We start from the raw sequence: 56,558 nt of genomic DNA, 5'->3' as shown, positions 1-56,558 counted from the left end.
TCAGCCCGAGGGTCATGAAGAGCGACACGACCGGCACGTACCAGCCGCTCGGATCGAAGTCGGGCGTCCCGGCGTCGGCCTGCGCCACCTCCGCGCGCATCCGCACCACGGTCACGACGTAGACGGCGACGGTCGACATCCCGGCGAGGGCCGCGGTGAAGCGACGGGGCACGTCGGAGGCGGCCAGCGAGTACAGGCCGACGATCCCCATCAGATAGCCCATCTCGGCGGGCGTGGTCGCGATCGAGACGAGCACGACGGTGATCGGCCACCGGCGCCGCACCAGCAGCACCGACCCGACCATCAGCCCGAACAGCACCCCCACGGGCACCGGCAACGACGCCTGCTGCGCGAACCCGACCCCTTCGAGCCCGCACTCCAGCGCGGACACCACCGCCAGCCCGACGTCGAGCACCACACTGCGCCGTCTCCCCCACCACCACCAGCTCCGCGGAACGTCCTGGTCTGCCCCCGTTGCGGTCATGCCACCCACCCTACGGGCGCGAGCCACCGATTTTCCCGCCTCTGACCGGCCGCGGGGTGGCGCCCGTCAACGCGCACGCACGCCCGTCCCTCGAACGCATGAATCGACCGGGTTTTCGACCCGGACGTCCGCATTCCGGACGACGGTGTCCGCATGACATCCAGCACGAGCAAGTACGCGGCCTTCGAGTCCCTGCGCGAGCAGGCGATCGCCTTACGCCGCGAGGGTCTCAGCCGCCGCCAGATCCGCGACCGCATCCACGTCGACAACAACGACCTCCTCAACCGGCTCCTCGAAGGCGAGCCCCCACCGGACTGGACCCGCCGGCCCAACGCCAAGGACGACCTCCGGGCGCGCGCCCGCGAGCTACGCCTGGAAGGCAAGACGTACGACCAGATCCAGGTCGAGCTGGGCTGCTCGAAGAGCTCGATCTCGTTGTGGGTACGGGACCTCCCCAAGCCGGAGCGCAAGCGCACCCGCGAGGAGGCGTCGGCGATCGCCCGCAAGGGCTGGGAGGCGACGCTGCGCGTCCGGGACGAAGAGCGGCGGCGGGCAAAGGAGGCCGCCGCGACCGCGGTGGGCGAGCTCTCGGAGCGCGAGCTCTTCCTGATCGGAGTGGCCCTGTACTGGGCCGAGGGAACGAAGGACAAGTCGTACGCGCGCCGGGAACGGGTCACGTTCGTCAACAGCGACCCCGGGATGATCGGGACCTTCCTCGCCTGGCTCGACCTGCTGGGCGTCGACCGGGAGCGACACACGTACCACGTCATGATCCACGAGAGCGCGGATGTCTCCGCCGCCGAGCGCTACTGGGCCGAGATCACCGGCGCCGCCCCTGACGGATTCGGGAAGACGACGCTCAAGCGCCACAACCCCAAGACCGCGCGGAAGAACGTCGAAGACGACTATCGAGGCTGCCTGGTCGTCAGGGTTCGTGGAAGCGCCGACCTGTACCGTCGCATCGAGGGGGCCTGGTGCGGCATAGTAGGGGCTGCCTCCGCGGCGGTCCGAGGAAATCGGACATAACGCCCATCCCGGGTCGTCTAAGGGCAAGACGTCAGATTTTGGTTCTGATCATGGGGGTTCGAGTCCTCCCCCGGGAGCACACATGCTCGGTTCGGGTCCCGACCTCCCAGGTCGGGGCCCTTCCTCATACCCCGCCCAGTACCCCCCGGTATCCTTCGGAAGTCCACCACCCGAAGCCGAAGGGCATTCCCGTGAGCGCCAACCGCCCGGCCGCCGTCGTCGTCCTCGCTGCGGGTGAGGGCACCCGCATGAAGTCCAAGACCCCCAAGGTGCTGCACGAGATCGCCGGGCGGTCGCTCGTCGGGCATGTCGTGGCCGCCGCGCGTGAGCTGGAGCCCGAGGACCTGGTCGTGGTCGTGGGGCATGCGCGGGAGCAGGTGACCGCACATCTCGACGCGCAGTACGCCGGGACGCGGACCGCCGTGCAGGAGCAGCAGAACGGGACCGGGCACGCGGTGCGGACCGCGCTCGGGGAGCTGGGGCGGGCGCCCGAGGGGACCGTGGTCGTGGTGTGCGGCGACACGCCGCTGCTGTCCGGGGAGACGCTGAAGGCGCTGGCGGCGACGCACGCGGCGGACGGCAACGCCGTCACCGTGCTGACCGCCGAGGTGCCGGACTCCACCGGCTACGGCCGGATCGTGCGGGACCCGGCGACGGGTGCCGTGACCGAGATCGTGGAGCACAAGGACGCCTCCGACGAGCAGCGGGCGATCAAGGAGATCAACTCCGGGGTGTTCGCGTTCGACGGGCAGCTGCTGGCGGACGCGCTCGGCAAGGTGCGGACGGACAACAGTCAGGGTGAGGAGTACCTGACGGACGTGCTGTCCATCCTTCGTGAGGCCGGGCACCGGGTGGGTGCCTCCGTCGCCGGGGATCACCGGGAGATCCTGGGGATCAACAACCGGGTGCAGCTGGCCGAGGCCCGTACCCTCCTGAACCGGCGCCTGCTGGAGCGCGCGATGCTCGCGGGTGTGACGGTGGTGGACCCGGCGTCGACGTTCGTCGACGTGACGGTGACCTTCGAGGCGGACGCGACCGTTCTGCCGAACACGATCCTGCTGGGCGCCACGCACATCGCGGAGGACGCGGTCGTGGGCCCGAACTCGCGTCTGAAGGACACCACGGTCGACAAGGGCGCCCGGGTGGACAACACGGTGGCGGACTCGGCGCGCGTCGGCGCGGGGGCGAGCGTCGGCCCGTTCGCGTACCTGCGTCCGGGGACGGACCTGGGCGCGAAGTCGAAGGCGGGTACGTACGTCGAGATGAAGAACGCGACGATCGGCGAGGGCACGAAGGTCCCCCATCTGTCGTACGTCGGTGACGCGACGATCGGCGAGTACACGAACATCGGTGCGGCGAGCGTCTTCGTCAACTACGACGGCGAGGCGAAGCACCACACCACGATCGGCTCCCACTGCCGGACCGGTTCGGACAACATGTTTGTGGCACCCATCACGATCGGGGACGGCGCGTACACCGCCGCCGGCTCCGTGATCACGAAGGATGTGCCGCCCGGTTCGCTGGCCGTCGCCCGTGGCCAGCAGCGGAATATCGAGGGTTGGGTGGCCCGCAAGCGGCCCGGCAGCGCCGCCGCGCAGGCCGCGCAGGCCGCATCCGAGATGTCCGTCGGCGAAAGCTGACCGGAAACGAGTACGCCGAACTCGGCGTACCGTGATACGTGCACACAAATTCGGCTGGCTCGCACACGCGCACGGGAGCGCGGGGAATCGCTGCCAGATAACCGTCGAGGAGACAGTGCTGTGACCGGGATCAAGACGACCGGCGAGAAGAAGCTGATGCTCTTCTCCGGCCGCGCCCACCCCGAGCTGGCCGAGGAGGTCGCGCACCAGCTGGGCGTCGGCATCGTGCCGACCAAGGCTTTCGACTTCGCCAATGGTGAGATCTACGTCCGCTTCCAGGAGTCGGCGCGTGGCGCGGACTGCTTCCTGATCCAGAGCCACACGGCTCCGATCAACAAGTGGATCATGGAGCAGCTGATCATGATCGATGCTCTGAAGCGGGCCTCGGCCCGGAGCATCACCGTGATCATTCCGTCCTACGGCTACGCCCGTCAGGACAAGAAGCACCGTGGTCGTGAGCCGATCTCGGCCCGTCTGGTCGCCGATCTGCTGAAGACGGCGGGTGCGGACCGGATTCTGACCGTGGACCTGCACACGGACCAGATCCAGGGCTTCTTCGACGGCCCGGTGGACCACCTGTCCGCCCTGCCGGTCCTCGCGGACTACGTGGGTGCCAAGGTCGACCGCGAGAAGCTGACGATCGTCTCCCCGGACGCCGGCCGCGTGCGCGTGGCGGACCGCTGGTGCGACCGTCTGGACGCGCCGCTGGCGATCGTCCACAAGCGCCGTGACAAGGACGTCGCCAACCAGGTGACCGTCCACGAGGTCGTCGGTGACGTGAAGGGCCGTGTGTGTGTCCTGGTGGACGACATGGTCGACACCGCGGGCACGATCTGCGCGGCCGCGGACGCGCTGTTCGCGCACGGTGCCGAGGACGTCATCGTGACGGCCACGCACGGCATCCTGTCCGGCCCGGCGGCGGACCGCCTGAAGAACTCCAAGGTCAGCGAGTTCGTGTTCACGGACACGCTGCCGGACCCGAGCTCGCTGGAGCTGGACAAGATCACGGTGCTGTCGATCGCGCCGACGATCGCGCGTGCGGTGCGTGAGGTGTTCGAGGACGGTTCGGTGACGAGCCTGTTCGAGGAGCACTGAGGCTTCCGGCAGATCCGGCTGATCCGGCTGATCCGGTAGTTCCTGCTGAAGGGCCCGTCTGTTCCGTACCTCGTACGGAGCAGGCGGGTCCTTCGCGTGCTCCGTCGGGCTCCCGAGTGGTCCCGGGATGTGCCCGGGGTGATCCATTTGGGCGCCGGAGCGGTGCGCCGCTAGACTGTCGTGGTTGCTCGGCGAGGGAGGCCGGATCTGTACAGATCCCGGCGGTCCGTTATCGACGCGCTCTTCGTAGCAGGCCCACGCCAGTCGGGCCGGGTGACAGTCGCATCCGTCACCGCACCACACGAGGAGTGCACATGTCCGAGGTGAAGCTCACCGCGTCCGTCCGCACCGAGTTCGGCAAGGGCGCCGCCCGCCAGCTCCGTCGCGCCGCCCAGGTTCCGGCCGTTCTCTACGGCCACGGCACGGACCCGGTCCACCTGGCCCTGCCGACCCACGACACCGTCATGGCGCTCCGCACCCCGAACGTCCTGCTGTCCCTGGACATCGAGGGCAAGGGCACCGAGCTGGCCATCCCGAAGGCCGCCCAGCGCGACCCGCTGAAGGGCTTCCTGGAGCACGTCGACCTGCTCCTGGTCAAGCGTGGCGAGAAGGTCACCGTCGAGGTTCCGGTCGTCGCCGAGGGCGAGCTGGCCGCCGGTGGCAACCTGCTCGAGCACGTCCTGAACACCGTCTCGGTCGAGGCCGAGGCCACCCACCTGCCCGAGGCCGTCACGGTCTCCGTCGAGGGCCTGGAGGCCGGTGCCTCCGTCCTGGCGCAGGACCTGGTTCTGCCGAAGGGTGTCACCCTGGTGACCGAGGCCGACGCCGTCGTCCTGCAGGTCCTGGCCGCGCAGGCCGAGGAGCCGGCCGCCGAGGGCGAGGCCGCCGAGGGCGCCGAGGCCTGAGCCGTAGGCTCTGCCTGACGTAGACGGGGTGACGGGCCACGGCCCGTCACCCCGTCTCTTTTTCGCATTCACGAGGAGACGAGACGCAGATGACGGACGACGCGAACGCCCCCTGGCTGATCGTCGGCCTCGGCAACCCGGGCCCGGAGTACGCGGGCAACCGGCACAACGTGGGCTTCATGGTGGTGGACCTGCTGGCCGAGCGGATCGGCGGCAGGTTCAAGCGGGCGCAGAAGGCGCAGGCGCAGGCGGTGGAGGGCCGGATGGGGCCGCCCGGGCCGGCGAACCGGCGGGTGGTGCTGGCCAAGCCGATGTCGTACATGAACCTCTCGGGCGGTCCGGTGACGGCGCTGCGTGACTTCTACAAGGTGCCGACGGCGCACATCGTGGCGATCCACGACGAGCTGGACATCGACTACGGGGTGCTGCGTCTGAAGATCGGCGGTGGCGACAACGGCCACAACGGGCTGAAGTCGATGACGAAGGCGATGGGTGCGGACTACCACCGGCTGCGGTTCGGGATCGGCCGGCCGCCGGGCCGGATGCAGGTGGCGGACTTCGTCCTGAAGGACTTCTCGTCGACCGAGCGCAAGGAGCTGGACTACTTCGTGGACCGGGCGGCGGACGCGGTGGAGTGCCTGGTGACGGAGGGCCTGGAGCGGGCGCAGTCCGCGTACAACGCGTAGGGCCCGTCGGGCGGTCCGTGGCCGGAACCTCCCCGGGAGTTGCCGCATCCTCCTGTCCGTAAGGGTGGAGAGCCTGTTGGGGGGACGGTTTCGATGGCACGGAGGACGGTCGCGGTCGTGGTCCTGGGCCTGGCGCTGCTGACGGGGGCGGTAGGGTGCGACGGCGGCCGGGAGAGCGCGGCGAACTGCGGGACGGCGGACCTGCGCTGGAAGACGACCCGTACGTCGGGCAACGGGCGGGACGCGCCGTCCGCCGTGCTCAGCGCCACGAACAGGGGTGCGGATCCCTGCGCCCTGGACGGGTATCCGGAGCTCGACGCGCACGTCGGGAAGGCGCAGGGCACGACGGCGAAGCCGAGGCCGGGGAAGGGCGCGCCGGACCGGGTGGTCCTGGAGCCGGGCGGTACGGCCGACTTCCCGCTGTTCTACGACCCGTACCCCAGTCAGGGGTACTGCTTCATGGACGGCTTCCTCGACCCGTCGCTGTACGTGACGCCGCCCCGTCCGGCGCGGGGGGACTACGGCACGTCGACGGAGCTGACCGACGCGAAGGGCCGTCGTCTGCCGGCCCAGATCTGCGGGGACGACATCCTGATCGGCCCGGCCCAGCCGCGGTAGGCGCCGCGCCTGGCGGGTTCGCGGTACGACTGTACGATCGCGGGTCATGACGCATGTCCGTAACGCAGCCGTGGCCCTCGTCGTCCTGTTCCTCGTCGTCGCGGGGGCGTGGTCGTCGTGGAACACGGCGCAGCACGTCCTGCTGTCCAAGGGGCGCGAGCACGGCACGTTGACGGTGACGGGCTGCAACGAGCAGACGTGCAGTGGGCGTTACGTGCCGGACGATCCGGCCGCGTCGAAGCACCGCGCGCTGTCCATCGCGCATTCGGTGGCGGCGGAGAAGGGCGAGACGCTGGCGGTGGTGGTGAAGCCGGGTACGGACGAGGCGGTCCGTGCGGGCTGGGGCGGCGGGCTGCACGCGTGGCTGCCGCTGGGCGGGGCGCTGCTGCTGGCGGCGCCGCTGGTCGGTGGCGGGATACGGATGGTGCGGACGGCGTGGTGGTTCGCGGGGGTGGGGGCGGCGGTGCTGCTGGCCGCGTTCTTCGCGCTCTGAGGGTTTCGGACGTGGTGGCGTGATTCCGCCGAATCGTTATCGCCCCTTGGGTAAGGGCGACTTGAGGTGACGGATAGGCTGCCCCTCGCCACCTCCCACGGCATTCCTCATCTCTCATCAGATGGACAGCAGCCATATGCGACGAACCCTCATACCCGCCGGCGCGCTTGTCGCGGCCATGGCGGGCTCTCTGATTCTGGCGCCGAGTGCCCTCGCGTCCGGCAACCCGGTGACGATTCCGCTGCACCAGAAGACTCCGATCAGCGCCGCGGATGCGAGCCACGACGGAGACTGCCCGACGATTCCTGCCGACAAGGACGGCTGGCACTTCGTCATCCCCGGCAACGGTGTGGACTTCACCAAGCTGACGGTGACCTTCGACAACGGTGCGCCGATCGTCATCACCGACTTCGGTCCGCCGAGCGACAAGCACGCCTACGTGGCCTCCGAGCCGGGCGCCAAGCTCACCTCGGCCGTCGCCGAGGTCACGGGCGAGGTCAAGCAGGGCTGGTTCAACCTCTCGCACACCTGCCCCGCGACGAGCACCCCGACGCCGTCGGGCACCCCGTCCGGCACGCCGTCCGGCACCCCGTCGGGCACCCCCTCGGGCACCCCGTCCGGCACTCCCTCGGGCACGCCGTCCGGTACCCCGAGCACCGGCACGCCCTCCGGCACGCCGAGCACCACGGCCCCGGGCTCCTCCGAGTCGCCCTCCGCCTCGGCCACCACGCCGGCCGGCACCACCAACGGCGGTTCGAACGGCGGCGACAACGGCGGCAAGGGTGACCTGGCCGAGACCGGTTCCAGCGCCCCCGTCGGCATCCTCGCCGGTGTCGCCGTGGCCCTCGCGGCCGCCGGTGCGTTCCTGGTGACGCGTCGCCGCAAGGCGCAGCAGCACTGACGTCACGCGTGAGCACATGACGGTGCCCCCACGGGAGTTCCCGTGGGGGCACCGTCATGTCGTACGGGCGGTCAGCCGGTGTTGCGCAGGCCGGCCGCCACGCCGTTCACGGTGAGCAGCAGCGCCCGCGCGAGCAGCGGGTCGGGCTCCTCGCCGCGGTCGGCGGCGGAGCGCTGGCGGGCCAGCAGGGCGACCTGGAGGTAGGAGATCGGGTCCAGGTAGGCGTCGCGGATGGCGAAGGTCTGCTGGAGGACCGGGTTGGAGTCGAGCAGTCGCTCGCCGCCGGTGACCTTGAGGACCTCGGCGACGGTGAGTTCGTGCTCGGCCTGGATGGTGTCGAAGACGTGCTTGAGTTCGTCGGGCACCAGCGTGTCGACGTAGTGGCCGGCGATCCGCAGGTCCGTCTTGGCCAGCGTCATCTCGACGTTGGAGAGGAAGTTGCGGAAGAAGCCCCACCGCTCGTACATCTCGCCGAGGACGGCGTCGAGGCCGGCCTCGCGCAGCGCCTTGAGGCCGGAGCCGACGCCGAACCAGCCGGGGACGATCTGGCGGGACTGGGTCCAGCCGAACACCCAGGGGATGGCGCGGAGTCCGTCGAGTCCGGCGCCGGAGTCGGGCCTCCTCGAAGGCCGGGAGCCGAGGTGCAGGTCGGCGAGCTGGTCGACCGGGGTGGAGGCGAAGAAGTACGCGGGCAGGTCGGGGTCCTCGACGAGGCGCCGGTACGCGGAGTGGGCGGCGTCGGAGACGGTGTCCATGGCCGCGTCCCAGCGGGCCAGGGCCTCGTCGGACTGGCGGGGCGCGGTGTGCAGGGCGGACGCCTGGAGGGTGGCGGCGACCGTCAGTTCGAGGTTCTCCCGGGCGAGCGACGGGATGAGGTACTTGTCGGAGATGACCTCGCCCTGCTCGGTCACCTTGATCTCGCCCTCCAGGGTGCCCCAGGGCTGGGCGAGGATGGCGTCGTGCGAGGGGCCGCCGCCGCGGCCGACGGTGCCGCCGCGGCCGTGGAAGAGGCGCAGGCGTACGCCGTGGCGGTGGGCGACGTCGCGCAGGCGCCGCTGCGCGCGGTGGATCTCCCACTGGCTGGTGGTGATGCCGCCGAACTTGGAGGAGTCGGAGTAGCCGAGCATGACCTCCTGGACGTCGCCGCGCAGGGAGACGAGGCGCCGGTAGGAGGGGTCGGCGAGCATGTCGTTGAGGATGACGTCGGCGGCCCTGAGCTCGTCGGTGGTCTCCAGGAGCGGCACGATGCCGATCTTGGCCCAGCCGGCGTGCAGGTCGATGAGGCCGGCCTCGCGGGCGAGGACGGTGGCGGCGAAGACGTCGTCGGCGCCCTGGCACATCGAGATGATGTAGGACTCGATGACCTCGGGGCCGAAGCGCTCGAAGGCTTCCTTGATGGTGTGGAAGACGCCGAGGGTCTTCTGGCCGGCGGCGTCGAGCGGTGCCGGGGTCGGGGCGAGCGGGCGGCGCGAGCGGAGTTCCTTGGCGAGCAGCTTCTGCCGGTATTCGCGCGGCATGTCGGCGTACCGCCAGGACTCCTCGCCGAGCCGGTCGAAGAGCTGGCCGAGGGCGTGGTGGTGGGCGTCGGCGTGCTCGCGGACGTCCATGGTGGCGAGCTGGAGGCCGAAGGCGGCCAGGGTGCGGATGACGCGGTCCATCCGGCCGTCGGCGAAGAGGCCGCCGCGGTGGGCGCGCAGCGAGGTCTGGACGAGGGTGAGGTCGCGGAGCAGCTCGGCGGTGCCGAGGTAGTCGCGGCCTTCCTGGTGGGGGGTGCCGGCCGCGAGGCGCTCGCGGGTGTTGAGGAGCTTCTGGCGGATGCAGGTGACCTTGAGCCGGTAGGGCTCCTCGGCGTTGAGGCGCTTGTAGCGGGGGCTGATCTCGGGCAGCCGCTCCAGGTCGGTGTTCAGCGAGTCGAGGAGTTCCTCGGTCGCTCCGGCGTAGCGGATGGAGTTGGAGAGGAGCCCGCGGAGGAAGTCGACGAGTTCGAGGGCGTCGGTGATGCCGTGCTCGTGCTGGAGGATCAGGACGTCCCAGGTGACCTGCGGGGTGACGTTGGGGTTGCCGTCGCGGTCGCCGCCGATCCAGGTGCCGAAGGTGAGCGGGCGGGTGCCGGCGGGCAGCTCGTAGCCGACGCGCTCCAGCTCGGCGGCGAGGTCCTCGAGGACGTCGCCGACGGCGTTGGCGTGCAGCTCGTCGAGGTAGTAGATGGCGTTGCGGGCCTCGTCGGCGGGCTCGGGCCGGACGACCCGGAGCTCGTCGGTCTGCCAGATCAGGTCGATGTTCTCGGCGAGCCGCAGGTCGTGGCGGCGCCTGTCGGCCTCGATGACCGGGGTCTCCAGGAGGGCGGCGATCCGGCGGAGCTTGTTGAGGACGGAGCGCCGGGCGGCCTCGGTCGGGTGGGCGGTGAAGACGGGCCGTACGTTGAGGTTCTTGATCGTCTCGCGTACGTGGGCCGGGTCGCCGTCCTTGAGCATGTCGGCGGTGCGGGCGAGCAGGCCGCCCTCGGCGGCGCGCTTCTCGCGCAGCTCGCGGCCGCGGTGGACCTGCTCGGTGACGTTCGCGAGATGGAAGTACGTGGAGAACGCGCGTACGAGCCGGGCGGCGGTGTCCAGCTCGACGCCGCGCAGCAGCTCGGCCGCGGCCTCGCCGTCCTCGCGGGTGAGGCGACGGACCTTCTCGACGAGCTCGAGGAGCTCGGGGCCCTCCTGGCGGACGAGCGTCTCGCCGAGGAGATCGCCCAGTCGGCGGATGTCGGAGCGCAGCTCGGCGCTGGCGTTGGAGGTCTGGTCGGCACTGCTCACAGGTGCGGCTCCTTGCAGTGTTTGAGCACGTCTGGAGGGGTACTGGAGGCTTGCGGACCGCGCTGTCCGACGCACACAGGATAGGTGTCCGGGTTCGCGGCGCGGGCCACGCCCCGGCTTTGGCGCTCTTGCCGGGAGCCGAGGCGCTGCCATACTTACGTCGCCGTAGGTTACGGAAGCGTAGCCACAGGCTCCATTTCTGTTGCGCACCCTCACCCTCACCCCACAGGGGACACCCATGACCACAAGCCCCGAGGTGACCTCGGAGACCTCGCGATCCGAGGTACTCGACTCCGCTCAGGCCTTGCCCTCCGCCACCCTCGGCGGGGACAACAAGCGTTCGATCGAGCAGATCACGCTGCTGCTGTTCATCACGGTGCCCTTCCTGGCCCTGGTCGCGGCGGTGCCGCTGGCCTGGGGCTGGGGGGTGAGCTGGCTGGATCTGGGGCTGATGACGGCGATGTACTACATCGGCTGCCACGGGATCACGATCGGCTTCCACCGCTACTTCACGCACGGCTCGTTCAAGGCGAAGCGCCCGCTGCGGATCGCGCTCGCCGTCATGGGGTCGCTGGCGGTCGAAGGTCCGCTGGTGCGCTGGGTGGCGGACCACCGCAAGCACCACAGGTTCTCGGACGCCGAGGGTGATCCGCACTCTCCGTGGCGGTTCGGCGAGACGGTGCCCGCCCTGATGAAGGGGCTGTGGTGGGCGCACATCGGCTGGATGTTCGACGAGGAGCAGACGCCGCAGCACAAGTACGCGCCCGATCTGATCAAGGATCCGGCGATCCGGGCGATCTCCCGCCAGTTCGTCGTGTGGACGATCCTCTCCCTCGCGATCCCGCCGCTGGTGGGCGGGCTGGTGACGATGTCCTGGTGGGGCGCGTTCACGGCCTTCTTCTGGGGCTCGCTGGTGCGTGTGGCGCTCCTCCACCACGTGACGTGGTCGATCAACTCGATCTGTCACGCGGTCGGCAAGCGCCCCTTCAAGTCGCGTGACCGCTCCGGCAACGTCTGGTGGCTGGCCGTGCTGTCCTGCGGCGAGTCCTGGCACAACCTGCACCACGCGGACCCGACCTCGGCCCGGCACGGGGTGCTGCGCGGCCAGGTCGACTCAAGCGCCCGCCTGATCCGCTGGTTCGAGCAGCTGGGCTGGGCGTCGGACGTGCGCTGGCCGGCCAAGGAGCGGATCGACGCCCGGCGCCGGAATGCGTCCGCCGACGCGGCATGATGGAAGGCGTGGCGATCGACGGCAGTTCCAGCAGCACGAGCGAGCAGAAGCCCCGGCGTGGCCGCCGGGTGAGGATGACGGGCGCGGAGCGCCGCGAACAGCTCCTCGACATCGGTCGCACGCTCTTCGCGGAGAAGGGCTTCGAGGGCACGTCCGTGGAGGAGATCGCGGCGAAGGCCGGGGTGTCCAAGCCGGTGGTGTACGAGCACTTCGGCGGCAAGGAGGGCCTGTACGCGGTCGTCGTCGACCGGGAGATGCGCCAGCTGCTCGACATGGTGACGGGCGCGCTGACCGCGGGCCATCCGCGCGAGCTCCTGGAGCAGGCGGCCTTCGCGCTCCTCGACTACATCGAGCGTTATACGGACGGCTTCCGGATCCTGGTCCGGGACTCGCCGGTCGCCCAGTCGACGGGCACGTTCGCGTCGCTGATCAGCGACATCGCCACGCAGGTGGAGGACATCCTGGGTCTGGAGTTCAAGGCCCGGGGCTTCGACCCGAAGCTGGCGCCGCTCTACGCGCAGGCGCTGGTGGGCAGCGTGGCGCTGACCGGGCAGTGGTGGCTGGACGTCCGCAAGCCGAAGAAGGCGGAGGTCGCCGCGCATCTGGTGAACCTCGCCTGGCACGGCCTGGACGGTCTGGAGCAGAAGCCGCGCCTGATAGGGCACCGCAAGAGCTGAGGCCGGCGGCGGGGCGCCGCACGGCGCCCCGCCCCCGGCCGTGTCAATCCATCGGCTCCACGGGCTCCAGGAACTCCAGCCGGTTGCCGACGGGATCCTGTGAGTAGAAGCGCCGGTGCCCCGGCAGGTCGTGGTCCCAGACGACGGCGCCCCCGGCCCGCGCCACGCGGTCGGCGAACGCCTCGATCCCCCGCACCCGCAGCCCGGGGTGGGCCTTCCGGGCCGGTCTGAAGTCCGGCTCCACCCCCACGTGGAGCTGCACGGCTCCGGCGGCGAACCAGCAGCCGCCTCTGGCGGCGAGCACGGGCGGCTTGGGTATCTCGGTCATGCCCAGTACGCCGCCGTAGTAGGAGCGCAGCAGTGGTTCGCTGCCGACGGGCGCGGCGAGCTGGACGTGGTCGACGGCTACTAACATCAGGCGGCCTTCCTGGCGACGGCGAAGATGCGGCGGAACGGGAACACGGTGCCGTGCGGGCCCGCGGGGTAGTACTCGCGCAGCCGCTCGCGGTACTGGGCGAGGAAGGCCTCGGTGGCCGCCCGGTCGTCCCTGAGCGCGGTGAGCACGGGCCGCAGGGCGGTGCCCTTCACCCAGTCGAGGACCGGATCCTCGCCCTGGAGCAGCTGGTGGTACGTGGTCTCCCAGACGTCCGTCTCGCAGCCGAGGTCGGTGAGCCGCTGCAGGTACTCGGCGGGGTCGAGGATGTGGACGAAGCGCCGGCCCTGGTCGCCGACGCGGTCGCGCCACTCGGGCGAGGCGCACAGCTCGCCGAGCAGGGCGTGGCTGGGCGAGGTGAAGTTGCCGGGGACCTGGAAGGCGAACGTGCCTCCGGGCCTGAGTCCGTCGATCCAGGGGGCGAAGGACTCGGGGTGGTTGGGCACCCACTGGAGGGCGGCGTTGGAGACGATCAGGTCATAGGCGTCGTCGGGCGTCCAGTGGGCGGCGTCGGCCGGCCGGAAGTCGAGCCAGCCGCCGCCCTTGGTGGTCCCGGCCCAGTCCTTCTCGGCCCGCTCCAGCATCTCGGGCGAGAGGTCGAATCCGGTGATGTGGGCGTCGGGCCAGCGGTCGGCGAGCAGGACGGTGACGTTGCCGGGACCGCAGCCGAGGTCGGCGATGCGGGCGGGCCGGCCCTGCGTCGGCAGCTGCGGTATTCGCGCGAGCAGGTCGAGGAACGGCCGGGTGCGGTGTTCCGAGTGACGCAGGTACTGCTGTGGGTCCCACGTGGGTGCGGCGGAGTCCACGGAATGCATGTTCGAAGCCCCCTTGCTGGAACGAGTTGCCGAAGCGGAACGGAGTTCCGGCCCGGTCCCTTCCCCATAGTCAAGAAGACTATATCTTGACATCAAGATTCTCAATGCCGAACATCTTCACGCCAAGAGACTTTACGTCAACAGACCCTCTACACTGATCGTCATGGAGGACGAGGTCGACCGACTGGTCGCTGCATGGCGCCGCGAGCGCCCGGACCTCGACGTGGAACCGCTCGAGGTGCTCAGCCGTGTCTCACGCCTGGCCCGGCACCTCGACCGCGCCCGCCGGCTCGCCTTCTCCGAGCACCAGCTGGAGCCGTGGGAGTTCGACGTCCTGACGTCCCTGCGCCGGGCCGGCGCGCCCTACCAGCTCTCCCCCGGCCAGCTGCTCACGCAGACCCTGGTCACCTCGGGCACCATGACCAACCGGATCGACCGGCTCACCAAGAAGGGCCTGGTCGAGCGGCTGCCCGACCCCAGCGACCGGCGCGGCGTGCTCGTCCGGCTCACGCCCGAGGGCCGCGACCGCGCCGACCAGGCACTGGCCGGACTCCTCGCGCAGGAGCGGGCCATCCTGTCCCGGCTCTCCCGCACGCAGCGCGGCGAACTGGCCGGTCTGCTACGCCAGTTGACCGCCCCGTTCGACAACATCCCCGGCTAGGGCCGGTCCGGGGGCGTCCACCGGCCCCACCCCGGCCCGCCGCGCCAGCGCCACGGCGGCCAGGGTCGAGTGGACCCCGAGCTTCCCCAGCACGTTCTGCATATGGGTCCGCACCGTGTGCGGACTCAGGAAGAGCCGCTCCGCCACGGCCTTCCTGCCCAGCCCCGCCACCATGCAGCGCAGCACCTCGCGCTCCCTGGGCGTCAGCGACTCGACGAGAGCCTCGCTCTCCGTACGGTGCCGCCGCGCCTCGGTGAGCTCCCGCAGCACGCCCGTGAGCAGCGCCGGCGGCAGATGCGTCTCGTCCCGCAGCACCCCTCGCACCACCGCGAGGAGCCGCTGCAGCGAGCAGTCCTTGGCGACCCAGCCCCAGGCCCCGGCCTGGAGGGCGAGCGCGGCCCGGTGGGCGTCGTCCTTCTCGGCGACCACCACGACACGCAGCTGCGGCCGCCCCTCCCGCAGCTCGGCCACCAGGGGAACGCCGTCGCCGTCCCCCAGATCACCGTCGAGCAGCACGACGTCGAACCTTCGCCCCTCGCCCGCGGCCCGGTCCAGGCAGCGCAGTGCGGCGGGCCCGCTCCCCGCCGCCGCGACCTCGACATCGGGCTCAGCGGCCAGGGCAGCGGCCAGCGACTCGGCGAAGACACGATGGTCGTCCACCACCAGAACCCGGATACGGGCCACGGACACCCCCAACTGATCGAGGAACGGCCCGGCGCGGGCACGGCGCCGGAGGCAGGAACCGCCGCTCGCACGGCCGCCGCCGTGGAATGACAGTTACCCCGCCCCGGGCGCCGTACCCGGCGGGTCTCGATACCCCTGAAATCAGCACCGGCCCCCACCGGTGCTGCGACCAAAGTACAAGCAGCCGGCCGCCGGGGTGGGGAAAACGCAGATGCCCACGACCTGCAGGCGTGAACCGAACGGGAGCGGGAGCCGTGCAGGGGACCGCGTTCGGGACGTAAGGCGTGATTTGTGGCGCGGAAACAAGGAGGCTCACTGGCCGACGGACGAGATCCGCGCCGTAAATCATGCAGTTCCGAACGCGGTCACCGGAGCGGCCCCGGCGTCACACCAGCCGCCGCGCGCCCGCCGACGGCACGGCGGCGAAGACGCCGGGCTCGCCGTAGCCGGCCTCACGGAACGCACCCCGCACCGCATCGGCGACGGAATCGGCCTCACCGGCCTCGACCAGCACCACGGCGGACCCCCCGAACCCGCCCCCCGTCATCCGCGCCCCCAGCGCCCCCGCCCCGACCGCCGCCGAGACCGCGAGGTCCAGCTCGGGGCAGGAGACCCGCAGATCGTCGCGCAGGGACGCGTGCCCCTCGACGAGCAGCGCGCCCACCGCCCGCACGTCGTCCCCGGCGTCGAGCAGCGCGATGGTCCGCTCCACCCGGTCGTTGTCCGAAACGACGTGCCGGACATAGCGGCGAACCGTTTCGTCGCTCAAACGCCCGAGCGCGTCGGGCAGTTGCGCGGCACTCACCTCGCGCAGCGCGTGCACGCCGAGCGCCCGCGCACCGGCTTCGCACCCGGCGCGCCGCTCCGCGTACGCGCCGTCCCCGAGCGCGTGCTTCACGCGGGTGTCGACGACGAGCAGACGCAGTCCGACGGAGGCCAGGTCGAAGGGCACCTGACGGTACGACAGGTCGCGGGTGTCGAGGAACAGGGCGTGCCCCTCCTCGGCGCACGCGGCGGCCATCTGGTCCATGACGCCGCACGGCACGCCGACGAAGGCGTTCTCGGCGCGCTGGGCGAGCAGGGCGAGCCGCGGCCGGTCGAGACCGAGCCCGTACAGGTCGTTCAGGGCGAGCGCCGTGACGACCTCCAGGGCGGCCGAGGAGGAGAGCCCGGCGCCCGTCGGCACGGTGGACGCCAGGTGCACGTCGGCGCCGCCCACCGGGTGCCCGGCGTCGCGCAGCGCCCAGACCACGCCGGCGGGGTACGCGGCCCAGCCCTCGACGCCCCCGGGCTTCAGGGCGTCCGCGGCGAGCTCGACGACGCCGCCGTCGATGTCGCGGGAGTGCAGCCGCAGGATCCCGTCGTCGCGACGGGACACCGCGGCCACGGCGGTGTGCGGCAGAGCCAGCGGGAGCACGAAGCCCTCGTTGAAGTCGGTGTACTCGCCGATCAGGTTGACCCGCCCGGGAGCGGCCCAGACCCCGTCGGGAGCGCGCCCGTAGAGCTCGGCGAACTCCGCCGCGACACCACTCATCCTCGCTGCTTCTCCTCTTCCTTCTTCCGGGCGAAGGCCCAGGCGTCCGAGACGATGTCGGCCAGGTCGGGCCGGGACGGCGTCCAGCCGAGCCGCTCGCGGGCGGCGTCGGCGGAGGCGACGAGGACGGCGGGGTCGCCGGCGCGGCGCTCCGCCATGACCTCGGGGACGGGGTGGCCGGTGACCTTGCGGACGGTCTCGATGACCTCGCGGACGGAGAAGCCGTTGCCGTTGCCGAGGTTGCAGACGAGGTGCTCGCCCGCGGTCATGGCGTCGAGGGCGCGCAGGTGGGCCTCGGCGAGGTCGGCGACGTGGATGTAGTCGCGGACGCAGGTGCCGTCGGGGGTCGGGTAGTCGTCGCCGTAGACGTTGATCGCGTCCCGCTGGCCGAGCGCCACCTGGAGCACCAGCGGGATCAGGTGGGACTCGGGGTCGTGGCGCTCGCCGCACTCCTTGTAGGCGCCGGCGACGTTGAAGTAGCGCAGCGAGACGGCGGCGAGGCCGTGGGCGGCGCACTCGCCCGTGATCATGTGGTCGACGGCGAGCTTGGTGGCGCCGTAGGGATTGGTCGGCGCGGTGGGCGCGGACTCGGTGATCGGGACGGTCTCGGGCTCGCCGTAGGTGGCGGCGGTGGACGAGAAGACGAGGCGGCGGACGCCGGCCTCGCGCATCGCGGCGATGAGCGCCATCGTGCCGGCGACGTTGTTGTCCCAGTACTTCTCGGGCTTGGCGACGGACTCGCCGACCTGGGAGAAGGCGGCGAAGTGCAGGACGCCGTCGTAGGAGGAGTCCAGCCACTTGGCGGCGTCCTGGATGCGGCCCTCGATGAAGGCGGCACCGGCGGGGACGCCCGCGCGGAAGCCGGTGGAGAGGTCGTCGAGGACGGTGACCTCGTGCCCCGCCTCCAGGAGGTGGGCGGCGACCGTGCTGCCCACATAGCCGGCCCCGCCCGTCACCAGGTATTTGGATGCCGCCGCCTTGGACGTCACTGCCTTGCTCAACTGCTTGCCACCTCTCGGAGTCTGTCGGCCGCGGACTCCGGCGAGACGTCGTTCATGAACGCGCCCATGCCGGATTCGGTGCCCGCGAGGTACTTCAGCTTGCCAGAGGCCCGGCGGACGGTGAAAAGCTCCAGGTGCAGCGCGAACTCGTCACGGTCCTCGGTGGCCGGCGCCTGGTGCCAGGCGGCGATGTACGGGGTGGGCGGGGCGTCCGCGCCGAAGAGGCGGTCGAAGCGCCGCAGCAGCTCCAGGTAGAGCCGGGGGAACTCGGCGCGGGCGGCGTCGTCGAGCGCGGTGAGGTCGGCCACCCGGCGGTGCGGGTAGAGGTGGACCTCGTACGGCCAGCGGGCGGCGTACGGCACGAAGGCGGTCCAGTGCTCGCCGGCGAGCACGACCCGCTCGTCCCTCCGCTCGCGCTCGACGAGGTCGTCGAAGAGGTTGCGCCGGGTGTGGGCGCGGTGCGCGACGGCGTTGCGGAGCATGGTGGCGGTGCGGGGCGCGGTGAACGGGAAGGCGTAGATCTGCCCGTGGGGGTGGGCGAGGGTGACGCCGATCTCGGCGCCGCGGTTCTCGAAGCAGTAGACCTGCTGGACGCCCGGCCGGGCGGAGAGCTCGGCGGTGCGGTCGGTCCAGGCGGCGAGGACGAGGGCGGCGCGCTCCTCGGTCAGGTCGGCGAAGGACGCGGTGTGGTCGGAGGTGAAGCAGACGACCTCGCAGCGCCCGTGCTCGCCCGACAGCGAGGGGAAGCGGTTCTCGAAGACGGCGACCTCGTACTCCGCGGCCGGGATCTCGCTCTGCCACCGCTCGGTGGAGGGGCAGAGCGGGCAGCTGTCGGCCGGCGGGTGGTAGATGCGGCCCTGCCGGTGGGAGGCGATGGCGACGTACTCGTCGAGCAGCGGGTCGTAGCGGATCCCGGACGCGGAGACGACGGGTTCGAGAGGCCGGCGGTCGACGGCGTCGCGGGAGGCGGCGCCGACGTCGTGCGCATCGAAGTAGATGAGCTCGCGCCCGTCGGCGAGACGAGTGGCGGTCTTCTTCACGGCGGGCTTCCTCACGGTGGGGCTTCCTCACGGGATCGACCCAACAGAACCTCCCATAAAAAAGCACAAACAAACATCGCTGCGCAACACCGAACCCCGAACGACCACCCATACGCGCCCGTGGGCTACGAGCGCGGCCCCGAGAACTGCCCGGGCACCCGGTCGAGCAGGCCCGTCCGCGCCGCCAGCGCCGCCGCCTCCAGGCGCGAGCCCACGCCCAGCTTCATCAGGACCCGCTGCACATGCGTCCGGGCCGTGCTGGGCGCGATCGCCATGCCCGCCGCGATCACCCGGGTGTCCTCGCCCTCCGCGACCCGGACCAGGACCTCCGCCTCGCGCGGGGTGAGCAGCCGGAGCAGCCGGAGCCCCTCGTCGTCGGGCTGCGCGGCCGGGTTGAGCAGCTCGGCGAAGGCGCCCTGGATGAGCTGCGGCGCCACGGCCGCCTCGCCGGCCCGGGCCTTCACCAGGGCGCGCTCGACGCCCTCGATGCGCTCGTCGTGCCGTACGTAGCCGGACGCCCCGGCGGCGAAGGCGGCGGCGATGCCGCGCGGCGAGGGGACCGGGCCGAGCACGACGACGGCGATCTGCGGGCGCTCGCGCTTGATCCGTACGACGGGGTCGAAGACGCCCGGCTCGGCGGGCGACGACGTACCGAGGAGGCAGACCTCCGGTGCCCGGCTCACCACCAGCTCCGCGGCCCCGGCCACCGGCGCGGCCGCGGCGAGCACCCGGTGCCCGCGCAGCTTCAGCGCCGAGGCCAGTGCCTCCGCGTGCAGTCGGTGGTCGTCGACCACCATGAGCCGAACCCCCATCGTCCTCCCCCTCCCGGGCCAGGCCGTCCCCCGGCCTCCGCCCTGCCCCGGCAAGCTACACACTCCCCCGCCCCGCTTTGCCCCAATCGCGCAAAAACACCGAGGGCCCCTCCATCCCGGAGGGGCCCTCGGTGCGGTCGCGTTGACGACCGGTCGGCGATCAGCCGGCGGTGGCGAAGCCGAGCGCCAGGTACTGCTTGCCGTACGCGGACGTGGTCTTGCTGACGAGCGTGTCGGCGATGAAGAAGTGACCGCTGCCGAAGAGGTACTCGGCGCCGGTCGAGCTGAAGCTCGTCTCCGCGTCGCGGGTCGTCTTGTCGGCCGGGTTCTCCATCAGCACGGTGGACTTCATCGTGCCGCCGTTGATGGAGACGATCTGGCCGCCCTTGTCGTACGGCGGGACCTTGTACGCGATGAGGTCGCCGCCGTCCATGCGCAGCGGGATCAGCGTGTACTTGTCGCCCGCGTCGGCCTTCGCGGGCAGCGTCTGACCGGTGTTCAGGTCGAAGGCGATGATCTCGTTGGTCTCGTCGCCGTACTCGCCGGTGCTGCCCTCGTGCTCCTCGGTGGGCACGTACAGCCGGTTGTTGCCGACCGCCAGCATCGTGCAGCCCTCGACGTGCGTCGAGCGGCAGCGGCCGGCGTAGTGGTCCGAGTCCGCCGTGATCTTGGCCTTGAGCTTGCCGGTCTTCTCGTCGATGGAGAAGAAGTCGGAGATGCCGCTGCCGTCCCCGGCCGCGTCGTTGACGTCGGCCGCGACGACCAGCGGCTTGGTGGAGACGATCGCCGCGTAGTCGACGCCCGTGGGCATCTTGAACTGCGAGATCGGCGCGCCGGTCATCGGGTTGAGGTTCTGCACGGTGACCGTCGGGTCGTCGTAAGAGCCGCACTTGCGCACCGCGACGAGGCCCTCGCCACCGCCGTAACCGAGGTCCTCGCAGTCGTTCGCGTTGGCCTGCGGCTTCCAGCGCGGGTTGCCGTTGGCCACGTCGAAGGCGGCGCCGCCGTCGAGGCCGCCGGCCGCGACGGTCTGGCCGGACAGCGTGACCTCGGCGAAGGTCGCCTTCTTGTCGCCGGCGGTGCCGCCGGTGATCGAGGTGGACCACACCAGCTTGCCGGTGGTCAGGTCGACCAGGCCGACCTCGGTGCACGGCTGGTAGTAGCGCGGCGCGACCCGCTTGGTGGCCTCGAAGAGGATCGGCACCTTGAAGTCGGCCGTCATGTGGCGCGAGGCGCCGCAGACCTGGCCGGTCAGCGGCAGGGTCCACAGGGCCGTGCCCTTGTCGAGGTCGTAGCCGACGACCGAGTTGACGCCCGTCTTCACGTACGCCTTGTCGGTGATCCAGGAGCCGGAGACGTCGGTGACGTCCGGGACCGCGGGCACCGGCACCTGGAGGGTGAGCTTGGACTTCGGGTCGGCCGGGGCCTTCTCCTTGCCGTCCCCGCCGACACCGCCGCCGTCCTGCCCGCCGTCCTTGCCGCCGCTCGCGGCGCCCGACGTGCCCTTGGCGTCGTCGCCCTTCTCGCCGCCGCCGGAGTTGGCGTACCAGAGGCCGCCGCCGATGAGCAGCACGACCGCGACGACCGCCGCGATGACGATCTGCATCTGCGCCGACAGCTTCTTGCCGCCACCGGTGCCGCCGGGCACGGGCGGGGGCGGAGCCTGCGGGTACGCCGGCTGCTGGTAGCCGTACTGCGGCGCCTGGGGCTGCGGAACGGTCGGCGGCTGCTGCGGATAGCCGTACGGAGGCTGCTGCGGCTGCTGCGGCTGCTGCGGGTACCCGTACTGCGGCGGCTGCTGCGGCATCGGCGCGCCGAACCCGCCCGGCGGCGGGTCCTGCGGCGCACCGAAGCCTCCCGGGGGAGGCCCCGGGGGCTGGTTCGGCGGGGGTGGCGGCTGCGTCATGGCATTCGTACCTCAGGGAGAAGGAGGAAGGAGGGAAGGGCGCGGTGCGTCACTTGCCGTAGGCCATCATGGTCTTCGTCTCCTTCTCCTCCTGGTCGTTGGCGGCGGAGACCCGGCCGGCCGCGATCACGAAGGTGCCGTTGGAGTAGGCGTACCCGGCGTCGTAGAAGGAGCTCTCGATCTCGGCCGTGGCGACCTGGTGCTGGAGCACCACCTTCGGCGCGCCGCCCGTCGGGGCGAGGGTCGCGACCGCGCCGCCCTTGTCGAACTTGGGCTGGACGTAGAGCAGCACGTCCGAGCCCTCCATGCGCAGCGGCGTCATCTGCTGCTCGGCAGGGGCCTTGGAACGCCACTTCTGCTTGCCGGTGTTGAGGTCGAAGGCGACGACCTCGTTGGACGTGCCGTAGGAGGTGTCGGTGGCCATGTAGAAGGTGTTCGCGTCGGCGGCGACACCGGTGCAGCCCTGGAGGTTCTTGCCGAAGATGACGAACCCGCCGCCGCAGTGCGGGGCGTACTTGTCGTTGCCGCTGCCCTGGATCTGGGAGCGCAGCGAGCCGTTGGCGTTGAGCGCGAAGACGCTCCACTTCTTCTCGTCGCGCTGGGTGGCCGAGATGACCAGCGGGTTGACCGAGTAGACCCGGTCGACCTCCCAGGTCTCCTTCAGCTTGAAGGTCCACTTGGCCTTGCCGGTGACCGGGTCGACCTCGCTGACCGCCTGCTGCTCCTTGTTCACGTCGCCGGAGGGGCACTTCATGGCGGCGATCAGCTTGACGCCGCCGGCGAACGCGATGGGCTTGCACTTGTCGGAGGAGCCGGCGGCGTAGCCGAAGAGCTGCTTGCCGTCGGCCAGGGAGAAGCCGTAGGCGCTGCTGGTGCCGGCCGCGGTCACCGTGTTGCCGCTGATGGCGAGGGTGTTGTCGGAGAAGGAGAAGAAGCCGGTGCCCTTCGGCACGGACGCCTTCCAGCCCGCCTTGCCGGTGGTGAGGTCCACCTGCTGGAGCTCGGTGCACTTGGCACCGTCCTTGGCGTTCTCCTCGTAACCGAAGACCATGGCGCCGTTCGCGCCCGGCTCCGGCGGCGCGGCGCACAGCTTGAACGGCAGGTCGATGTGCCACTTGGGGGAGCCGTCGGCCAGGCTGTAGCCGTCGACGCCCTTGTACATGCCCTTGACGACGGTGTCGCCGACGATCCACGGGCCGAAGACGTCGGCGCCGTTGCGCGGCAGGTCGACGTTGTTCTTCAGCAGCCAGTTGACCTTCGCCTCGCCGGGCTTGCGGCCGGCGTTGAGGTCGTCTTCGCCGCCGTCCCCGCCGTCGCCCTTGCCGTCGCCCTTGTCGACGGACTCGGTCGGCTTGGGCGTGGTGGTGGCGGAATTGGTGGGCTTGGCGACCGGGTCCTCGTCGTCGCCGCCGCCGAGCGCGAGCCAGGCGCCGCCGCCGATGACGAGCAGCGCGGCGGCGGCCGCGGCGATGATGACGCCGGGCTTGCCCTGGAAGGGGTTCTTGCCGCCACCACCGCCGGGCGCGGGCGCGCCGGGCATCGGGGCGGTCGGGTAACCGCCGTAGGGATTCGGCTGCTGGCCGTAGGGGCCGGGCTGCTGGGCGTACGGGCCGGGCTGCTGCGGATATCCGTACGGGCCGGACTGCGGCTGCTGCGGCTGCTGCGGGTAGCCGTACGGTCCGGGCTGGGCCGGCTGGGCCGGCGGGGCCTGCGGCACGGTCGGCGGCATGGGCGGCGCGGCCGGGGCCTGCGGCGGCATCGGCGGCGCGGCCGGCGCCTGCGGCGGAACCGGCGGGGTGGCCGGGGCCTGCGGCGGCACGCCCTGTCCGAGGCGCGGGTCCGGGTTGGGTGCGCCGAATCCCTGCGGCGGCGGCTGGTTGCTCGGCGGCTGGGTCATCAGCGCTTCCCCCTTGAAAGTGAGCGGGTTTTCTTTCTACCACTCACCTGATGGCGCAAAAGAGACCGGTCCGTCCCTTGTACCCAAGGGAGGACCGGCCCGTGATGCCCTCGTTACGCGTCCTCTACGACTTCTCTACGCGTCCTCGGCGAGTTCCAGCCACCGCATCTCCAACTCCTCGCGCTCCCCCGCGAGTTCCCGGAGCTCGGCGTCCAGCTTGGCCACCTTCTCGAAGTCCGTCGCGTTATCGGCGATTTGGGCGTGCAGCTTGGTCTCCTTCTCGGAGACCTTGTCGAGCTGCCGCTCGACCTTCTGCAGCTCCTTCTTCGCGGCGCGGGCGTCGGCGGCGGACACGCCGGCCTTCGGCGCCGCGGCGGGCGCCGGGGCCGGGGTGGCGGCCTCGATCATCTTCTGCCGCCGCTCCAGGTACTCGTCGATGCCGCGCGGCAGCATCCGCAGCGTCTTGTCGCCGAGCAGCGCGAGGACCCGGTCGGTGGTGCGCTCGATGAAGAAGCGGTCGTGGGAGATGACGATCATCGAGCCGGGCCAGCCGTCGAGCAGGTCCTCCAGCTGGGTGAGGGTCTCGATGTCGAGGTCGTTGGTGGGCTCGTCGAGGAAGAGGACGTTGGGCTCGTCCATGAGGAGCCGGAGCAGCTGGAGCCGGCGCCGCTCACCGCCGGAGAGGTCGCCGACCGGCGTCCACTGCTTGTCCTTGCCGAAGCCGAACTGCTCGCACAGCTGCCCGGCGCTCAGCTCCCGGCCCTTGCCGAGGTCGACGCGGTCGCGGATCTGCTGCACGGCCTCCAGGACGCGCAGCTCGGCGGGCAGCTCGGTGACGTCCTGGGAGAGGTAGGCGAGCCGCACGGTCTTGCCGACGACGATCTTTCCCTCGGCCGGCTGCTTGTCGCCCTCGGAGACGGCGGCTTCGGCGAGGGCGCGCAGCAGCGAGGTCTTGCCGGCTCCGTTGACGCCGACCAGGCCGATGCGGTCGCCGGGGCCGAGCTGCCAGGTGAGGTGCTTGAGCAGGACCTTCGGGCCGGCGGTGACGGCCACGTTCTCCAGGTCGAAGACGGTCTTGCCGAGCCGGGCGTTAGCGAACTTCATCAGCTCGCTGGTGTCGCGGGGCTCCGGCACGTCCGCGATCAGCGCGTTCGCCGCCTCGATGCGGAACCGCGGCTTCGACGTACGGGCCGGGGCGCCGCGGCGCAGCCAGGCCAGCTCCTTGCGAACCAGGTTCTGCCGCTTGACCTCCTCGGTCGCGGCGATCCGCTCCCGCTCGGCGCGCGCGAAGACGTAGTCGGAGTAGCCGCCCTCGTACTCGTACACCGTGCCGCGCTGCACGTCCCACATGCGGGTGCAGACCTGGTCGAGGAACCAGCGGTCGTGGGTGACGCAGACCAGCGCCGAGCGCCGGTTGCGCAGGTGCTGGGCCAGCCAGGCGATGCCCTCGACGTCGAGGTGGTTGGTGGGCTCGTCGAGGACGATCAGGTCCTGGTCCTCGATGAGCAGCTTGGCGAGCGCGATCCGGCGCCGCTCGCCACCGGACAGCGGCCCGATGACGGTGTCGAGCCCCTTCTCGAACCCCGGCAGGTCGAGCCCGCCGAACAGCCCGGTCAGCACGTCCCGGATCTTGGCGCTGCCCGCCCACTCGTGGTCGGCCATCACGCCGATCACCTCGTGCCGGATCGTCGCCGCCGGGTCCAGCGAGTCGTGCTGCGTCAGCACGCCGAGCCGCAGCCCGCCGCTGTGCGTGACGCGCCCGCTGTCCGCCTCCTCCAGCTTGGCCAGCATCCGGATCAGCGTGGTCTTCCCGTCGCCGTTCCGCCCGACGACCCCGATCCGGTCCCCTTCGGAGACGCCGAGGGAGACCCCGTCGAGCAGCGCACGCGTGCCGTACACCTTGCTGACGGACTCGACATTGACCAGATTGACGGCCATTTCACTCCTGTACGGGGGGATCGCTCGACATTCCAGGGTAGACGGGCGGGAGGGGTGCGGGAGCGCCTCCTCGGGCCCGCCCCGCTCGCTCCACCAGGAACCAGCCCGCCAGCGCCATCGCGACCGCCGCCGGGGCGGTCACCGGGAAGGCCACGAGGGTGGCCGTGTGGCCCTCCAGGAGGCCGCCGAAGCCGGTCATGGAGAGGCCGAGGACGCCGAGGAGGGCGAGGGTGATGCCGAGGGCGGCGAGCGAAGCGAGATGGGGGTCCCCCCGGCCGGAGGCTGGGGGAGGGCCGCCCGTACCGGAGGACGGGCCCGCCGGGACCGGCTGTTCGACGCGGCGGAAGACGGCGACGAGCAGGGCGGTGAGGACGGCAGCGGCGGCCAGACGGAGCGGGACCTGCGCCCACCAGGCGGCCGTCGCGGGCTCGGGGAGGCGGACGCCGAGGGCGAGCAGGGCGCCGTAGACGGCCAGCATCGCCGTCAGGTGCCAGAGGAAGGCGGTCATGGCGATCCCGTTGGCCGCGACGACCGCGCGCCAGACCCGGGCGCGGGCCGTGAGGCGGGCGCCCGGCCCCTTGAGCAGCTCGACCGCGCCGACCAGCCACAGGCCGTGGCAGAGCAGGGCGAGGGTGGGCGGGGCCATGTTCGAGACCCGCTCGCCCGGCATGCCGACCATCGACAGCGGATACGGCCCGAGGGCGACCAGCAGCCCCGCGCCCGCGAGCCCGGTCGCCGCCAGGACGGCGGGGCGGCGGATCATGCCGTCGGCGCGCAGGAAGCCGAGCTGGTGGACCGCCAGCCAGACGAGGGCGAAGTTGAGGAACTCGACGTACGGCACGCCGGCCGCGAACCGCAGCACGTCCACCGCGACCGCGCCCGCGACCAGGCCGGCGAAGGCGCCCCAGCCGTACCGCTCGTGCAGCGCGAGCAGCGGCGGGGTGAAGGCGACCATGGCGAGGTAGATGCCGATGAACCACAGCGGCTGGGCCACCAGCCGCAGCGCCACCCCGGTCAGCCCTCCGTCCGCGCCGGGCAGTTGGACCGCGAGCGCGAGGACGCCCCACACCACGATGAAGACCATCGTGGGGCGCAGCAGCCGCTGCAGCCGGGCCCGCAGGAAGGCCGCGTACCGCGGGCGCGAGCGGTGGGCGAGGGCGTGCGAGAAGCCGCCGACGAAGAAGAAGACCGGCATGACCTGGAGCGCCCAGGTGAGGATCTGCAGCCCGGGGACGACGGCGAGGAGGTTGCCGACCTGCCCGTCGGGCGTGACGGCGGCCATCAGCCAGTGGCCGAGGGCGACGACGGCGAGCGAGGCCACCCGCAGCAGGTCGATGTAGCGGTCCCGGGTCGCCGGGGTCGCGGCGGCGAGATCACGCGCGCTGGTCGTCATTGCCATGCCCATTCGCATACGGGCACGGTGCCGGGTCCCGGGGGGACGGCGTCAGCGTCCGGATACTCAGCTCGTGGGTGAGTACGGATGGCGGGCACCGGTCGGCCGCGCGGGCGACCCCACGGCCCCGGCTGCGCCCTCCACCGCCTGGCGGCCCGTCATCTTCGTGGGGTGTCGCACCCCTCCGAGGAGAAGCCCATGCCCCGTCTTCCCCGCATCGCCGCCCTCGCGATCGGCACCGCCGCGCTCGGCGTGCTCGCCGCCGGGCCCGCGCCCGCCGCGCCCGCGACGGCTGGTGATCCGACCGTGTCGGATCCCGGCATCCTCGCCCACTTCGACTTCACCAAGGGCCAGACGCCCGAGAACATCGCCCTGGAACCCGACGGCTCCGCCGACGTGACCTTCGCCTTCGCCGGCCAGCTCGCCCGCGTCGACCTGGAGGGTCACACGGAGATCCTCGCCCAGCTGCCGCCGGTCGCGAACCCGCAGACGCCGAACATCGGGGCGGCGATCGCCACGGGCATCGCCCGCACGCACGACGGCGTCCTGTACGCCGCCTACGCCACCGGCACGGCCGAGACCGGCATCTGGCGCATCGCGCCCGACGGCAGCGCGCCCGAGCAGATCGCCCAGCTCCCCGCCAACTCGCTGCCCAACGGCATCGCGATCGACGAGGAGTGCGGCACCCTCTACGCCGCCGACTCGGTGCTCGGGCGGGTCTGGAGCGTGTCCCTCGACGACCCCAAGCCCAGGGTGTGGGCGTCCGGCACCGAGCTGCTGCCGTCGGCCCCGAACGGCTTCGGCGCCAACGGGCTGAAGCTGCACGACGGCGCGGTGTGGGTGACCAACAGCGACCGGGGCACGCTGCTGCGCATCCCGATCGGGCCCGGCCCGGACCGGGCCGCGGGGCCGGTCCAGACGCGGGCGACCGGCCTGGAGGGCGTGGACGACTTCGCGTTCACCGGGCACGGCGACACCGTGCTCGCCGCGCGGATCCTGCTGAACGAGCTCGACCTCGTACGCCCCGACGGCACCCACAAGGCCGTCCTGACCGCCGAGGACGGGCTGCAGAACCCGACCTCCGTGGCGGTCGGCGGCAAGACGGTCTACGTGAACAGCGCCGCCTACTTCACGACGCCGAACCCGGACCCGAACCTGCTCCTCGCCCGCATCTCCAAGGACAAGTAGCCGCTCAGGCCAGTACGCGCGCCCCGGCCGCCGGGGAGGTCGCCACCCGGGCCGTCCGGCAGGTGCCGGAGGCGGTCAGGGCCGCGGCGACCGCCTCGGCGGCCTCCGCGTCCTTCACCAGGAACGCCGTCGTCGGCCCCGAGCCGGAGACCAGGCCCGCGAGGGCGCCCGCCTCCGTGCCCGCCGTCAGGGTCGCGGCGAGCGAGGGCCGCAGGGACAGCGCGGCGGGCTGGAGGTCGTTGGCGAGGGCGCCGGCGAGGGCGGTGGCGTCACCGGTCCGCAGCGCGTCGAGCAGCGCGGGCGAGGCGGCCGGCTCCGGCACGGCCACGCCCTCGTTCAGACGGTCGAACTCGCCGTACACCGCCGGCGTCGAAAGACCGCCGTCGGCGACCGCGAACACCCAGTGGAAGGTGCCGCCGACCGGCAGCCCGGTCAGCCGCTCACCGCGCCCGACACCGAGCGCCGCGCCGCCGACCAGGCTGAACGGCACGTCGGAGCCCAGTTCGGCGCAGATGTCGAGGAGTTCGGCGCGCGGGGTGTTCAGGCCCCACAGCGCGTCGCAGGCGAGCAGCGCGCCCGCGCCGTCGGCGCTGCCGCCGGCCATGCCGCCGGCGACCGGGATGTCCTTGGCGATGTGCAGGTGCACGTCGGGCGAGATGCCGTGCCGGGCGGCGAGGAGTTCGGCGGCCCGCGCGGCCAGGTTGGTGCGGTCGAGCGGCACCTTGTCGGCGTCGGGGCCCTCGCAGCTGACCGTCAGCTCGCCGGGGCCGGCCGGGGTCGCGGTGACCTCGTCGTGGAGCGACACGGCGAGGAAGACGTTGGCCAGGTCGTGGAAGCCGTCGGGCCGGGCGCCGCCGACCGCCAGCTGGACGTTGACCTTCGCCGGAACCCGTACGGTGACGCTCACTTCTGCTCCCCCTGTACGGGCTTGTTCTCGGCGATCCGGGCGAACTCCTCCACCGTCAGCGCCTCGCCCCGCGCCTGCGGCGAGATCCCGGCCGCCACGAGGGCCTCCTCGGCCGCCGCCGGCGAGCCCGCCCAGGTCGCGAGCGCGGCCCGCAGGGTCTTGCGGCGCTGCGCGAAGGCCGCGTCGACGACCGCGAAGACGTCCTTCTTGGACGCGGTCGTGGCGATCGGCTCGGTGCGCCGGACCAAGGAGACGAGGCCCGAGTCGACGTTGGGCGCGGGCCAGAAGACGTTGCGGCCGATGGCGCCGGCCCGCTTGACCTCCGCGTACCAGTTCGCCTTCACCGACGGCACGCCGTACACCTTGTTGCCCGGCCGGGCCGCGAGCCGGTCCGCGACCTCCGCCTGCACCATGACGAGGGTCCGCTCGATGGTCGGGAAGCGGTCCAGCATGTGCAGCAGGACCGGGACGGCGACGTTGTACGGCAGGTTGGCGACGAGCGCGGTGGGCGGCGGGCCGGGCAGCTCCTCGACGTGCATGGCGTCGGAGTGGACCAGCGCGAAGCGGTCCTTCTTCTGCGGCATGCGCGCGGCGATCGTCGACGGCAGCGCCGCGGCGAGGATGTCGTCGATCTCGACGGCCGTCACATGGTCCGCGGCCTCCAGGAGCGCGAGGGTGAGGGAGCCGAGCCCGGGGCCCACCTCCACCACCACGTCGTCCGGGCGCACCTCGGCCGTGCGGACGATCCGCCGCACGGTGTTGGCGTCGATGACGAAGTTCTGGCCCTTCTGCTTCGTGGGGCGGACGCCGAGGGCGGCGGCCAGCTCACGGATGTCGGCGGGGCCGAGGAGGGCGTCGGGGCTGTCGGGGCCGGTGGTGGTGCTCACCGGTACAGCGTACGGGGCGCCCGTACGGCCGACCTACGCCTCACGCCCCCGGCCGGTCCGTGCCGCACGTCCCCGGCCGGCCCGCGCCTCACCGGTACAGCCTGCGCCCGCAGTGCGGCCACGGGCTCGCGCCCCGCATCACGTACAGCTTCTTCGCCCGGAACGTCTGCTCCGCCGCCGTCGCCTCCTGTGCCACGCCGCTGCCGCCGAGCGCGCGCCAGGTGCCGGGGTCGAACTGGTAGAGCCCGCCGTACGTCCCCGACGGGTCGACGGCGCCGGGCCGGCCGCCCGACTCGCAGGTGGCGAGCGCGCCCCAGTTCAGGCCGTCGGCGCCGGCGACGGAGCCGGGCAGCGGGCGGGTGCCGACCCGGACCCGCTGGGTGACCGGCTCGCGCACGGTCTCCTCGGCGATCCGGCGCGGCCGCTGCCGCACCCCGTTGACCGTGCGCAGGGCGTACGTCACCCGGCGCACGCCCGGCACGCCCAGCTGCTCGACGACCTCGGTGCCCGCGAACAGCTCCGGGTCGCGGGTCTGCTCGACGGCGTACGGGACGGGCTCCTCGCGGATCTCCTCGCCGCCGGTGATCCGCAGCACGGTGATCGTCTGCCCGTCGCGGGGGAACGAGTCGAGCGGCACGGAGGTGGTGTCCTGGCCCGAGAGGGTGAGCCCGGCCTCCTCGACGGCCTCGCGGACGGTGGCCGCGTTGGTGCGTACGGTCCGCTCGTGGCCGTCGGCGAGGAAGGTGACCGCGCGCTCGGTGCGCACGTCGAGCGCCAGGCCCTGCCGGGAGATCGGCGCGCCGCGGGAGACGGACAGGTACGCCCCTTCGGCCCGTACCCCGAGCTGGCGCAGGGCTCCGTCGACGGTCCTGGCCGTGGTCCACAGCCGGCGGCGCTGCCCGTCGAGGGTGAGGGCGACGGGCCGGCCGTAGCGGACGACGACCTCGTCTCCGCTGACGAGGTCGGCGCCGGGGGCGGGGGCGACGATGTCGTGCTCGCCGACCGCCAGGTGCTCGTCGGCGAGCAGCTCGTCGATGTCGTCGGCGAAGGTGTGCAGGGTGCGCGGCACGCCGTCGACGGTGAGGCGGACGGCCTTGTCGTTGGCGACGAAGGCGCTGGTGCCGCCGGCGAGGAAGGCGACGACAAGGGCCTGCGGGACGATCCGGCGCAGGCCCTCGGCGGCGGGCGGCGTGGCCTTGCGGCGCCGGGCGCCGGCCCGGTGACCCTGGGGAGTGCTCACGAGGCCGGGACCCTAGCCGCGCGACCGGTCACTCTCCACGACGACCCGACTACGACACGTAACCGTTATGGATCAGTAATCGAAGGCGCGGGCCGTGTTCGTCCCGATCGCCTCCGCCAGCTCCTCCTCGCTGATCCCGCGGACCGCCGCCATGGCCCGGACGGTGACCGGGATCAGGTACGGGGCGTTGGGGCGGCCGCGGTAGGGCGCGGGGGTGAGGAAGGGCGCGTCGGTCTCGACGAGGACCAGGTCGAGCGGGGCGACGGCGAGGGCGTCGCGCAGCGGCTGGGCGTTCTTGAAGGTGACGTTGCCGGCGAAGGACATGTAGTAGCCCTTGGCGGCGCAGATCCGGGCCATCTCGGCGTCGCCGGAGTAGCAGTGGAAGACCGTCCGCTCGGGCGCGCCCTCCTCGTCGAGGACCCGCAGCACGTCGGCGTGGGCCTCGCGGTCGTGGATGACCAGGGCCTTGCCGTGGCGCTTGGCGATCTCGATGTGGGCGCGGAAGGAACGCTCCTGCGCGGCCATGCCCTCGGGGCCGGTGCGGAAGTAGTCGAGGCCGGTCTCGCCGACGGCGCGCACGTACGGGAGGGCAGCCAGCCGGTCGATCTCGGCGAGCGCGTCGTCGAGCGCCGCGTCCCCGCCGCCCTGGCGGGCGCCCTGCCGGGACCAGCCGTCCGGATCGCCGAGGACGATCCTGGGCGCCTCGTTGGGGTGCAGGGCGACGGCCGCGTGCACGTTCTCGTGCGCGGCGGCGGTCTCCGCGGCCCACTGCGAGCCCTTGATGTCGCAGCCCACCTGCACCACGGTCGTGACGCCGACGGCGGCGGCCTTGACGAGGGCCTCCTCGACGGTGCCGGACTGCATGTCGAGATGGGTGTGCGAGTCCGCGACCGGGACCAGCAGGGGCTCGGGCAGCGGCGGCGGGGCGTCCTTGGAACTCATGGCCCCGATCGTACGAGGGCCATGAGTTCACCCGCGAAGGAATACCGCCGGCGGCTACTTCTTGCGGAAGGGGTGGAGAAGGTCGGAAAGATGCCAGTGGTGGGGGACCGGGGGCTTTTCCTCGTCCGCCGCCGGGCCCTCGGGGACGTCCTCGGTCAGCTCCTGGCCGATGGGCCCCGCGATCGACACCGGTCGCGTCGCCCTGGCCCCGCGGCCGTGGCGCTCGACCGCGGCCATCGTGTCGAGCACGGACGAGACCTGGCCCGCACGCATGATCCGTACGACATGGCTGCCGCAGTTCATGCAGGTGGGACGGGACAGCGGGGACGGGACCCGGGCGCCGTCGGCCTTGTAGACGACGTACTCGTGGCCGCGGGCGTCGACGTGGTGCTCGATGTCGTACGCCTGCTCCCAGCCGTAACCGCACCTCATGCACGCGAACGCATACGCCTCGTGCGCGACCTCGTGGGCGACGGGCGGCGTTCCGGTGCCGGTGATCTCACTCATTCCAGCTCCTCTCCACTGATCCAGTGGACGCCTTTTCGGGCCGGAACGCATCAGCTCCGGAAGAACCATGGACGCGCTTTGGCGTTTCCTTGCCCGAAGGCCCTGAGAGCGGGCCCGCCGCCGGGTTCCGCTTTGCCTTTCAGATTAGTCCTTTACCGTTTCCGGGGCCCGGCGCCGCCGCATTCTTTGCCGCGACCACCGCATCGAACACCTCGCGCTTGGGAATACCGGCCTCGGCCGCCACCGCCGCGATGGCCTCCTTGCGCCGCTCGCCCGCCTCCTCGCGCACCCGCACGCGGCGCACCAGCTCCTCGGCGTCCAGTTCGGCCGGCCCGGTCTCCGGGGCGCCCTCGACGACGACCGTGATCTCGCCCCGTACGCCGTCCTTCGCCCATTCCGCGAGCTCGCCGAGCGGGCCGCGCTTCACCTCCTCGTACGTCTTGGTCAGCTCGCGGCAGACGGCGGCCCGCCGGTCCGCGCCGAAGACCTCGGCCATCGCGGCGAGCGTGTCGTCGAGCCGGTGCGGGGCCTCGAAGTAGACGAGGGTCCTGCGCTCGTCCGCGACCTCGCGGAGCCGGCCGAGCCGCTCGCCCGCCTTCCTCGGCAGGAAGCCCTCGAAGCAGAAGCGGTCCACGGGCAGCCCGGACAGCGCGAGCGCCGTGAGCACGGCGGACGGGCCGGGCACGGCGGTGACCTTGATGTCCTGCTCGACGGCGGCCGCGACCAGGCGGTAGCCGGGGTCGGACACGGACGGCATGCCGGCGTCGGTGACGAGCAGCACCCGCGCCCCGCCGGCCAGCGCCTCGACCAGCTCGGGCGTCCGCGCGGTCTCGTTGCCCTCGAAGTAGGAGACGACCCGGCCCTTGGTGTGCACGCCGAGGGCCCGGGTGAGTCCGCGCAGCCTGCGGGTGTCCTCGGCGGCCACGATGTCCGCGTTCTCCAGCTCGGTGGCGAGCCGGGGCGGGGCGTCCGCGATGTCGCCGATGGGGGTACCTGCGAGTACGAGCGTTCCTGTCACGCTCTCATCCTCCCAGCCCGGTCCGACATCCACTGCCACGCGCCCGGTCCGGGCGGGGGGACGGGGCCGTAACGGCCCGTACAGGCGACGCCCACAGGCGCGTTCCCTACGATGGCGCGGTGACCAGTACCGCACCCGAGGCCCTGGAGGGTCCGCACCCCATGGCGCCGACCGTGGCAGAACCCTCTTCGTGGCAGCGGCGGCTGCGGCGCTTCGGCTACCGGCCGCCGGCCGCCGGACCGCTGTCGATCGGCCTGCGGGAGCGGCTCGTACCGCCGTACACCAGCCCTTCGCCGCGGCTCTGGTCGCTGTTCGGGATCCCGCCGGCGGCCGCCGAACGGGTGTGGCGGTTCGCCGCCTGGGGCGGTCCGCTGCTGGTGGCGCTGGTCGCGGGCCTGCTGCGGTTCTGGAACCTGGGCAAGCCGCACGCGGTGATATTCGACGAGACGTACTACGCCAAGGACTCCTGGGCCCTGATCAACCAGGGCTACGAGGGCGCCTGGCCGAAGGACATCGACAAGACGATCCTGCACGACCCGGGCTCGGTGCTCGTGCCGACGGATCCGGGGTACGTGGTCCATCCGCCGGTCGGCAAGTGGGTGATCGGCCTCGGCGAGAAGCTGATCGGCTTCGAGCCGCTGGGCTGGCGCTTCATGGTGGCGCTGCTCGGCACGCTGTCGGTGCTGATGCTGTGCCGGATCGGGCGGCGCCTGTTCCGCTCGACGTTCCTCGGGTGCGTGGCCGGTCTGCTGCTGACGGTGGACGGCCTGCACTTCGTGATGAGCCGGACGGCGCTGCTCGACCAGGTGCTGATGTTCTTCGTCCTGGCCGCGTTCGGCTGTCTGCTGATCGACCGGGACCGGGCGCGGGCCCGGTTCGCGGCCGCGCTGCCGGAGGACGAGGAGGGGGTGCTGCGGCCGGACGCCTCGGTCGCGGAGACCCTGCGGCTCGGCTGGCGGCCGTGGCGGCTGGCGGCCGGCGTGATGCTCGGTCTGGCCGCCGGCACCAAGTGGAACGGCCTCTACATCATGGCCGCGTTCGGCCTGATGACGGTCCTGTGGGACCTGGGCGCCCGCCGCACGGCCGGCGCGTTCCGCCCGTACGCGGCGGTGGCCCGACGTGACCTCCTGCCCGCCTTCGTCTCGGTCGTCCCGGTCGCGATCCTCACGTACATCGCGTCCTGGACCGGCTGGATCGTCACCGACAAGGGCTACTTCCGGCACTGGGCCGCGGAGCAGGACCGGATCGGCGGGGGCGGCACCTGGGGCTGGCTGCCGGAGTGGCTGCGCAGCCTGTGGCACTACGAGACCGAGGTCTACAAGTTCCACGTGGGCCTGACCTCGCCGCACACCTACCAGTCCAACCCGTGGAGCTGGATCGTCCTCGGCCGCCCGGTCTCCTACTTCTACGAGTCCCCCGCCCCCGGCACCGCCGGCTGCCCGGCGAACGCCACCGAGAAGTGCGCCCAGGAGGTGCTCGCCCTCGGCACGCCGCTGCTGTGGTGGGCGGCCTGCTTCGCGATCCTCTACGTGCTGTGGCGCTGGGCCTTCCGCCGCGACTGGCGCGCGGGCGCGATCGCTTGCGGGATCGCGGCGGGCTGGGTGCCGTGGTTCCTCTATCAGGAACGCACCATTTTCTTTTTCTACGCGGTGGTGTTCGTGCCGTTCCTGTGTCTCGCGGTGACGATGATGATCGGGGCCATCGTGGGACCGCCGGGTTCCTCGGAAAGGCGGCGGACTTTCGGGGCGGTGGGCGCGGGTGTGCTCGTTCTCCTCATCGTCTGGAATTTCATTTACTTCTGGCCGCTGTACACCGGGACGCCGATTCCGATGGACGCGTGGCGGAACCGGATGTGGCTGGACACGTGGGTGTGACGGAAACCGGCGCCATGGTCGCTTTCCGGTAACGACCGTCGCGGCCGTCAGTCCTCCCCCGTAGGGTTCCGGTGGGGCCATACCTGGGGGAGGAGGCGCAGTCATGCGCAGTGGTGCCAAGGTCGCGATCGTCGGCGGGGTGTTCGTCGTCGTCGCGAGCGGGGTGGGTTACGGGGGTTACAACCTCTGGAACGGGGTCACGGGCAGCTCGGGTTCGGACACGCGCTCGGCGTCCGGGACCGACGGGAAGCGGTCCGGTCCGGTCACGCCCGAGGAAGTCACGTCGACCGCGAAGGACTTCCTCGCGGCCTGGGCGACGGGCGAGTCGGAGACGGCGGCGCAGCTGACGAACAATCCGGTCGCCGCGGGCCCGGCCCTGCTCGGCTTCCGCGAGGACGCGAAGGTCTCCGCCGCGTCGATCACCCCGGGGCCGGCGAGCGGGCCGACGGTGCCGTTCACGGTGAAGGCGACCGTCACGTACGAAGGGGTGTCCAAGCCCTGGACGTACGCCTCGCAGCTCACCGTGGTGCGCGGGCGGACGACGGGCCGGCCGCTGGTCGACTGGAAGCCGGGCGTGCTGCACCCGAAGCTCACGACGGCGACGGCGACGCTCCGCACGGGCGGGGCGAAGACCGGCGAGATCAAGGCCGTCGACTACAAGGGGCGGGAGCTGACGGCGGAGAAGTACCCGTCGCTCGGCCCGATCCTGGACCAGCTGCGCGAGCGGTACGGGTCCACGTCGGGCGGCAAGCCGGGCATCGAGGTGTACGTCGACTCGGGCCAGGAGAGCGTGCCCGACACCACGCTGCTGACCCTCGCCAAGGGCGAGGCGGGCAGGCTGGAGACGACGATCGACGCCGATGTGCAGGCGGCGGCCGAGAAGGCGGTGAAGCGGTACGGCACGGCGTCCGTGGTCGCGGTCAAGCCGTCGACGGGCGCGGTGCGGGCGGTGGCGAACAGCCCGGCGAACGGGTTCAACGCGGCGTTCGAGGGCAAGAAGATGCCGGGTTCGACGCTGAAGATCGTCACGGCGGCGCTGCTGCTGGAGAAGGGCCTGGTGAAGGCGGACGAGGTGACGGAGTGTCCGCGGGAGGCGATGTACAACGGCCGGACCTTCCACAACCTCGACTACTTCTCGCTGGACGGCGCGCCGTTCGGGAAGAGCTTCGCCAAGTCCTGCAACACCGCCTTCATCAAGAAGATCGACGACGTCCACGACGACGCCGCCCTGGGCAAGGAGGCGAAGGAGGTCTTCGGCATCGGCCTGGACTGGAAGACCGGCATCCTGTCGTTCGACGGCTCGATCCCGGAGGCGACCGGGGGCGAGGCCGCGGCCCAGTACATCGGCCAGGGCACGGTCCAGATGAACCCGCTGAACATCGCGTCGATCACGGCGACCGCGAAGGACGGCACCTTCCGCCAGCCGTATCTCGTCTCGTTCTCGGTGGACGACCGGGAGCGGGCGCAGGCCGAGCGGAGGCTTCCGTCGTCGGTGGCCCGGCAGCTGCGCGACATGCTGCGCAGCACGGCGACCGCGAGCTACGGGACGGCCACCGGGGTGATGGCGCCGGTCTCCGGCGACAAGGGTGCGAAGACCGGTTCGGCGGAGGTCGACGGCCAGGCCGTGTCGGACTCCTGGTTCACGGGCTTCTCGAACGACCTCGCGGCGGCGGCGTTCGTGTCGGAGGGCGGGCACGGCGGCACGGCGGCCGGCCCGGTCGTGGCGCAGGTCCTGAACGCGGGCTAGCGGTGCCGTACGCGAAGGGCGTCCGGGAGCGTACGGCGTGACGCCGCTGGTCGCCGTGGCGGTGCTGATCGCGGCCGTCACGCACGCCTCGTGGAACGCGATCGCCCACCACATCAAGGACCAGCTGGTCTCCTTCACGCTGATCTCCGGCGGCGGCGCCCTCCTCGGCGCCGTCGCCGCCTGCCTCACGCCGATGCCGGCCGCCGGGGCCTGGCCCTGGCTGGTGACCTCGGCCCTGCTGCACGTCGGCTACATGGCCCTGCTGATGCGGTCGTTCACGCTCGGCGACTTCGGCCAGATGTACCCGATCGCCCGCGGCACGGCCCCGCTGGCCGTGACCGTCCTGGCCGCCGTCTTCGTCGACGAGGTCCCCGACCCCGCCCAGCTCGCGGGCGTCGCGGTCGCCTGCGCGGGCCTGACCGGCCTCGCCCTCTGGGGCATCCGCGGCAAGGGCACCCGCCCCGACTGGCCCGCTCTCCTCGCGGCGGGCGCCACGGGCCTCGCCATCGCCGCCTACACCGTCGTCGACGGCGTCGGCGTCCGCGCTTCCGGCACCCCCCTCGGCTACATCGCCTGGCTGATGGTCCTCGAGGGCCTCGCCATCCCGGCCTTCGCCCTCGCCACCCGCCGCGGCGCCCTCCTCCCCCAGCTCCGCCCGCACGCCCTGCGCGGTCTCCTCGGCGCGGCCCTCTCCGTCTGCGCCTACGCCCTCGTCCTCTGGGCCCAGACCAGGGCCCCGCTCGCCCCGGTCGCCGCACTCCGCGAATCCTCGATCATCGTCGGCGCGGCCATCGGCACGCTGCTCTTCAAGGAGCGCTTCGGCGGCCCGCGGGTGGCGGCGGCGGGCCTGATGGTGGTGGGCATCGGCCTGATGCTGTACGCGAGTTGAGCCACTGAACCCGCGCCGCACCGGAAGGCACCGTTCGCGTCGACAAATCGACCGGAACGGCGCACCTCACCCTCTATCGTCCTGGTCGGCGCAATCGTTCGCGCCCACCTACGAGGGAGATCACATGATCAGGTCGCGCATCATCGGCACCGCCCTGGCCGCCGCCGCGCTCGCCACGGGCACGCTCGTCGCCGGGGCCGGCTCCGCGTCCGCCCACTACGTGGAGCCGGAGCCGGCGTTCCACCTCAAGAACGCGTACGGCGGCAAGTGCGTCGCCGTGCAGGGGTTCGACAACGGGACGAAGCCGTTCGGCTGGGACTGCCTGGACTACGCGGACCAGAACTGGATCTTCGACGAGACGGACGCGCCGACCCCGGGCGTCTACCGGCTGAAGAACGCCAACAGCGGCAAGTGCCTCGTGGTCCAGGGCAGCGACAACGGGGCCGTCCCGTTCCAGTACGACTGCCTGGGCTTCGCGGACCAGTACTGGCAGAAGGTCCTCACGTCCGACCCGGACCACTTCAAGCTGAAGAACCTCAACAGCGGCAAGTGCCTGGCGATGCAGGGCACCGAGAACGGGCGGGTCCCGTTCCAGTACGACTGCGAGGACTACCTCGACCAGGAGTGGTACATCCTCTGACGCCCGCTCGGGCGCCTCTCAGGCGCCGCTCAGGCACCGCTCAGGCGCCGGCGGCCATCGCCGCCCGCACCGCCCGGATCAGTGCCTGGGCGCGCGGGTCGGCGGTGACCGTCTTGCGCATGCCGTTGGTGACGTAGCCGAAACCGATGCCCGAGTCGGGGTCGGCAAAGCCGAGCGAGCCGCCGCGGCCGGGGTGGCCGAAGGAGCCGGGGCCCAGGAGCGGCGAGGCGGGGCCGTGCAGCATGTGGCCGAGGCCGAAGCGGGTGCCCACGACGAGGACGCGGTCGGGGCCGGCCGACTCCTCGGTGCGGGCCAGGGTGAGCGTCGCCGGCGCGAAGAGGCGCGGGCCGCCGTCGACCGGGCCGAGCGTGGCGGCGTAGAAGCGGGCGAGCGCGCGGGCGGTGGCGACACCGGCCGAGCCGGGGAGTTCGGCGGCCCGGTACACCGGGTCGTTCTCGTCGGGCCGCGGCTCGATCACCCCGAAGGCGCGCCGGGTCAGCGACTCGGGGTCCTGGTAGGCGGCGGTGACCGACGGCTTGGGGCGCAGCTTCAGCGTCGGGCTGTCGGCCGGCTCGATCTCCTCCACCGGGCCGAGGCGGCCGACCCGGTGGGCCTCCTCCTCGGGCAGCCCGATCCACAGGTCGAGGCCCAGCGGGCGGGCGATCTCCTCGGCCACCCAGCGGCCTATGGTGCGGCCGGTGACCCGCTGGACCAGGCCGGAGAGCAGCCAGCTGAAGGTGTGGGCGTGGTAGCCGTGCGCGGTGCCGGGCTCCCAGACGGGGGCCTGCGTGGCTATCGCGTGCATGGCGGTGTCCAGGTCGACGGCCTCGGCGAGGGTCAGCGGGCGGTCGAGCACCGGCACTCCGGCGCGGTGCGCGAGCAGCTGCCGCACGGTCACCCGGTCCTTGCCGGCCGCCTTGAACTCCGGCCAGTACGTGCCGACCGGCGCGTCCAGGTCGAGCTGGCCGCGCTGGTGGAGCAGGAGCGGCACGGCGGCGGCGACGCCCTTGGTGGCCGAGCGGACGACCTGCGCGGTGTCCACCGCCCACGGCGCCTCGCCCGTCTCCTCCCCGGGGTGAGCGTCCCGGGTGCCCGCCCACAGGTCGACGACCTTCACGCCGTCCCGGTAGACCGCGACCGCCGCGCCCCGCTCCCCCCGCTGCTCGAAGTTGCGCAGGAACGCGTCCCTGACCGGCTCGAAACCCGCCGCCACCGTGCCCCGGACGTCCACCTGACCCACGCTTCCTTTCGTACGAACGACCCCCATGGTGCAACGCGGCCGGCCGGTCGCCGATTCCGGGGTCGGTCAGGCCACCGAGCTCGGTACGAAGCCGTACGGCAGCTCCAGGCGGTGTCGCGCCATCAGCTCCTCGTCCGACAGGATGTCGGCGGTCCGCCCGTCGGCGGCGATCACGCCCTCGCTGAGGATGACCGACCGCGGGCAGAGCTCCAGGGCGTACGGCAGGTCGTGCGTGACCATGAGGACGGTGACGTCCAGGGAGCGCAGGATGTCGGCGAGCTCGCGGCGCGAGGCCGGGTCCAGGTTGGAGGACGGCTCGTCGAGGACGAGGATCTCGGGCTCCATGGCGAGGACGGTCGCCACGGCGACCCGGCGCCGCTGCCCGAAGGACAGGTGGTGCGGCGGGCGGTCCGCGAACTCCTCCATGCCGACCCGCTCCAGGGCCCGCCGGACGACCGCCTCGAGTTCCGCGCCGCGCAGGCCGGCCGCCGCCGGGCCGAAGGCCACGTCCTCGCGGACGGTCGGCATGAACAGCTGGTCGTCGGGGTCCTGGAAGACGATGCCGACGCGGCGCCGGATCTCGGCCAGGTTCTTCTTCGCGACCGGCAGCCCGGCGACCGTCACCTCGCCCACGCCGCCGGTCAGGATGCCGTTGAGGTGCAGGACCAGGGTGGTCTTGCCGGCGCCGTTGGGGCCGAGCAGGGCGACCCGCTCGCCACGCCCGACGGTCAGGTCCACGCCGAAGAGGGCCTGGTGGCCGTCCGGGTACGCGTACGCGAGACCGCGCACGTCGAGCGAGGGAGTCGGCGAGGGGTGTGTCATAGCGTCCATCCGAGGAGGCAGATCAGGAGGGCGGTGAGCGGGAACGCGGCGGCCTGGCGCCACTGGGCGGCGGTGGCGGTGACCTCGTCGATGACCGGGATCGAGCCCGCGTAACCGCGGCTGACCATCGCGAGGTGGACGCGCTCCCCGCGTTCGTACGAGCGGATGAAGAGCGCCCCGGCGGACTTCGCGAGGACGCCCCAGTGCCGTAGCCCCTTCGCCTCGAAGCCGCGCGAGCGGCGGGCGATGGACATCCGGCGCATCTCGTCGGTGATCACGTCCCCGTAGCGGATCATGAAGGAGGCGATCTGCACGAGCAGCGAGGGCAGCCTGAGCCGCTGGAGGCCGAGGAGCAGGGCGCGCAGCTCGGTCGTGGCGGCGAGCAGGACGGAGGCGCCGACGCCGAGGGTGCCCTTGGCGAGGACGTTCCAGGCGCCCCACAGGCCGGGGACGCTCAGCGACACGCCGAGGACCTCCGTCTGCTCGCCGGGCACCACGAAGGGCATGAGCACGGCGAAGGCGACGAACGGGATCTCGACGAGCAGCCGCTTCAGCAGGAAGCCGGCCGGGACCCGGGCCCGCGCGGCGACGGCGCCGAGCAGCACGCCGTAGAGCGCGAAGGCCCAGACCGCCTCGCGGGGGGTGGCGACGACCACGACGACGAAGCCGAGGACGGCGGCGAGCTTGGTGTGCGGGGGCAGCGCGTGGACCGGCGAGTGCCCCTGCCGGTAGAGCCTGTGGGCGTGGCCCGCGCCCATCAGACCTCCACCGACTTGGCCGTACGGCGGCGGCGGACGGCCCAGAAGGCGCCGGTGCCGACGGCGAGGGTCGCGCCGACGCCGATCACGCCGGCCAGGCCGCCGGACAGGCGCGCGTCGGAGACGTCCTTGACGCCGTAGCCGGCGAGCGGGGAGTCGGCGGCGGCGTGCGGCTTGGCCCGGGCGGCGATGCCCTGGTCGGCGGCGACCTTCTCCAGGCCGTCAGGACTGGCGGAGGCGTAGAAGGAGACGAAGCCGGCGAGGACGAGGGCGGTGACGACACCGCCGGTCCACAGCTTCCTCGGCGACCGGGCGGCCAGGCCCACCGGCCGGGCCGCGGGGGTCGCGTCGACGAGCTCGCCGTTGACGCGCAGCTTCAGCGGGGTGGTCAGGCCGCGGGCGCCGTACACGAGGTCGGGGCGGACGGCGATGACCGCGCCGACGGTGAGCATGGTGATGACGGCCTCGCCGATGCCGATGAGGACGTGCACGCCGACCATCGCGGTGGCGACCTTGCCGATGGGCACGTCGGTGGTGCCGCCGATCGCGTAGAACGCGGTGAAGGCGACGGCCGCGGCCGGCACGGAGACGAGCGCGGCGAGGAAGGAGGCGACGGTCACCGAGCGGCGGCTGCGGGGCAGCACGAGGACCAGGCCGCGGAAGACCGCGTACGCGACGACGACGGTGACGACGGACATGTCGGTGATGTTCACGCCGAGCGCGGTCAGGCCGCCGTCCGCGAACAGCACGCCCTGCATGAGCAGGACGACGGCGACGCACAGGACGCCGGTGTACGGCCCGACGAGGATCGCCGCGAGCGCGCCGCCGAGCAGATGGCCACTGGTGCCCGCGGCGACGGGGAAGTTGAGCATCTGGACGGCGAAGATGAAGGCGGCGACGAGACCGGCCAGCGGCGCGGTCCGTTCCCCCCCGTGGCCTCCGGCACCGGAGGTGCCCCCGAGCTCCTTGCGGGCCCCGCGCAGGCTGACGGCGACCGCGACGGCGGCGGCGACGCCGGCGGCGGCCGACACGGGGGCGTTGATGAATCCGTCGGGTACATGCACGTCCCGAATGATAGAGCGCTACTGCGAATAGTTTGCAAGAGCGCCCAGAGGTCAGGAGTGAGGTGTCCACCCCGGGCGCACGCCCCGGAAAAGTGGGACATTAGGGACTAACGACGCGCATATGCGCGTACGAGTGTGAGGAGCCGTCCGATGGCCCGCGCCGCTGATGACCGAGAAGCCGCAATCGGAGCCGCATTCGAAGTCCTTGAGGTCGTGGATCACGCCAGAGGCCGGATCATCAGCGACGCCCCGCTCTCGCGGCCCGTCCCGGTCGCCCTGCGCTACGACCCCGCCTTCGAGCCCCCGACCGTGCGCTTCGTCTTCCCCGGCAACGTCGAGTGGTCCTTCCCGCGCGCCCTCCTGGAGAAGGGCCTGCGCGCCCCGGCCCGGCGCGGGGACGTCGGGGTGTGGCCGTGCGGGCGGGTGCAGACGGTGGTCGAGTTCCACACGGACGACGGGGTCGCGGTGGTGCAGTTCGACACCGCCGCGCTGCTGCGCTTCCTCCGGCACACGTACGCCGCCCGCGCGCCGTTGTCGGCACGCTGACGGCGTACGCGTCGCGCCGGTTCCCCGTCCCCACAGGTTCCGGCGCGGTCCGGGGCCCACCGCCCGCTCAAGCGGCGGCCCCGGAGATCTCAGGGGCTACGCCTTCACGAGCTCCTTCTCGGCCGGGCCGGCGGACTCGCCCGGCGCACCCGCGGTCGCCAGGCCCTCGCCCTCCACGTCCACGTTGGGCAGCACGCGGGCGAGCCACTTCGGCAGCCACCACGCCTTGTGGCCGAGGAGCGCGAGCACGGCCGGGACGATCGCCATTCGGACCACGAAGGCGTCGAAGAGGACGGCGACGGCGAGGCCGAAGCCGATCATCTTCACCATCTGCTCGCTGGAGCCGATGAAGCCGGAGAAGACCGCGATCATGATCACCGCGGCGGCGGTGACCACCCGGGCGCCGTGCTGGAAACCGGTGACGATCGCCTGGCCGGGCCGGGCGCCGTGCACGTACGCCTCGCGCATCCGCGTGACCAGGAAGACCTCGTAGTCCATCGCCAGGCCGAAGACGACGCCCACCATGAAGATCGGCATCATCGACATGATCGGGCCGGTCTGCTCGACCCCGAACACGCTGCCCAGCCAGCCCCACTGGAAGACCGCGACGACGGCGCCGAGGGCGGCGACCACGGAGAGCAGGAAGCCGAGGGCCGCCTTCAGCGGGACCAGGACCGAGCGGAAGACCACCATGAGGAGCAGGAAGGCGAGGCCGACGACGAGCGCCAGGTAGGGCAGCAGGGCGTCGTTCATCTTCTGCGAGAAGTCGATGTTCATCGCCGTCTGGCCGGTGACCAGGACGTCGTCGCCGGTCGCGCCGCGGATGTCGTGGACCAGCTCCTCGGTGGCGGCGGAGGACGGGCGGTCCTTGGGGATGACCGTGATCATCGCGGTGTCGCCGGCCTTGTTCGGGGTCGGCGGGGTGACGGCCGCGACGCCGTCCAGGCCCTTGATGGCCGACACGGCCTGGTCGGCGGCGGCCTTCGGACCGTCGACGACCACGAGCAGCGGGCCGTTGAAGCCGGGGCCGAAGCCCTCGGAGAGCAGGTCGTAGGCGCGGCGCTCGCTGGTGGAGGTGGGCTTCACACCGTCGTCCGGCAGGCCCATCTCCAGTGACGCGGCCGGCACGGCGATGGCGCCGAGGCCGAGGACGCCGACGAGCAGCACCATCAGCGGGCGGCGGATGACGAAGCGGGCCCAGCGGGTGCCGGCGTTCGGCTTGTCGTCCTTCCGGAGGTTGGCCGCGCCGGCCTTGCGCTGCTTGCGGCCGACGATCCTGTCGCCGGCGAAGCCGAGCAGCGCCGGGATGAGGGTGAGTGCGATCAGCACGGCGATCACGACGGTGCCGGCCGCGGCGAAGCCCATCTTCGTGAGCATCGGGATGTTGACGACGGCCAGGCCCACCAGGGCGATGACCACGGTCAGACCGGCGAACACCACGGCGGAGCCGGCGGTGCCGGCCGCGCGCCCGGCGGCCTCCTCCTTCTCCCTGCCCTCGGCGAGCTCGGCGCGGTAGCGGGAGACGATGAAGAGGGCGTAGTCGATGCCGACCGCGAGGCCGATCATCATCGCGAGGGTGGAGGTGGTGGAGCCGAGGTCCAGGACGTTGGCGAGCGCGGTGATCGTGGAGACGCCGATGCCGACGCCGATGATCGCAGTGAGCAGCGGCAGTCCGGCCGCCACCAGCGAGCCGAAGGTGATCACGAGCACGATGCCGGCGATGACCACGCCGACGATCTCGCCCGCGCCGGTCTCCGGAATGCTCTGGAGCGCGTCGCCGCCGATCTCGACGGTCAGGCCCTGGCCCTGCGCCTTGGCACCGGTGTCCTTGAGCGCGTCACGGGTCGCGTCGGTCAGCTCCATCGCGTTGACCTTGTACGAGACCGAGACATAGGCGACCCGGCCGTCCCGGGAGATCGCCTGCGCCGTGTACGGGTCGGTGACCCGCGCGATCTGGTCCGAGCCGGACTTGAGCGCGGCGACGGTCTTCTCGACCTTGGCCTTGTTGGCCGGGTCCTTCATGGTCTGGCCGGCCGGTGCCTGGAAGACCACGCGGGCGGTGGCGCCGTCGGCGTTGGAACCGGGGAAGCGCTGTTCGAGCAGGTCGAAGGCGCGCTGGGCCTCGGTGCCGGGGATCGAGAAGGAGCTGGAGGCCGCGGTGGACGCGGTGGCGGCGCCCACGCCCGCGAGGGCGAGGAGCGCCACCCAGATCAGGGCGACGAGCCGCCGGCGCCGGAAGGCGGAGCGGCCGAGCTTGTAGAGGAACGTGGCCACGGGGGCGTACTCCCAATTTCGAGTGGGACAGGGCATGGGGAGCCGGCCCGACGGCGTGAGCGGTGCGACGTCAGGTGATGCGGGTGCTGCAGGTGATGGTGCTGCGGGTGATTCGGGTGGTGCGGAAGGGGCTTGAGTGAGGGTCAGGCGCCGAGTGAGGGGAGCACGACGGCGTCGATGTAGGCGGTGAGGAAGGCATGGTCCACCGGCTGGTCCTCGATCAGCGGGCGGGCGATGAACGCCCCGATCAGCATGTGGGGGACGAGCTTGAGCGCCGGGTTCGCGGCGTCGATCTCACCCCTCCGGACGGCTCGGTTCAGGACGTCGTCGAGGCCGGTCATCTCGGGTTCGATGAGCAGCTCGCGCAGCGCCTGGAGCAGTTCGGGGTTGTTGTGGACGGCATGGGCCAGACCCCGCATCAGCGCGGAGTCCCTCTCCATCTGGCAGTCGTCGGTCCGCTCCAGCATCGCCCGGAAGTCGCCGCGCAGACTGCCCGTGTCGATCTCGACGAGCGAGACCGGCTTGTTGTGGCGCAGGGCCCTGGCGACGAGTTCGGGCTTGCTCCCCCACTGGCGGTAGAGGGTGGCCTTGCTGGACCGGGTGCGGGCGGCGACGGCGTCCATGGTGAGGGCGTCGTAGCCGACCTCGCGCAGCAGCTCGAGCACGGCTTCGTACAGCTCGGCCTCCCGCTCGGGGGTGAGCCTGCTGCGTGCCATGTCCGGCCTCCGGTCGACGTGAGCGAACGAAACGGTTTCGTACACCACGACGATACCCACCCGCTGTACGAAACGAAACCGTTTCGTACGTGTCCTCGCCCACACACCCTGGACACACGTACGAGTTGCCGCGCCCCCTCTGCGCGGAAAGCATGAGGAGGTGACGGACGACCTCGCGTATCTGCGCTTCCCGCACCTCCACGGCGAGCTGCTGTGCTTCGCGGCCGAGGACGACCTCTGGGTCTCCCCCCTCGTCCCCGAGGGCCACCGCCCCGGCCGGGCCTGGCGGATCACCGCCGACCGGACCCGGGTAGGCCACCCGCGCTTCTCACCCGACGGGCGCCACATCGCGTACACGAGCTGGCGCAGCCTCGACCCGGAGATCCATCTCGCGCCGGTCGACGGCGGCCCCTCCAGACGGCTCACCTACTGGGGTTCCACCGACACCCGGGTGTGCGGCTGGTCGCCGCCGGACGAGGACGGCACGGCGGACATCCTCGCCGTCTCCTCGCACGGCCAGCCCTTCTCGTACTTCTCCTGGGCCTACACCGTCTCCACCGACGGCTCCCCCGGCCGCCGGATGCCCTGGGGCCCGGTCTCCGACATCGCCGTCGCCGATCTGGACGAGCAGCGCCGCACCCTGCTCCTCACCGGCACCCCGCCGCACGAGCCGGCCTCCTGGAAGCGCTACCGGGGCGGCGCCATGGGCCGGCTGTGGCTGCACGGCGAGCAGCTGCTGCCCGCCATCGGCGGCCATCTCTCCGCGCCCATGTTCGTCGCCGCGCCCGCCGCCGAGGGCGGCGACGCGGGCGCGATGCGGATCGCGTTCCTCTCCGACCACGAGGGCATCGGCAACCTCTACTCCTGCCTCCCCGACGGCACCGACCTGCGCCGCCACACCGACCACGACGACTTCTACGCCCGCAACGCCTCCAGCGACGGGCGCCGGGTGGTCTACCAGTGCGCCGGCGACCTGTGGATCGTCGACGAACTGACCGCCGGCTCCCGGCCCCGCCGCCTCGACATCCGGCTCGGCGGACCGCGCACCGGCCGCCGCCCCTACCAGGTGCCCGCCGCCCACCACGTCGACGCCCTGTCCGTCGACGAGACCGGCCGCGCCTCCGCCGTCATCGTGCGCGGCAGCCTCTACTGGCTCACCCACCGCGACGGCCCTGCCCGCACCATCGCCGACACCCCCGGCGTCCGGGTCAGGCTGCCCGAGATGCTGGGCAGCGGCGGCCAGGTCGCCTACGTCACCGACGCCGAGGGCGAGGACGCCATCGAGATCGCCTATCTGCCCAGGGCGAGCGGCGACCGCCCCCCGCGCCGCCTCGCCTCCGGCCAACTCGGCCGGGTCGAGGAGATGGTCGCCGACCCCGACGGCGAACGGCTCGCCATCGCCTCCAGCGACGGCCGGCTCCTCCTCATCGACACCACCGAGGAGGAACCCGGACCGGCGGCCGGACCGGAACCCGAGCCGGAGCCCGAGGAAGACGCCGGCGTGCAGCCCGGCGTGGCACCCGGCCCGCCCGGAGAGACCTCCGGGACCGGCACCCCCGAGGCCGAAGCCACCGAGGCCGAAGCCACCGAGGCCGAGGGCTACGGGACCGAAGTCGCCGAGGCCGGGGGCTCCGAAGGAGACGTGGTGGCGGAGGAGGGAGCCGTGGTGACGGAGCTGATCCGCTCGGTCAACGGCCCCGTCCGGGACCTCGCCTTCTCCCCCGACGGCTGCTGGCTCACCTGGTCCCACCCCGGCATCGGCCGCTCGCTGCGCTCCATCAAGATGGCCCGCATCGCCGGACCGGGCGCCCGGGTCATCCTGGACGTCACCAACGGGCGCTTCGAGGACGAGAACCCGGTCTTCACCCGTGACGGCCGCTATCTCGCCTTCCTCTCCTGGCGGGGCTTCGACCCGGTGTACGACGTGCACACCGGCGACCTGTCCTTCCCGCTGGGCTGCCGCCCCTATCTCGTGCCGCTCTCCTCGGCCACCCCCTCTCCCTTCGCGCTGCTTCCCGACGGACGGCCCGCCGCCGGCGGCATGGACCCCGCCGACGAGGAGGCGGGCGCCGGGGACGGCACGGTCACCGTCGAGATCGAGGGCCTGCCCGACCGGGTCACGCCCTTCCCCGTGACCGCCTCCAAGTACTCCGCGCTCCAGCCGGTGGCCGGCGGCGGCCTGGTGTGGCTGCGCTGGCCGATCTCCGGCGCCCTCGGCGAGACCTTCGCCAACCCGTCCGACCCCTCCCCCCGGCCCACCCTGGAGCACTACAGCATCGCCAGGGCGCGGAAGACCGAACTCGTCGGCCACCTCGACTCGTTCGCGGTCAGCGGCGACGGCAGCCGGCTCGTCGTGAACGACGAGGGCGACCTGCGGGCCGTCCCCGCCAACGAGCCCGGCGACGGCGACTCCACCGTCTACCTCGACCTGCGGCGGATCGTGCACGAGGTGGAGCCGGCGGCCGAGTGGCGGCAGGCCTTCGACGAGGCCGGCCGGATCGTCCGCGCCTACTTCTGGGAGCCGGACATGGGCGGCGTCGACTGGCCGGCCGTGCTCGACCAGTACCGGCCGCTCGTCGAACGGGTCGCCTCCCCCGACGAGTTCGCCGACCTGGTGCGCGAGGTCCTCGGCGAGCTGGGCACCTCCCACGCGTACGTCAGCCCGGCCCGGCGAAACGAGGGCCCGCCGCACTACCAGCGCCCGCAGGGCCTGCTCGGCGCCAACCTGGTGTGCCGCGACGGCGGTTGGGTGGTCAAGCGGATCCTGCCCGGCGACTCCTCCGACTCCAAGGCCCGCTCGCCGCTCGCGGGCACCGGAATCCGCGAGGGCGCCGTCCTCACCCATGTCGACGGCCGCCCCGTCGACCCCGTGGCCGGCCCCTATCCCCTCCTCTCCGGCACCGGCGGCACCACCGTCGAGCTCACCTTCACCTCCGCCGAGGGCGAGGGCCGCCCCCGCCGGGTCGCCGTCGTCCCGCTCGTCGACGAACGCCCGCTGCGCTACCAGGACTGGGTGGCCAAGCGGCGCGCGGTGGTCCGCGAGGTCAGCGGAGGGCGCTGCGGCTACCTCCACATCCCCGACATGGGCGGCTCCGGCTGGGCCCAGTTCAACCGCGACCTGCGGATGGAGGTCTCCCGGCCGGCCCTCATCGTGGACGTCCGCGGCAACGCCGGCGGCCACATCAGCGAGCTGGTGATAGAGAAACTCACCCGCAAGATCCTGGGCTGGGACCTCACCCGCAACGCCCAGCCCGTCTCGTACACCTCCAACGCCCCGCGCGGCCCGATCGTCGCCCTCGCCGACGAGGCCACCTCCTCCGACGGCGACATGATCACCGCCGCCTTCAAACTGCTGCGGCTCGGCCCGGTGGTCGGCCAGCGCACCTGGGGCGGCGTCGTCGGCATGACGGGCCGGCACCGGCTCGGCGACGGCACCCAGATCACCGTCCCGATGAACGCGGCCTGGTTCCCCGAGTACGGCTGGTCCGTCGAGAACCACGGCGTGTCGCCGGACCTGGCGATCCTGCGCACCCCGCTCGACTGGGCCGAGGGCCGGCACGCCCAGCTGGACGACGCCGTGCACATCGCCGTCGCCCTGCTGGACGAGAACCCGCCCGCGAGCCCGCCCGGCTACGAGGCCGTGCCGGACCGCTCGCGGCCCAAACTCCCGCCCAGATCCAACTCGTAGGCTGTGCCGGGCTTCCCGTCGCCGTCCCCGTCGCCGAGCACGACCCCGCCGACCGCGCCGAAGCCGACCCGGGCGAGCACCGCCCGGGAGGCCGCGTTGTCGAGGGTCGTGGCGGCGGTGAGCCGGCGCAGCCCGTACTCCTCGCGGGCCCGCACGCACAGTTCCCGTATCGCCCCCGTCGCCACGCCGCGCCCGGTCGCCTTCTCGGCGACCCGGTAGCCGAGTTCGGCGCTTCCGTCGGCCACGTCGACCAGGTTGAAGCGCCCCACTATCTCCCCGTCGCCCGCCACCAGCACATGGAAGAGGATCGCGCCGCTCTCCTGCTCCGCCAGCCGGTCCCGGAGCAGCTCCTCGAACTCGTCGAAGTACGCGTCGCCGCGGTCCGGCACGGACGCGGCGAAGAAGGCCCGGTTCTCCCGCTCGAAGGCGAGCAGGGCGGGCGCGTGGTCGGGTCGCAGGCGCTCAAGTACGAACGTCGTTACGTCGGTTGCCTCAGTCTCGGACATGAGGATCACGGTACGTAACTCCGCGATTCCGCGCAGGAAGTTATCCACAGGCGGAAAGCCCGCAGGAGTTGTCCACAACGCGCGTTGACGCACCCGGAGGCCGGGTGCGCCAACATGCGAAAGGCGCACCCGGCGTCCCGGGTGCGCCTTCCTCACAGGACGGCGTCAGGCGTCGTAGTCCGAGTCGAGGCGCTCCTGCGCCTCGTCCATGCGGCCCCTGGCCTGCTGCTGCGTGCGACCCTTGGCCTGCGAGGCACGCTCGGACGCCCGGTCCTTCGCGCCACCCATGCCCTGGTGCGGCTGGTGCGGCTGGTGCGGCTGGCTCGGCTGCTGCGGCTGCCGCGCCGGCTGCGCCTGTCGCGTCGCCTGCTGCGCCTTGCCCTTGGCCTGTCGCGTCTTGTCCTGCATCTCGTCCTTGATGCCCATGAAGGTTCACTCCTAGAGGGGTGAGAGGGGAACGGGGCGGGAATCCGCCCCTTGGGCCTCGACCAGAGTGACACGGCAGGACAACGCGTGCATTTCGATCAAATACGGACAGTTACGAGGGCTGGGTGCGGGCCTGTTCGTCGGCCGCCCCGCCGGCACCCACGAGCCCCTTCGACACCGAGGCGAGCCGGGGCTCGAAGCGCTTCATCTCGCGCTGTCCGACGGCGGCGATGACGCCCGGCAGATAGCCACGGGTGGACTGCATCCCGCGCAGCCACCACTGCGCGTACACATGGGCCGAGCGCCGCTCGATGCCCGCGACGATCCGGTCGACGGCGGGGCCGAGCGGGTAGGTGCGGTTGGACGGCCAGGGCAGCCGGGAGCGCAGCTCGCGCATGACGTCGTCCTGGTCGGCGCCGCGCACCATGTCGGTGTCCGTCCAGGAGAGGTAGCCGACGCCGACCCTGACGCCCTTGTACGCGACCTCGGCGCGCAGGCTGTGCGCGAAGGCCTCGACGCCGGACTTGGACGCGCAGTACGCCGTCATCATCGGCGCCGGCGTCATCGCGGCCAGCGAGGCGATCTGCAGGAAGTAGCCGCGGGACTCCATGAGGACGGGCAGGAAGGCCCGGGCCGTCACGGCGCCGCCGATCAGGTTGACCTCGATGACCCGACGCCAGGCGGCCGGGTCGGAGTCGACGAACGGGCCGCCCGCCGCGACACCGGCGTTGGCGACGACGATGTCGACCTTGCCGAACCGCTCCTTCACCTCCTCGGCCACCCGCGCCATCGCCACGTGGTCGGTGACGTCGGCGTGCCACCAGTCGGCCTCGGTGTGCAGCCGCCCGGCGACCTCCTTCAGGAGCTCGGGCTCCAGCCCGACCAGCGCGATCTTCGCGCCGCGCGCGGAGAGTTTGCGGGCGAGGAGTTCGCCGACACCGCGGGCCCCTCCGGTGACGACCGCCACCTGTCCTTCCAGGCTCACCCTGCTCATGCCTCTGCCTCCTCCTTCGCGACCGGACTGGCCGGATACCCCAGATACGTCATGGTGAGTTCGCGGATCTGCGCGGTGACGGCCTCGGGGGCCTCCACCGGCGTCATGTGGCCCATGCCGGCCAGTTCGGTCAGGCCCGTGCAGTGCGGCAGGTCGGCGACCATGCGGCGGGAGTGCACGGGCGGGGTGAGCCGGTCGGCGGTGCCGACGACGACGGCCACGGGCAGCCGCAGCTCACGCACCTCCGCCGCCAGATCCAGCCCGGCCAGGACCTGTGACCAGCCGTGCCGGGCTCCGCGCGGGCAGGCGTGCACGATCCGGGCGCAGGCGTCGACCAGCTCGGGAGCCGAACCCGGTCCCATCGTCGCGTACCTGAGCACCTTCTTGGACACCGGCGTGACCGGCCCGAGCGGCGCCTTCGAGCCGAGCACGGAGCGGGTGAGCCGGGTCCGCAGCCGGCCGGGCCCGAGCGGCACGACGAGCGCCTCCTCGGTCAGCAGGGCCGGCCCGGTCGAGCAGAGCAGCGCGGCGGCGGCGTGCTGCCGGAAGAGCGGGCGCCGGGCGGCGGCCATCAGCGTCATGCCGCCCATCGAGTGACCGGCCAGGACGGCCCGCTCGCCGGGGCCGAGGGTGGCCGCGAGCACGGCCTCCAGGTCGTCGGCGAGCGCCTCGGTGGAATAGCCCTTGCCGCCGGTGTGCCCGAGGGTGTCGGCGGCCGGGGAGCCGCCGTGGCCGCGCTGGTCGTAGGCGATGACCCGGTGGTCGGCCGCCAGGTCCCGTATCTGCGCGTCCCAGAAACGGGTGGAGCAGGTCCAGCCGTGGGCGAGGACGACGGCCGGGGCACCGGCCCGCCCGTGCACCTCGACGTGGATGCGGGACCCGTCGGCGGAGGTCGCCGTCAGAGCGTTCACCGGGCGGCCTCCTTCTTGCGGGCGGCGGCGGCACGACGGCTCGTCGACGGCTTCACGGGCGCGCGGAGCACCTCGTACTCGGACAGGTCGACGGTCCGCGTCTCGCGCCGGAACTCGTACGTCGTGCCCGGCCACAGCGTGGTGTTGCGGCCGTTGGCGTCGAGGTACCAGCTGTCGCAGCCGCCCGCCTTCCACACCGTCGTCTCCATCCGCTTCTGCACCCGGCGGTTCCAGGCGTTGACGGCGGAGGGGCGGACGGCGAGGGCGGACCGGCCTCCCAGGACGTCAAGTTGACGGAGATAGTCGGCCATGTAGTTCAGCTGGGACTCGATCATCAGGATCATCGAGGAGTTCCCGAGGCCGGTGTTGGGGCCGATGACCGTCATGAAGTTGGGGAAGCCGGCGGCGGTGGCGCCGCGCAGCGCCTCCATGCCGTTCTTCCACCGGTCGGCGAGCGAGCGGCCCTCGGCGCCGACGACGCGCGGGGCGATCGGCATGTCGGTGACGTGGAAGCCGGTGCCGAAGATGATCGCGTCGACCTCGGTCTCGGTCCCGTCGGCGCCGACCACGACGTTCCCGCGGACCTCCTTGAGGCCGGAGGCGACGACGTCGACGTTGGGCTGGGCGAGCGCCGGGTAGTACGCGTTGGAGAGCAGGATCCGCTTGCAGCCGAGGCGGTACGAGGGCGTCAGCTTGGCCCGCAGCGCCGGGTCCTTGATGGACCGGGCGATGTTGGCCTTGGCGAGCCGCTCGACCAGGCCCAGCTCGTTGGGCCGCTTGGTGAAGGCGCTGACCTGGAGCTCGCGGATGCCCCAGAGGATGCCGCGGCGGGCGGTCGCGGTGAACGGCAGCTGCCGGTGCAGCCAGCGCTCGGGGCCGCTGATGGCGCGGTCCACGCGGGGCATGACCCACGGGGGCGTGCGCTGGAAGAGGGTGAGCTTCCCGACCTTCGGCTGGATGGACGGGACGATCTGGATGGCGGAGGCGCCGGTGCCGACCATGGCCACCCGCTTGCCGGTGAGGTCGTAGTCGTGGTCCCACCGGGCGGAGTGGAAGACCTTGCCGGTGAAGTCGGCCAGCCCCGGGATGTCGGGGATCTTCGGGTCCGAGAGCGGGCCGGTGGCGGAGACGACGACGTCGGCGGAGAAGCCGCCGCGGCTGGTCTCGATGTCCCAGCGCAGCTCGTCCTCGTCCCAGGTCATCTTCGTGACCTCGTGGTTCAGGCGCAGGTGCGGCCGGATCCCGAAGGTGTCGGTGACATGCTCCAGGTACGCGCGGATGTGGCGCTGCCCGGAGAAGGTGCGCGGCCAGTCGGGGTTGGGCGCGAAGGAGAAGGAGTAGAGGTGGGAGGGGACGTCACAGGCGCAGCCGGGGTAGCTGTTGTCGCGCCAGGTGCCGCCCACGGAGTCGGCCCGTTCCAGGACGACGAAGTCGGTGATTCCCTCACGGCGCAGCCGGACGGCGGCGCCGAGGCCGCCGAATCCCGATCCGATCACCGCCACCCGTACGTGCTCGTGCTTCGCCATGCCGCCTCCCGTGCGCCCGGCCAAGATTCCGCCAGCAATCACTGGCACAGTCGGGACTGTAGAGCAGCGGCATACCGAGCGGTAGGGGTACGGCGAGGGAAAGTTACCGGCGGTACAACATAGGCTGGCGGACGTGGCGAAACGATCAGGAGAAGCAGAGGTACGGGCCTCGGCACCGGAACCGGACCGGCAGCCGGGCGAACAGCCGCGCCGGGAACCGGGCCAGGAACCGGATCGGGAACCGGGTCAGGACACGATACGGGCCGACGCCTCCGGGGCCCCCGGTGCCGCCGATGCCTCGGGTGCCTCCGACGCGGACGCCCAGGCCCCGCGCGAGTACCGCATGGCCGACCTGGCCGCCGCGGCCGGCATCACCGTACGCACCCTCCGCTTCTACCGTGAGCGCGGACTGATCCCGCCGCCCCGCCGCGAGGGCCGGATCGCCTGGTACGACGACCGCCACCTGGCCCGCCTGCGCACCATCGCCGGCCTGCTCGAACGCGGCCACACCCTCAACGGCATCGCCGACCTCACCGCCGCCTTCGAGTCCGGCCGCAACGTCCGCGAGGTCCTCGAACTCGGCCCGCCGACCGAGGAGGAGCCCGTCCGCCTCACCCCGGAGGAGCTCGCCGACCACTTCGCCGGCGAGGTCACCCCGGAGAACTTCACCGCCGCCCTCGACCTCGGCTATCTCGCCACCGACGGCGAGGACATCATCCACATCAGCCGCCGGCTCCTCGACGTCTCCGCCGCCCTGGTCCGCGAGGGCGTGCCGCTGGCCGCCGTCCTGGAGGCGGGCGGCAGGGTGCGCGAGCACGCGGAGGCGCTGGCGGAGCTGTTCACCGAGATCCTCGGCAAGTACACCGACGCCGGGGACGCGCAGCGGCTGCGTCCGCTCGCCAAGAGCGTGGTGGAGGCGGAGCTGTCGCTGGCCCTCGACCGGCGACTGCGCGAGCCCTCGTAAGACGCCGTAAGCCCTCGTAAGCCGTCGCAGGCCGGCAAGCGGAACCGCGGCCGGAGCAGCGGCCAGAGGCGGCGAACAGGGCGAGGTCGCCGCGTACGCCGACGCCCGGCGCGAGTGGGTCCGCTGCATGCGCCGGAACGGCGGTCTCACATGCCGTACACCGCGGTCACGGGCGCGTGATCGCTCCACCGCTCGGCGTGCGTCGCGGCCCGCTCGACGTAGGCCTTGACCGCCTTCGCGGCGAGTCCGGGCGTGGCGACCTGGTAGTCGATGCGCCAGCCGCTGTCGTTGTCGAAGGCCCGGCCGCGGTAGGACCACCAGGAGTACGGGCCGTCCTGCTCGGGGTGGAGGACGCGGACGACGTCCACGTAACCGGCGTCGGTCTCGTCGAGGACGCGGCCCAGCCACTCCCGCTCCTCGGGCAGGAAGCCGGCGTTCTTCTGGTTGGCCTTCCAGTTCTTGAGGTCGGCCTCGCGGTGGGCGATGTTCCAGTCGCCGCAGACGACGACCTCGCGGCCGTCGGCGGCGGCGCGCTCCTTCAGCCCCTTGAGGTAGGGCAGGAACTCGTCCATGAAGCGGATCTTCTCGTCCTGCCGCTCGGTGCCCACCTCACCGGAGGGAAGATAGAGGCTGGCGACGGTGACGCCCGGCAGGTCGGCCTCGATGTACCGGCCGCTGCCGTCGAACTCGGCCGAGCCGAAGCCGACGCGCACGGCGTCCGGCTCGCGCCGCATGTAGAGCGAGACCCCGGCGCGGCCCTTGGCGGCGGCGGGCGCGTGGGCGGTGAACCAGCCCTCGGGCGCGCGCACCTCGGCCGGCAGCTGCGCCTCCTCGGCCCGCACCTCCTGGAGGCAGACCACATCGGCGGAGGTCGCGGCCAGCCACTCGACGAAGCCCTTCTTGGCGGCGGCTCGGAGACCATTGACATTCACGCTGGTGATGGTGAGCATCCCGGGAGAATACCGACACCCCGGCCGACGCCCTGCCGCCAGCCCCGCATAGACGTACAGTGGAACGCATGAACATACGCCCGACGCCCTTCGACCACCCCGACGCGATCAAGCTCAACGACGCCGTCCAGCTGGAGTACGCCGAGCGCTACGCGGACGACGACGGCGAGGGCGAAGGCGACCTCACCCCGCTCATCGCCTCGATGTTCGCGCCGCCGGAGGGCCTCTACCTGCTCGCGTACGACCCCCAGGGCCGCCCCGTCGCCACCGGCGGCTGGCGCACCCAGGACGCCAACGACGAGGGCTACGCGGACGGCGACGCCGAGCTGAAGCGCATGTACGTGGTCCCCGAGGCCCGCGGCCTGGGCCTGGCCCGCCGCATCCTCGCCCTCCTGGAAGCCGACGCCCGCGCTGCCGGCCGCACCCGCATGGTCCTGGAGACGGGCACGGCCCAGCCGGAGGCCATCGCCCTCTACACGTCGAGCGGCTACGAGCCGTGCACGAAGTTCGGCTACTACCGCGAATACCCGAACAGCCGCTGCTTCGCGAAGGCGCTCTGAGCGGGAGGCGCGTCGAGCCGCCAGGCATGCCGAGCCGCTCGACATGCCTAGCGGGAAACGACGGAGGTCCCGTCCGATCTTGCGACCCGCCCGGGAGCTGGCC

The 56,558-nt window shown here is 72.2% G+C and carries 51 protein-coding genes and 1 tRNA gene (1 of these 52 running past the window's edge); 21 read left to right on the top strand and 31 right to left on the bottom strand.

The genetic code is table 11. The features are described from left to right. On the bottom strand, positions 1-484 hold the beginning of the coding sequence (locus ACWEV0_RS19325; protein ID WP_453150517.1) for a sensor histidine kinase. It extends 836 nt beyond the left edge of the window; only the first 484 of its 1,320 coding nucleotides appear in the window; it begins with the start codon at positions 482-484; its stop codon lies beyond the left edge, outside the window. 153 nt (positions 485-637) lie between these two features. On the opposite strand from ACWEV0_RS19325, the gene ACWEV0_RS19320 reads away from it, so the two are divergent. From ACWEV0_RS19320 to ACWEV0_RS19280, 9 genes are all read left to right on the top strand, one after another. Further along, positions 638-1,510 carry a hypothetical protein gene (locus ACWEV0_RS19320; RefSeq protein WP_453150516.1) on the top strand — a complete coding sequence of 291 codons (873 nt, stop codon included), beginning with the start codon at positions 638-640 and terminating at the stop codon, positions 1,508-1,510. Positions 1,511-1,516: 6 nt separating this feature from the next. Next, positions 1,517-1,587: transfer RNA gene (locus ACWEV0_RS19315), tRNA-Gln, on the top strand. Between the two features lie 114 nt (positions 1,588-1,701). After that, positions 1,702-3,150: a bifunctional UDP-N-acetylglucosamine diphosphorylase/glucosamine-1-phosphate N-acetyltransferase GlmU gene (gene glmU / locus ACWEV0_RS19310; RefSeq protein ID WP_453150514.1), complete on the top strand. Its 1,449-nt coding sequence runs from the start codon at positions 1,702-1,704 to the stop codon at positions 3,148-3,150. 120 nt (positions 3,151-3,270) lie between these two features. Next, entirely contained in the window at positions 3,271-4,245 is a 975-nt protein-coding gene (locus ACWEV0_RS19305) for a ribose-phosphate diphosphokinase (RefSeq protein ID WP_365761115.1), read from the top strand. A 314-nt stretch (positions 4,246-4,559) separates the two neighbouring features. After that, positions 4,560-5,150 carry a 50S ribosomal protein L25/general stress protein Ctc gene (locus tag ACWEV0_RS19300; RefSeq protein WP_453150512.1) on the top strand — a complete coding sequence of 197 codons (591 nt, stop codon included), beginning with the start codon at positions 4,560-4,562 and terminating at the stop codon, positions 5,148-5,150. Positions 5,151-5,239: 89 nt separating this feature from the next. Further along, the gene (gene pth / locus ACWEV0_RS19295) at positions 5,240-5,836 is read left to right on the top strand and encodes an aminoacyl-tRNA hydrolase (RefSeq protein ID WP_453150511.1); all 597 of its coding nucleotides are present in this window, start codon (positions 5,240-5,242) and stop codon (positions 5,834-5,836) included. Positions 5,837-5,929: 93 nt separating this feature from the next. Next, a complete protein-coding gene (locus tag ACWEV0_RS19290; RefSeq protein WP_453150509.1) occupies positions 5,930-6,454 on the top strand; it encodes a DUF4232 domain-containing protein in 525 nt (174 codons plus the stop codon). 46 nt (positions 6,455-6,500) lie between these two features. After that, positions 6,501-6,947: a hypothetical protein gene (locus ACWEV0_RS19285; RefSeq protein ID WP_453150507.1), complete on the top strand. Its 447-nt coding sequence runs from the start codon at positions 6,501-6,503 to the stop codon at positions 6,945-6,947. Positions 6,948-7,125: 178 nt separating this feature from the next. Beyond that, positions 7,126-7,848, top strand: a complete 723-nt coding sequence (locus tag ACWEV0_RS19280; RefSeq protein ID WP_453150506.1) for an LPXTG cell wall anchor domain-containing protein — start codon at positions 7,126-7,128, stop codon at positions 7,846-7,848. A 71-nt stretch (positions 7,849-7,919) separates the two neighbouring features. On the opposite strand, the gene ppc is transcribed toward ACWEV0_RS19280, so the two are convergent. Further along, positions 7,920-10,649, bottom strand: coding sequence for a phosphoenolpyruvate carboxylase (gene ppc / locus ACWEV0_RS19275; protein ID WP_453150504.1), 2,730 nt, complete (start codon positions 10,647-10,649; stop codon positions 7,920-7,922). Positions 10,650-10,887: 238 nt separating this feature from the next. Between ppc and ACWEV0_RS19270 the strand changes: the two genes are divergently transcribed. Continuing rightward, a complete protein-coding gene (locus ACWEV0_RS19270) occupies positions 10,888-11,880 on the top strand; it encodes an acyl-CoA desaturase (RefSeq protein ID WP_453150503.1) in 993 nt (330 codons plus the stop codon). After that, positions 11,880-12,557 carry a TetR/AcrR family transcriptional regulator gene (locus ACWEV0_RS19265; protein ID WP_453150527.1) on the top strand — a complete coding sequence of 226 codons (678 nt, stop codon included), beginning with the start codon at positions 11,880-11,882 and terminating at the stop codon, positions 12,555-12,557. The genes ACWEV0_RS19270 and ACWEV0_RS19265 overlap by 1 nt, the downstream gene beginning before the upstream one ends. 43 nt (positions 12,558-12,600) lie before the next feature. Here the strand turns inward: ACWEV0_RS19265 and ACWEV0_RS19260 are convergent, their stop codons facing one another. Together ACWEV0_RS19260 and ACWEV0_RS19255 are read right to left on the bottom strand one after the other, a co-directional pair. Then, positions 12,601-12,972, bottom strand: coding sequence for a VOC family protein (locus tag ACWEV0_RS19260; protein ID WP_453150502.1), 372 nt, complete (start codon positions 12,970-12,972; stop codon positions 12,601-12,603). Continuing rightward, positions 12,972-13,805 (bottom strand): trans-aconitate 2-methyltransferase, encoded by an 834-nt coding sequence (locus ACWEV0_RS19255; protein WP_453150501.1) that lies wholly within the window; start codon positions 13,803-13,805, stop codon positions 12,972-12,974. Before ACWEV0_RS19255 ends, ACWEV0_RS19260 begins: the two co-directional genes overlap by 1 nt. A gap of 163 nt (positions 13,806-13,968) precedes the next feature. Between ACWEV0_RS19255 and ACWEV0_RS19250 the strand changes: the two genes are divergently transcribed. After that, positions 13,969-14,466, top strand: coding sequence for a MarR family winged helix-turn-helix transcriptional regulator (locus ACWEV0_RS19250; RefSeq protein ID WP_403800570.1), 498 nt, complete (start codon positions 13,969-13,971; stop codon positions 14,464-14,466). On the opposite strand, the gene ACWEV0_RS19245 is transcribed toward ACWEV0_RS19250, so the two are convergent. The 9 genes from ACWEV0_RS19245 to ACWEV0_RS19205 all read right to left on the bottom strand — a co-directional run bounded on the left by ACWEV0_RS19245 (position 14,425) and on the right by ACWEV0_RS19205 (position 26,671). Next, positions 14,425-15,150 (bottom strand): response regulator, encoded by a 726-nt coding sequence (locus tag ACWEV0_RS19245; protein WP_453150500.1) that lies wholly within the window; start codon positions 15,148-15,150, stop codon positions 14,425-14,427. The two genes, ACWEV0_RS19250 and ACWEV0_RS19245, sit on opposite strands and share 42 nt — an antisense overlap. A 385-nt stretch (positions 15,151-15,535) precedes the next feature. Next, positions 15,536-16,684 (bottom strand): galactokinase, encoded by a 1,149-nt coding sequence (gene galK / locus ACWEV0_RS19240; RefSeq protein WP_453150499.1) that lies wholly within the window; start codon positions 16,682-16,684, stop codon positions 15,536-15,538. After that, a complete protein-coding gene (gene galE / locus ACWEV0_RS19235; protein WP_453150498.1) occupies positions 16,681-17,685 on the bottom strand; it encodes a UDP-glucose 4-epimerase GalE in 1,005 nt (334 codons plus the stop codon). Before galE ends, galK begins: the two co-directional genes overlap by 4 nt. Then, positions 17,682-18,725 (bottom strand): galactose-1-phosphate uridylyltransferase, encoded by a 1,044-nt coding sequence (gene galT / locus ACWEV0_RS19230; protein WP_453150526.1) that lies wholly within the window; start codon positions 18,723-18,725, stop codon positions 17,682-17,684. Before galT ends, galE begins: the two co-directional genes overlap by 4 nt. Positions 18,726-18,850: 125 nt before the next feature. Next, a complete protein-coding gene (locus ACWEV0_RS19225) occupies positions 18,851-19,537 on the bottom strand; it encodes a LuxR C-terminal-related transcriptional regulator (RefSeq protein WP_453150497.1) in 687 nt (228 codons plus the stop codon). Positions 19,538-19,697: 160 nt separating this feature from the next. Beyond that, a complete protein-coding gene (locus ACWEV0_RS19220) occupies positions 19,698-21,443 on the bottom strand; it encodes an outer membrane protein assembly factor BamB family protein (protein ID WP_453150496.1) in 1,746 nt (581 codons plus the stop codon). Between the two features lie 49 nt (positions 21,444-21,492). Then, a complete protein-coding gene (locus tag ACWEV0_RS19215; RefSeq protein WP_453150494.1) occupies positions 21,493-23,340 on the bottom strand; it encodes an outer membrane protein assembly factor BamB family protein in 1,848 nt (615 codons plus the stop codon). 135 nt (positions 23,341-23,475) lie between these two features. Next, the gene (locus ACWEV0_RS19210; RefSeq protein WP_453150493.1) at positions 23,476-25,278 is read right to left on the bottom strand and encodes an ABC-F family ATP-binding cassette domain-containing protein; all 1,803 of its coding nucleotides are present in this window, start codon (positions 25,276-25,278) and stop codon (positions 23,476-23,478) included. A gap of 1 nt (position 25,279) precedes the next feature. Next, a complete protein-coding gene (locus tag ACWEV0_RS19205; protein WP_453150525.1) occupies positions 25,280-26,671 on the bottom strand; it encodes an acyltransferase family protein in 1,392 nt (463 codons plus the stop codon). Positions 26,672-26,869: 198 nt separating this feature from the next. On the opposite strand from ACWEV0_RS19205, the gene ACWEV0_RS19200 reads away from it, so the two are divergent. Continuing rightward, complete coding sequence (locus tag ACWEV0_RS19200) at positions 26,870-27,859, top strand: hypothetical protein (protein ID WP_453150492.1); 990 nt, start codon at positions 26,870-26,872, stop codon at positions 27,857-27,859. 4 nt (positions 27,860-27,863) lie between these two features. Here ACWEV0_RS19200 and ACWEV0_RS19195 read toward each other — a convergent pair whose 3' ends face one another. The 6 genes from ACWEV0_RS19195 to rsmI form a co-directional block, all read right to left on the bottom strand. After that, a complete protein-coding gene (locus ACWEV0_RS19195; protein WP_453150491.1) occupies positions 27,864-28,766 on the bottom strand; it encodes a 4-(cytidine 5'-diphospho)-2-C-methyl-D-erythritol kinase in 903 nt (300 codons plus the stop codon). Next, complete coding sequence (rsmA, locus tag ACWEV0_RS19190) at positions 28,763-29,653, bottom strand: 16S rRNA (adenine(1518)-N(6)/adenine(1519)-N(6))-dimethyltransferase RsmA (protein WP_453150489.1); 891 nt, start codon at positions 29,651-29,653, stop codon at positions 28,763-28,765. Before rsmA ends, ACWEV0_RS19195 begins: the two co-directional genes overlap by 4 nt. 88 nt (positions 29,654-29,741) lie before the next feature. Beyond that, positions 29,742-30,893 (bottom strand): ubiquitin-like domain-containing protein, encoded by a 1,152-nt coding sequence (locus tag ACWEV0_RS19185; protein ID WP_453150487.1) that lies wholly within the window; start codon positions 30,891-30,893, stop codon positions 29,742-29,744. 72 nt (positions 30,894-30,965) lie between these two features. After that, the gene (locus ACWEV0_RS19180; protein ID WP_453150486.1) at positions 30,966-31,835 is read right to left on the bottom strand and encodes a TatD family hydrolase; all 870 of its coding nucleotides are present in this window, start codon (positions 31,833-31,835) and stop codon (positions 30,966-30,968) included. A gap of 54 nt (positions 31,836-31,889) precedes the next feature. After that, on the bottom strand, positions 31,890-32,342 hold the full coding sequence (locus ACWEV0_RS19175) for a hypothetical protein (protein WP_451609700.1): 453 nt from the start codon (positions 32,340-32,342) through the stop codon (positions 31,890-31,892). Between the two features lie 139 nt (positions 32,343-32,481). Continuing rightward, a complete protein-coding gene (rsmI, locus tag ACWEV0_RS19170) occupies positions 32,482-33,360 on the bottom strand; it encodes a 16S rRNA (cytidine(1402)-2'-O)-methyltransferase (protein ID WP_453150485.1) in 879 nt (292 codons plus the stop codon). A 119-nt stretch (positions 33,361-33,479) separates the two neighbouring features. Between rsmI and ACWEV0_RS19165 the strand changes: the two genes are divergently transcribed. The 4 genes from ACWEV0_RS19165 (at position 33,480) to ACWEV0_RS19150 (ending at position 38,510) form a co-directional block, all read left to right on the top strand. Further along, positions 33,480-35,234 carry a dolichyl-phosphate-mannose--protein mannosyltransferase gene (locus ACWEV0_RS19165; protein ID WP_453150483.1) on the top strand — a complete coding sequence of 585 codons (1,755 nt, stop codon included), beginning with the start codon at positions 33,480-33,482 and terminating at the stop codon, positions 35,232-35,234. 103 nt (positions 35,235-35,337) lie between these two features. Then, positions 35,338-36,981 (top strand): penicillin-binding transpeptidase domain-containing protein, encoded by a 1,644-nt coding sequence (locus ACWEV0_RS19160; RefSeq protein ID WP_453150482.1) that lies wholly within the window; start codon positions 35,338-35,340, stop codon positions 36,979-36,981. Between the two features lie 37 nt (positions 36,982-37,018). Next, positions 37,019-37,870 (top strand): EamA family transporter, encoded by an 852-nt coding sequence (locus ACWEV0_RS19155; RefSeq protein ID WP_453150481.1) that lies wholly within the window; start codon positions 37,019-37,021, stop codon positions 37,868-37,870. 124 nt (positions 37,871-37,994) lie between these two features. Beyond that, positions 37,995-38,510: an RICIN domain-containing protein gene (locus ACWEV0_RS19150; RefSeq protein ID WP_453150479.1), complete on the top strand. Its 516-nt coding sequence runs from the start codon at positions 37,995-37,997 to the stop codon at positions 38,508-38,510. Positions 38,511-38,550: 40 nt separating this feature from the next. Here ACWEV0_RS19150 and ACWEV0_RS19145 read toward each other — a convergent pair whose 3' ends face one another. From ACWEV0_RS19145 to ACWEV0_RS19130, 4 genes are all read right to left on the bottom strand, one after another. Next, positions 38,551-39,741 (bottom strand): serine hydrolase domain-containing protein, encoded by a 1,191-nt coding sequence (locus ACWEV0_RS19145; RefSeq protein ID WP_453150524.1) that lies wholly within the window; start codon positions 39,739-39,741, stop codon positions 38,551-38,553. Between the two features lie 75 nt (positions 39,742-39,816). Beyond that, positions 39,817-40,572: an energy-coupling factor ABC transporter ATP-binding protein gene (locus ACWEV0_RS19140; RefSeq protein ID WP_453150478.1), complete on the bottom strand. Its 756-nt coding sequence runs from the start codon at positions 40,570-40,572 to the stop codon at positions 39,817-39,819. Continuing rightward, entirely contained in the window at positions 40,569-41,330 is a 762-nt protein-coding gene (gene cbiQ / locus ACWEV0_RS19135) for a cobalt ECF transporter T component CbiQ (protein ID WP_453150477.1), read from the bottom strand. The genes ACWEV0_RS19140 and cbiQ overlap by 4 nt, the downstream gene beginning before the upstream one ends. Beyond that, entirely contained in the window at positions 41,330-42,394 is a 1,065-nt protein-coding gene (locus ACWEV0_RS19130) for an energy-coupling factor ABC transporter permease (RefSeq protein ID WP_453150476.1), read from the bottom strand. The genes cbiQ and ACWEV0_RS19130 overlap by 1 nt, the downstream gene beginning before the upstream one ends. Before the next feature lie 150 nt (positions 42,395-42,544). Here ACWEV0_RS19130 and ACWEV0_RS19125 point away from each other — a divergent pair, with 150 nt between their 5' ends. Beyond that, positions 42,545-42,940, top strand: a complete 396-nt coding sequence (locus ACWEV0_RS19125; RefSeq protein ID WP_453150475.1) for an SsgA family sporulation/cell division regulator — start codon at positions 42,545-42,547, stop codon at positions 42,938-42,940. A gap of 96 nt (positions 42,941-43,036) precedes the next feature. Here the strand turns inward: ACWEV0_RS19125 and ACWEV0_RS19120 are convergent, their stop codons facing one another. Then, the gene (locus ACWEV0_RS19120) at positions 43,037-45,214 is read right to left on the bottom strand and encodes an MMPL family transporter (protein WP_453150474.1); all 2,178 of its coding nucleotides are present in this window, start codon (positions 45,212-45,214) and stop codon (positions 43,037-43,039) included. A 143-nt stretch (positions 45,215-45,357) separates the two neighbouring features. Beyond that, positions 45,358-45,930, bottom strand: coding sequence for a TetR/AcrR family transcriptional regulator (locus ACWEV0_RS19115; RefSeq protein WP_453150473.1), 573 nt, complete (start codon positions 45,928-45,930; stop codon positions 45,358-45,360). A 160-nt stretch (positions 45,931-46,090) separates the two neighbouring features. Between ACWEV0_RS19115 and ACWEV0_RS19110 the strand changes: the two genes are divergently transcribed. Then, complete coding sequence (locus ACWEV0_RS19110; RefSeq protein WP_453150472.1) at positions 46,091-49,618, top strand: S41 family peptidase; 3,528 nt, start codon at positions 46,091-46,093, stop codon at positions 49,616-49,618. Here ACWEV0_RS19110 and ACWEV0_RS19105 read toward each other — a convergent pair. The 5 genes from ACWEV0_RS19105 to ACWEV0_RS19085 form a co-directional block, all read right to left on the bottom strand. Continuing rightward, positions 49,561-50,124, bottom strand: a complete 564-nt coding sequence (locus ACWEV0_RS19105) for a GNAT family N-acetyltransferase (RefSeq protein ID WP_453150471.1) — start codon at positions 50,122-50,124, stop codon at positions 49,561-49,563. The two genes, ACWEV0_RS19110 and ACWEV0_RS19105, sit on opposite strands and share 58 nt — an antisense overlap. A 165-nt stretch (positions 50,125-50,289) precedes the next feature. Beyond that, positions 50,290-50,550, bottom strand: a complete 261-nt coding sequence (locus tag ACWEV0_RS19100; protein WP_453150470.1) for a hypothetical protein — start codon at positions 50,548-50,550, stop codon at positions 50,290-50,292. 112 nt (positions 50,551-50,662) lie between these two features. Next, positions 50,663-51,544, bottom strand: coding sequence for an SDR family oxidoreductase (locus ACWEV0_RS19095; protein WP_453150469.1), 882 nt, complete (start codon positions 51,542-51,544; stop codon positions 50,663-50,665). Further along, a complete protein-coding gene (locus ACWEV0_RS19090) occupies positions 51,541-52,455 on the bottom strand; it encodes an alpha/beta fold hydrolase (protein WP_453150468.1) in 915 nt (304 codons plus the stop codon). The genes ACWEV0_RS19095 and ACWEV0_RS19090 overlap by 4 nt, the downstream gene beginning before the upstream one ends. After that, positions 52,452-53,981 carry a flavin-containing monooxygenase gene (locus ACWEV0_RS19085; protein WP_453150467.1) on the bottom strand — a complete coding sequence of 510 codons (1,530 nt, stop codon included), beginning with the start codon at positions 53,979-53,981 and terminating at the stop codon, positions 52,452-52,454. Before ACWEV0_RS19085 ends, ACWEV0_RS19090 begins: the two co-directional genes overlap by 4 nt. A 343-nt stretch (positions 53,982-54,324) precedes the next feature. Here ACWEV0_RS19085 and ACWEV0_RS19080 point away from each other — a divergent pair, with 343 nt between their 5' ends. Further along, positions 54,325-54,945, top strand: coding sequence for a MerR family transcriptional regulator (locus ACWEV0_RS19080; RefSeq protein ID WP_453150523.1), 621 nt, complete (start codon positions 54,325-54,327; stop codon positions 54,943-54,945). Positions 54,946-55,091: 146 nt separating this feature from the next. Here ACWEV0_RS19080 and ACWEV0_RS19075 read toward each other — a convergent pair whose 3' ends face one another. Next, the gene (locus tag ACWEV0_RS19075; RefSeq protein ID WP_453150465.1) at positions 55,092-55,895 is read right to left on the bottom strand and encodes an exodeoxyribonuclease III; all 804 of its coding nucleotides are present in this window, start codon (positions 55,893-55,895) and stop codon (positions 55,092-55,094) included. 68 nt (positions 55,896-55,963) lie between these two features. On the opposite strand from ACWEV0_RS19075, the gene ACWEV0_RS19070 reads away from it, so the two are divergent. After that, entirely contained in the window at positions 55,964-56,455 is a 492-nt protein-coding gene (locus ACWEV0_RS19070) for a GNAT family N-acetyltransferase (RefSeq protein WP_453150464.1), read from the top strand. Positions 56,456-56,558 lie beyond the last annotated feature (103 nt).

The organism is Streptomyces sp. NPDC003943, from assembly GCF_053605265.1.
This window is presented reverse-complemented; position numbering and strand designations above follow the sequence as displayed.

Excerpts from the sequence above, each read along its gene's own strand:
- ACWEV0_RS19320 (WP_453150516.1), top strand. The coding sequence starts at position 638 with ATGACATCCAGCACGAGCAAGTACGCGGCCTTCGAGTCCCTGCGCGAG.
- ACWEV0_RS19300 (WP_453150512.1), top strand. The coding sequence starts at position 4,560 with ATGTCCGAGGTGAAGCTCACCGCGTCCGTCCGCACCGAGTTCGGCAAG.
- pth (WP_453150511.1), top strand. The coding sequence starts at position 5,240 with ATGACGGACGACGCGAACGCCCCCTGGCTGATCGTCGGCCTCGGCAAC.
- ACWEV0_RS19290 (WP_453150509.1), top strand. The coding sequence starts at position 5,930 with ATGGCACGGAGGACGGTCGCGGTCGTGGTCCTGGGCCTGGCGCTGCTG.
- ACWEV0_RS19285 (WP_453150507.1), top strand. The coding sequence starts at position 6,501 with ATGACGCATGTCCGTAACGCAGCCGTGGCCCTCGTCGTCCTGTTCCTC.
- ACWEV0_RS19280 (WP_453150506.1), top strand. The coding sequence starts at position 7,126 with ATGGCGGGCTCTCTGATTCTGGCGCCGAGTGCCCTCGCGTCCGGCAAC.
- ACWEV0_RS19270 (WP_453150503.1), top strand. The coding sequence starts at position 10,888 with ATGACCACAAGCCCCGAGGTGACCTCGGAGACCTCGCGATCCGAGGTA.
- ACWEV0_RS19265 (WP_453150527.1), top strand. The coding sequence starts at position 11,880 with ATGGAAGGCGTGGCGATCGACGGCAGTTCCAGCAGCACGAGCGAGCAG.
- ACWEV0_RS19260 (WP_453150502.1), bottom strand. The coding sequence starts at position 12,972 with ATGTTAGTAGCCGTCGACCACGTCCAGCTCGCCGCGCCCGTCGGCAGC.
- ACWEV0_RS19255 (WP_453150501.1), bottom strand. The coding sequence starts at position 13,805 with ATGCATTCCGTGGACTCCGCCGCACCCACGTGGGACCCACAGCAGTAC.
- ACWEV0_RS19250 (WP_403800570.1), top strand. The coding sequence starts at position 13,969 with ATGGAGGACGAGGTCGACCGACTGGTCGCTGCATGGCGCCGCGAGCGC.
- galK (WP_453150499.1), bottom strand. The coding sequence starts at position 16,684 with ATGAGTGGTGTCGCGGCGGAGTTCGCCGAGCTCTACGGGCGCGCTCCC.
- ACWEV0_RS19225 (WP_453150497.1), bottom strand. The coding sequence starts at position 19,537 with ATGGGGGTTCGGCTCATGGTGGTCGACGACCACCGACTGCACGCGGAG.
- ACWEV0_RS19220 (WP_453150496.1), bottom strand. The coding sequence starts at position 21,443 with ATGACGCAGCCGCCACCCCCGCCGAACCAGCCCCCGGGGCCTCCCCCG.
- ACWEV0_RS19215 (WP_453150494.1), bottom strand. The coding sequence starts at position 23,340 with ATGACCCAGCCGCCGAGCAACCAGCCGCCGCCGCAGGGATTCGGCGCA.
- ACWEV0_RS19210 (WP_453150493.1), bottom strand. The coding sequence starts at position 25,278 with ATGGCCGTCAATCTGGTCAATGTCGAGTCCGTCAGCAAGGTGTACGGC.
- ACWEV0_RS19205 (WP_453150525.1), bottom strand. The coding sequence starts at position 26,671 with ATGACGACCAGCGCGCGTGATCTCGCCGCCGCGACCCCGGCGACCCGG.
- ACWEV0_RS19200 (WP_453150492.1), top strand. The coding sequence starts at position 26,870 with ATGCCCCGTCTTCCCCGCATCGCCGCCCTCGCGATCGGCACCGCCGCG.
- ACWEV0_RS19180 (WP_453150486.1), bottom strand. The coding sequence starts at position 31,835 with ATGAGTTCCAAGGACGCCCCGCCGCCGCTGCCCGAGCCCCTGCTGGTC.
- ACWEV0_RS19175 (WP_451609700.1), bottom strand. The coding sequence starts at position 32,342 with ATGAGTGAGATCACCGGCACCGGAACGCCGCCCGTCGCCCACGAGGTC.
- ACWEV0_RS19160 (WP_453150482.1), top strand. The coding sequence starts at position 35,338 with ATGCGCAGTGGTGCCAAGGTCGCGATCGTCGGCGGGGTGTTCGTCGTC.
- ACWEV0_RS19150 (WP_453150479.1), top strand. The coding sequence starts at position 37,995 with ATGATCAGGTCGCGCATCATCGGCACCGCCCTGGCCGCCGCCGCGCTC.
- ACWEV0_RS19140 (WP_453150478.1), bottom strand. The coding sequence starts at position 40,572 with ATGACACACCCCTCGCCGACTCCCTCGCTCGACGTGCGCGGTCTCGCG.
- cbiQ (WP_453150477.1), bottom strand. The coding sequence starts at position 41,330 with ATGGGCGCGGGCCACGCCCACAGGCTCTACCGGCAGGGGCACTCGCCG.
- ACWEV0_RS19125 (WP_453150475.1), top strand. The coding sequence starts at position 42,545 with ATGGCCCGCGCCGCTGATGACCGAGAAGCCGCAATCGGAGCCGCATTC.
- ACWEV0_RS19115 (WP_453150473.1), bottom strand. The coding sequence starts at position 45,930 with ATGGCACGCAGCAGGCTCACCCCCGAGCGGGAGGCCGAGCTGTACGAA.
- ACWEV0_RS19105 (WP_453150471.1), bottom strand. The coding sequence starts at position 50,124 with ATGTCCGAGACTGAGGCAACCGACGTAACGACGTTCGTACTTGAGCGC.
- ACWEV0_RS19100 (WP_453150470.1), bottom strand. The coding sequence starts at position 50,550 with ATGGGCATCAAGGACGAGATGCAGGACAAGACGCGACAGGCCAAGGGC.
- ACWEV0_RS19095 (WP_453150469.1), bottom strand. The coding sequence starts at position 51,544 with ATGAGCAGGGTGAGCCTGGAAGGACAGGTGGCGGTCGTCACCGGAGGG.
- ACWEV0_RS19085 (WP_453150467.1), bottom strand. The coding sequence starts at position 53,981 with ATGGCGAAGCACGAGCACGTACGGGTGGCGGTGATCGGATCGGGATTC.
- ACWEV0_RS19080 (WP_453150523.1), top strand. The coding sequence starts at position 54,325 with ATGGCCGACCTGGCCGCCGCGGCCGGCATCACCGTACGCACCCTCCGC.
- ACWEV0_RS19075 (WP_453150465.1), bottom strand. The coding sequence starts at position 55,895 with ATGCTCACCATCACCAGCGTGAATGTCAATGGTCTCCGAGCCGCCGCC.
- ACWEV0_RS19070 (WP_453150464.1), top strand. The coding sequence starts at position 55,964 with ATGAACATACGCCCGACGCCCTTCGACCACCCCGACGCGATCAAGCTC.